This is a genomic window from Streptococcus dentasini (assembly GCF_053206945.1).
The window spans coordinates 1-57,671 of sequence record NZ_JBRUHS010000001.1; the positions used below are offsets into that span (position 1 = coordinate 1).

Sequence of the window (57,671 nt, forward strand, 5' to 3'; positions counted from 1 at the left end):
CGTTAGCGGCATATAATACAGCTAAAGCCCAGTATGATGCCGATAAAGCTAAGTACGACCAAGATAAGGCCAAGTACGACACTGATAAAGCTAACTATGATAGCAAGGTCGCTGAGAAGGCGGAAGCTGACCGCATCAATGCGGAAAACGAGGCCAAGTATCAGCAGGAATTGGCTCAATATCAGACTGATAAAGAGCAGTATGACAAGGATCTTGCTGATTACAATACAAAACTCTTAGAGTACGAAACTGCTCTGAAGCAGTACGAAAACGCCAAAGAGGCTTATGATAAATTCTTAGCAGACCAAGGGTTATCTGCAGAGGCTGCTGCACAGGAATTAACATTCTTGCGTGAACCGAGTGCTACGCACAAAATCGAAGGAATTAGTAGTTATTTAACTAAGGCTGCTCAAGAACGTTTAGCCTCTAAAGGTGGGGTTGAACAGTATCAATCTAATGAACTGAAAGATGGTGAAGTTGTTTCAGAAAGTCCTTACTCTGATAAAGAATCTGAATGGATTCAAATCAAGGTAGGTGATAAGTTCTCTGTCACCTATGATGGGCTTTCACAATCTAAAATGCTGGTTGAAGGTGTTCAACGCGATATTAGCAGAGTTATTTACCGCTACGAAATCGTGAGTTTGCCTTCTTATGATAAGAAGGGAATCGCCAAGGTTGATGCTGACCCAACGGTTACGCTAACGGTTGGAGCATCATCAAATACGCAAGAGCCAGTCAAAGTAGCCGTTGATATTGAATTTTACGATAAAGATGGCAAGATGTATGACCTATCACAGCGTAAAGCTATCATTGCATTGAACTCTCTTAACCACTGGAAGGGAGCTGCTTATATTGATAGTGGTGATAAACCACGTGCTTTAACTGTTGAAGCCAAAGATGTTAATGGCAATATGGTCCGTGGTACTTGGGATCCCTACGCTGACGGTAGCTCTCCAAGTATGGAAAATGGAGGAGTTGTTGTCAAATCAGGCCGTGCTGATTTTTCAGGGAAAACTGTCGAAATTTCGCAGGACAATCCTCTTAGAATTATCGCTCAGAAGGCTGGCTGGAATGGTCATAGTTGGATTGTAGAAAAAGAAACGACCATATTCGGTAACGCTGTATATGCCTCAGGTAGCGGCAACGGTCATTCAACTGGTACTGATGAATATAGATTTAATGGGAAAGATGACATTCTCGGAACCTATGTCGTTGATCAGACAACCGGTGTTATTACGTTTACCCCTAAAAGAAAATTCCAATCAACAGAGCACCAAGAGTTTGTTGACATTGGTAATAAAGGTTTTGTAGCAATCCCTAATTCAAGTGTTACTTACGATCCAAACACGAAGCAAGTAACGTCTGAAAACGAGAATCAGTATATTGAAAATGGCGCAGTTTTCAATGGTGAGACAACACCAACACTGCGTGGATGGGATGACCCTGACTCTCCTTATCTTTACTATGGTGGTGCAGGTGTTCGTATGACCGACGGTCACTTGGTTTTCACTGCTCAGGGGGCTAATGCGGATGGTGCCCCAACAGTTTATTGGTTTGCCATCAACTCAAATGTTGGATTCCCTAAAAATCCAGGTGAAGAGCCAAAAGTGCCAACTAAGCCAACGCCACCGACAGCGCCAACACCACCGACCAAGGTCATCGTTGAAGTTCCAGATGAGCCGACGGAACCGGATGCGCCGACCCCACCGACGGCGCCAACGCCGCCGACCAAGGTCATCGTTGAAGTTCCAGATGAGCCGACGGAACCGGACGCACCAACACCGCCGACAGCACCGACGCCGCCGACCAAGGTCATCGTTGAAGTACCAGACGAGCCAAGGGAACCGGACGCGCCAACCCCACCGACGGCGCCGACGCCGCCGACTAAGGTCATCGTTGAGGTACCAGACGAGCCAAGGGAACCGGACGCGCCAACCCCACCGACGGCGCCAACGCCGCCGACTAAGGTCATCGTTGAGGTACCAGACGAGCCGACGGAACCGGACGCGCCAACACCGCCGACAGCGCCAACGCCGCCGCGCAAGACCATCATTGAAGTTCCAGAAAAGCCAACGGAACCGGATGCGCCGACCCCACCGACAGCGCCGACGCCGCCGACAACGATTAATGTCGAAGTTCCAGCAGAACCAACGCCACCAACCGAGCCAGAGGTTCCAACTGTAAGATGGCATAAGAACTATATTGTTGAAGTTGTTGAAAAACCAAAGCCAGGTATTCCAACGACTGATCTACCTAAGGATCCAGCACCATTTACACCTGTGCCTGTACATAGTACACCGCAACCACCTGCTTCACAAACACCAGTTGGGACATTGCCGGAAACTGGTGAAACCACTAGCTATGGTGTGGCAGCCTTTGGTGTTGGCATTATAGCCTTTACACTAGCAACTCTCATGGCTTCTTATAAGCGCAAAGAAGATTGAAATTGCCTAGCAGCTTTAATAGCTGATAAGCAATAGCTAAAAAGACTGATTCTCCACTAAGTGGGAGATCAGTCTTTTTGTTTCCTCTTATTATGAAGGAGTTTCTTCACCAACTGCAGAGGATCTTTTATATTAATTAACATCTGAAAGGGTTCAAATTCTCCTGTTACAAGAATTTCAGCCTTCCAAACTACTTTATGCTAATAGTAAAAAGGCAGTCAGATGGCAATGATTAAAAAGAGTCCCGGCTGCCCAGGCAGGGTCTTCTCTAAGCCTAGTATTTTATGCCTAATCTGTATTGACAACAATTTAGTCCTTCCGCCACATCAATAAAACACAATATTGGTATTAAAATACTAAATATAGTAAAACCAATTTGTCGTGAAAACTAGCTAAAGATGTTACAATGAGAAAAAAATTAAGAGGTGATAGTATGTATCATACGGAAATTTTGGGTGACCGTCTTTATCACAGTCAGTCTGCTCAACGTAGCCCTTGCCTCCTGTGTCACCATGTGCATTCAGGGATACTTTAAACGTTATGAAAATATTGATAGTCTTCCGATTAGGGTAAAGTCTGATCTCGATTATGATGCTGGCCGCTTTGCCTTAGAGCTTGATATTGATAGGAATTTAACAAATCAGGATCGCTCGGATATTGTAGCTTATATCAATGAAAAATGTCGGGTGAGCAAGCTACTGCGGGAGAATATAGCCTTAGAGTTTACTTTTTCCTCCTAGATTACCGCATGTTCTAGGTAGTCTTATTAATCAAAGACCAGTTCGTTCCTGTCGTTTTGGCTCCCAAAGTCTAGCTAGAGATTTTTTAGCCTGCTTTGATTATTGAATCAGTTCAGGATGTAGAGTTTCACCTATACACGCAAGGGTGATTCTAGACCAGTGCTGATGGGATCCGATGGGCGGATCGTCCAACTGTAGCCAAGGGATAAATTGGGATTGGCTAGCAATGAAAACTTAGATTTCTTCTTTCAAACTTTTTACTTTTCTTTTTTTCTAGTGGTGTTAAAATGTAGGTGTAAATAGAAAGAAGGCGGTTACATGATTGATGAAACAGTTCGCTATCAAGCACTGTCATCACAGGAACTATACGACCAGCTTAATACGAGACAGACTGGTTTGCACAGTGAAGAAGTTCACCGACGGCAGGAGCAGTTTGGCAAGAACCTTCTGGCAGAAGCCAAGCAAGAATCCAAACTATTGCGTTTTCTAAAGAATTTTACCAGTCTGATGGCTCTCTTACTCTGGACGGGCGGACTGGTGGCTATATTGACAGGGACTATTGAGCTAGGAATTGCCATCTGGTTGGTCAATGTCATCAATGGTATTTTTAGTTTTATTCAGGAGAATCGCGCTCAGAAGGCGACTGAAGCCTTGAAAAACTTGCTACCTTCCTATGCTCGCGTTGTTCGCGACGGCATTGAGCAAAAGATTTTAGCAGAGGATTTAGTGCCTGGTGATGTCCTCCTTATTGAGGAAGGTGATAAAATTTCAGCCGATGCTCGGATTCTTATGGCGACAGACTTGCAGGTTAATCAATCTGCCTTGACTGGTGAGTCTAACCCTGTCCGCAAGCATGATAAAACAGTAACAGATAGTGATGTTACAGCACTGGAAGCTGATAATCTAGTCTTTGCGGGGACGACGGTTTCCAATGGCTCTGCCCGAGTTTTAGTCACTCAGATTGGTATGCAGACAGAGTTTGGCAAGATTGCTCATTTAACTCAGGATGTTGCCGATGATAAAAGCCCGCTGCAAAAAGACGTTGATCGTCTGACCAAGCAGATTTCTCTTATTGCGATGAGCGTTGGAATTTTCTTCTTTATTGCCTCAGTTTTCTTTGTTGAGGAACCAATTGCCCGAGCTTTTATTTTTTCTCTAGGAATGATTGTTGCCTTTATCCCAGAGGGCTTGCTGCCGACGATTACACTGTCTTTGGCTATGGCTGTTCAGCGCATGGCCAAGGAAAATGCCCTTGTTAAAAAATTAGCATCGGTAGAGACCTTGGGTGAGACCACTGTTATCTGTTCGGACAAAACAGGAACGTTAACCAAAAATGAAATGACTGTCCACAATGTTTGGACCCTCAAAAAGGAATACAAGCTGACTGGTTTGGGCTATGCGCCAGTAGGGCAGGTACTTTTACACGGTCAAGAGGTCGCAGCAGCACAGGATACCGATCTCAACTGGATTCTGCGAGGGGCGACTCTCTGCAGCAATGCTAAAATCAGCAATCCAAGTAGCGATAATCCCAATTACACCGTGCTGGGCGATCCGACTGAGGCCTGCTTAGAAGTAGCTGCTCAGAAGGCTGGGATTGATTTATCTGATAATGAGAGAGACAATTACCGACTAAAAGAGCTGCCTTTTGATTCTGATCGCAAGCGCATGACAACCTTCAATCATCTAGCACAAGCGATTGAAAGTAAATCGACAGCGTCTTTTACCAAGGGCGCGCCTAAGGAAATTCTGGAGCTCAGTCCCTATATTCGTGAGAATGGCCGCATCAGAAGCCTCAGTGACAGTGAAAAAGCGGCAATTTTACGAGCCAATGATGCCTATGCCCAACGAGGGCTCAGGGTTTTGGCGCTGGCCTGTCGGCTCTACGATAACGAAGCCAAGATTGAGGACGCTACGATAGAAACCGCAGAAAACAACATGATCTTCATGGGTTTGTTAGTGATGCAGGATCCACCGCGCGAAGGCGTCAAAGAAGCCGTTGCGAAATGCCATGCAGCTGATATTCGGATTATCATGATGACAGGGGACTACGACCTGACTGCTGTCAGCATTGCTAAGAGTATTGGTATTGTTAAAAACGAACAACCACGAGTTATCAGTGGCCGTATCCTAACAGAGATGTCTGATGCGGAATTACAAGAAGCCCTCAAGGATGAAGTCATTTTTGCTCGGATTGCTCCGGAACAAAAATTCCGCATTGTCACCAATCTTCAGGCACTTGGCCATGTTGTCGCTGTAACTGGTGATGGGGTCAATGATGCCCCTGCTCTGAAAAAGGCTGATATTGGTGTCGCAATGGGGATCACAGGAACCGATGTCGCCAAGGAAGCTGCTGATATGATTTTGACAGATGATCATTTCACCTCTATTGTTAAAGCCATTGAAGAAGGTCGCAGTATTTACAATAACCTGCGCAAATTCCTCGGCTATATCTTTAACAGCAATACTTCAGAAGCTGTACCGTCGGCGGTTTTTCTCTTTTCTAGGGGATTAGTTCCTCTGCCTTTGACGGTTATGCAAATTTTAGCGATCGACCTAGGAAGCGATCTGATGCCTGCTCTAGGTTTAGGTGTTGAACAGCCTGAGGAAGGTATCATGAGTCAGCCACCGCGTGCCAAGTCTGACCGTCTTGTCAATCGCAAGATGTTAATCAAGTCTTTTCTCTGGTACGGTGGTATGGAAGCCCTTGTTGCCATGGCTGCTTTCTTCTCAGTTTATGCCTTTCATGGAGAGCTGGGCAGCGCTCTAGCTAGCAGTGGCAGTCTCTATCGTGAGGCTACAACAATGACCTTAGGAGCGATTATTTTTAGCCAGATCGCTCAAGTCATGAACTGTCGCACACAGACCCAATCTATTTTTAAGCGGGGGTTTTTCACCAACCGTACCATTAATCTTGGATTGGCACTGGAGATTATGCTTTTTTGCCTCCTGGCTTATGTCCCTCTTCTCAACGGTCTCTTTAATACAGCCCCCATTAACAGTCTAGAGTGGGGCATCCTTATTCTCTGCCCAATCCCAATCTTCCTGATTGAGGAAGTCAGAAAGGCTTGGCTACGCCAAAGATATAACACTTAATTTGACAGTTCGTCTCATAAAAGAGGCCCCGATTCCATTCGGAATTGGGGCCTCTTCAAAATAATCTAAAGTTGGAAGAAAGCAGGTCAGTTAGTCACACTCAGCCTATGCGACTGGGATTACCATCGGCATCGAAGTGATAGAGGATACCATCAATAGTGTAATCTCCATCTTTAGCCTGTACGCCGTCTTTATCAAAATAGCGCTGGGTATTATCAATGGTTTGCCAGCCAGTCAGTGCTTGACCAGTTTCCCTGTCAAAGTAATACCAGTTTCCCCCTATTTCTTTATATTGGCTGGCGATGGGGTTACCGTCTTCGTTAAAGTAGTAGGTCTTACCATCAATAGTCTGGCTGCTGTTGGTAATGGCAAAACCGTCCTGACCGAAGTAGTAGGTCTTACCATCGACTGTCACCAGTTTCTCTCTAATGGCATAACCCTCTTGGTCAAAATAGAGGTAACCTGTTTTAATATCGCCAAGGTGGGGCCGCAGTGGATGATAGTTAATGGAACCCCAATAAAGTTTGTTGCGCGCCAGCGTATGGTCATCATTGATTAAGATAGGATCAACATTAGCTGAGATATCGTCTAATGTAAGACCAGGGGGCAGCAGTTCTCCTCGATAATCATAGGCCTTACCATCTTTGCCAATTTTAACGAGGAAATTATTATAATAGATTTTTGAAAAATGATATTCCTCACCGTTGATATACTGAACGCCGCTGACCTTTTGGCCAGTTTTATCATCAATAAAGACGTGTCCGTAGCCATTGCCAGACTTTTCAAAATGGCCGGTGATGCTAGGATGTTCTTCGTTTTGGTTACTAGATGGGTTGCCGTTATCGTCAAAATGATAGAGCAGACCGTCAATGGTCTTATCGATGTTCTTAGCTTGGACACCATTGCTATCAAAGTAACGCTTGGTACCATCAATAGTCTGCCAGCCAGTCAGCGCTTGACCGGTGTCTTTATCAAAGTAGTACCACTTGTCGCCATCATTTAGATAGCTTCCTCTGAGAATATCACCTTCATGGTCATAAAAACCAAAGTGATAGAGTTTGTAGTCTATCCTGCGGAAGCCTTCAGTAACTTGAGCATAGTCATCACCAAAGAAGTAAAGTTTACCATCAATGGTCTTAAAACCCTTTGCCCTGCTGCCATCTTCGTTGCGGTAATAAGTCTTGCCCTTGTAGGTGTAGAGGCCGCTTGGCAGGGTGTAGACTTGACCATCCATTGTGAAGGGATTGCCGTTATCATCAAAGCGTAAAACACGACCTTCAATAGTATAGATACCATTCTTTGCTTGGATACCAGTTTCATCATCAAAGAAGCGCAGGGTACCGTCAATAGTCTGCCAAAATTTCAGTGGCTGACCGTTATCCTTATCCAGATAATACCAATTTCCATCAACTTCGGCATATGCACCCTTGACCTGAGAACCATCTGGCCTAAAGAAGTAGGTGTTTCCTTGAAAAGTTTTCAGCCCTGTCAGAAGTTGACCAGTTTCATCAGCACAGTACCAAGTAACCTCATGATCAGGGGTAAAGAATTGGTTTTCAACCAGTTGGCCATCATCTTGGAAGTAGTACAACTTACCATCAATCGTCTGGAAACCGGTTAGATTTTGACCGTTACCATCACTGTAAAATTTACCAGTATCCCCTTTGTGCCAGCTAGCGGCAGTAAGTGTAGCGCTAACCATATTTTCAGTGTCCATTCGAGCGTTTTGGTTGAATGCGTGGGTCTCACTGACGGTTCCAGAACTGTTTTGACCTTCCTGATGTTTAGGCATGTCAGTGTCAGAATTGGCTTCTGAAACTCCAGAACCACTAGAGTCTGAAACAGCTGCCGACTCAGTATTAGCATCAACCGTAGAGCTTTCAGTACCACGTTCAGCCCTCTTGTCATCTAGTTCTTGTTCTCTCTCGGCAGAAGCAAGCTGAGTACCTTCTGAATCAGTATTCTTAGCATCTTCTTGAACCTGAGACTTAGCTTCAAAAGCTGTCACCGTTTCAGCGGTTTTATCATCAGTGATGAAACCAGTCTCAGTTGCTTCAGCAGGACTGGCGTTGCTCGTCTGACTGCTTGGAACAGAGTCACTTACAGGAGCTGTCGTTTGATCCGCACTGACTCTCACAGCTCCCAGACCAGTTAGCATCACTACCATGGTTGCGATGGCTACCCAGTGTTTTTTTACCTTGTGCATTTTAATGCGTCGTTTGATTTCCATAGTTAGCCTCCTTCTAATGGCTAAAGAGAAAAGCTCTAACGACTTGTCTTATAGCTGCCCAATCATCAGCAGCTTGGATTATAAATATTAAAGCTTTCTCAAAATTATTATATCACTGTATGGAAACGTTTACAATGCTAATTGTTAGGGTTTCTATTGAATAAAAACAAATTGTCAGAAAACTGTTTTTTGTGTTGAAGTTGTCAGAATTTTTTGTTATACTAGTTTTTGTAATAGAAAAACGACGAGAGAACAAGCGCCAAATCAATTGACAGAGAGTGCCGTTGCTGAAAAAGGGACACAGGTTTGGCCACACAGTCTTGAGTGCGGGTGCGAACCTTATAGTAGTGTCTGACGGGTGGTTCCGTTAATAACCAGAAGTCTATGACTTCACGAGGAAGGATAGGTGACTGTCTTTCGAATTGAGGTGGAACCACGTTGCGACGTCCTTGCAAAAATTTTTGCGAGGACTTTTTTGTTAAATAGCTAGTGCATCAGGAGGTTTTTATGATTAGAGGTCTGAGAGAGATTGAGCCTTATACAGCTGGTAGTCAGCCCCAAGGAAAGCGAATTATTAAGCTAAATACCAATGAAAATGCTTATCCCCCTAGTCCTAAGGTGGCTGATGCTTTAAGAAAATTTAACAGTACCAACCTTCGTAAGTATTCAACGCTATCTCAAAAAGAAGTGCGTCAGGCTCTGTCTGTTCATTTGGGGGTAGCTGCTGATCAAATTATCCTTGGCAACGGCTCAGATGATATTCTCTCTCTGGCTTTTTTGGCCTTCTTTAATAATGATGAGCCTGTTCTATTTCCAGATTTGACATACGGTTTTTACAAGGTTTGGGCTGACTTATACGATATTGCCTATCATGAAGTGCCGCTGACCAGTCAATTTGAAATAGATCCAGCCGATTATCAGGCTTTCAACGGTGGTCTTGTCATTGCTAATCCTAATGCTCCGACAGGAATTTATAAAACTTTGGGAGAATTGGAGAAAATTATCCAAGCCAACCAAGATGTCGTTGTCATTATTGACGAAGCCTATATTAATTTTGGAGGAGAGACTGCCCTGCCTCTGCTGGAAAAATATCCGAATCTCTTTATTACGCGTACTTTCTCAAAAGATGCTTCTCTAGCAGGTTTGCGTGTAGGCTATGGGGTTGGCAGTCCCGAGTTGATCAAGGTCATCGAAGCTGTCAAAAATTCGGTCAACCCTTATGCCGTTGATAGCATAGCAGAAAAATTAGCTCTAGCGGCTGTAGATGACTGGGATTACTACAGCAATAACTGTCAAAAAATTATGGAGACCCGTGACTGGTTTGTAAAGGAGCTCGAAGCTATCGGATTTACTGTCCTGCCGAGTTCGGCCAATTTTGTTTTGGTTAAGCCGGCTCTAGCAGCTCAGGAGCTCTTTCAGTATTTACAGACTAAGAATATCTATGTCCGTTATTTCCCTAGAGTAGAGAGAATTAAGGAATATTTACGTATCTCTATCGGTCGACAGGAAGAAATGGAGAAAGTCATAATGATCATTCAAGAGGTAGTTTCATGAAAAAAACAACATTACCAGTAGGTATGCACGACAAATTATTCAAGAGGGCTGCGACCATGTATCGCTTAGAACGTGATATCAGTGATTTATTGATAGAACGACAGTTCAGGCGCATCGAAACACCGACTTTGGAGCATACAGAAGTATTTGGAGATGAGTTAAAAAACACCCACTATCATCTTTTTGATAAATCGGGGGATTTACTCAGTCTGCGGCCAGATATTACCAGTCAGATTGGACGAGTCATTGCCTCAACTCAAGTAGAGACACCGATTAAGTTTTCCTACTCAGGAAAGGTTTTTCACTATAATGAAGAACTGCGTGGCTTGCTCAATGAGCACACTCAGGCTGGTGTAGAGATTGTTGGTTACCCAGCCGATAAGGCGCTTAAAGAAGCTATCTTATCGGCTAAAGCAGCCTTAGATGTAGCTGGGGTTAAAGTCTATCAGTTCGAGTTTTCCCATGCAGCTATCTTGCAGACCATCTATGATGAGTTGGACTTGGATGAAGTCAGTCAGCACCAATTGGAGGGAGCTATTATTGATAAGAATATCACAGCTCTCCATACTTTTACCGAAGTTCATCCCAGCGAGTTTGATGCCTTGATCGAGGCTCTGCCTTTCTTGTTTGGGGAAAGTCACGATGTGCTGGTAAAAGTCCGTCGACTAGTTAAACACAAGCTGATTTTGAAGGCCCTTGATGATTTGGAAGCTTTACTAGGAGACATTTATCGTTTTCTGCCCCAAACAACGGTTGACCTCGCGCAAGTTCCCTCCCTGCCTTACTATACCGGTATGATGTTTAAAGTTTTTGGTGAAAATGTTCCAGATGCTTTTGTGTCTGGTGGCCGTTATGACAAATTGTTTGAACGTTTCGGCGCGTCAGAGCTGACGGCTGTTGGCTGGGCAGTTGATTTAGACAGTATTTATCAGGCCATTCATAATAGCTTAGAAGGAGGAGGTCTGCGATGACAGAACAGATTACGATAGCACTTACGAAAGGACGGATCGAAAAAGGTACCGTGAACCTCCTGAAACAGGCCGGTTTTGATTTGGATTTTATGGCTGATAAAGGGCGTAGTCTCATTTTTGAAAGTCCCGATCGCCGTTTTCGCTTCCTATTAGTTAAAGCACCGGATGTTACGACTTACGTCCGCCACGGTGTAGCCGATATTGGGGTGGTGGGCAAGGATGTGCTTCTGGAGCATCCGACAGGCTATCTGGAAATGCTGGATCTGAATATTGGTCTCTGTAAATTTGCCGTAGCTTCGATCCCTAGTTTTGATCCGAGCGACCATAAGCGTAAGCGTATCGCAACGAAATACCCCACAGTTGCCACTGATTTTTATAATCAGAAAGGAGAGGATGTCGAAATCATTTCCATTCAGGGAAGTGTTGAAATTGCTCCAGTTATTGGTTTAGCTGATGCTATTGTCGATATTGTTGAAACAGGTAACACCTTAAAAGCTAACGGTTTAGAAGTATTTGAGGATATCTGCCGTATATCTGCTAGAATGATTGTTAACAAGGCAGCTCTTAAAAATAACTCTCAAGTGCTACCTTTTATTAAAAAAATTGAGGCTATTGTTGGAGACGAGGAGGTACCTTTTCAATGAAACGTCTAACAGGAACTAATGAAACTATATCTAAGATTCTCTATCAAGAGCAGCTAGAGCTGAGCCGGCAGAATATCGATGTTGAAGAAACCGTCCGTGCTATTATTGAGAATGTGAAAAATCGCGGTGATCAAGCACTGCGCGAGTACTCCGCGACATTTGACAAGGTTGACCTAAGGGACTTTGAAGTCGGGCAGAAGCTGATTGATCAGGCTTTTGCTGAGGTTGACAAAGATGTTCTGAGAGCTCTTGAAAATGCCAAGGCTAATATTGAATCTTACCACCGCCAGCAACTGGAAGTAGGGTTTGAAGACCAGCCATCTGACGGCGTTCTTCGCGGCCAGCTCATCCGTCCTATTGAGCGCGTGGGGGTCTATGTGCCGGGAGGGACAGCAGCTTACCCGTCTTCTGTCCTTATGAATGTTATTCCAGCCAAGATTGCAGGTGTCAAGGAAATTATTATGATCACGCCGCCACAGGAACATTTTGTTCCAGCTATTTTGGTTGCGGCTAAGCTAGCTGGTGTGGATAAGATTTACCAAGTGGGCGGTGCCCAAGGTATCGCCGCTCTGGCTTACGGCACCCAGACCATTCCTCAGGTTGATAAGATCACTGGTCCTGGGAATATCTTTGTGGCAACAGCCAAAAAACAGGTTTATGGTATTGTCGGTATTGATATGATTGCCGGTCCATCGGAAATTGGTGTTATTGCGGATAGTACAGCTAATCCAGCCTATGTAGCAGCAGACTTACTCTCGCAGGCAGAGCACGATGTTCGTGCGCGGGCGATTTTGGTAACCAATTCTGAAGCTCTGGCCGATGCGGTAGAGGCTGAGATTGAAGCTCAGCTGCAAACCTTGCCGCGTCAAGCCATTGCCCGTCCGTCTATCGAAAATAATGGACGGATTATCATCGCAGCCAATACTGCAGATATGTTTGACCTTATGAACAAGGTGGCGCCTGAGCACTTGGAAATTGCTATGGAAAATGCCTATGACTACCTAAATCAGGTCGAAAATGCTGGTTCTGTCTTTTTAGGACACTATACGAGCGAACCGATTGGTGATTATTATGCTGGTGCTAATCATATCCTACCGACCACAGCAACCAGCCGCTTCTCATCTGCTCTGGGAGTGCATGACTTTGTCAAACGCATCCAGTATACCCAGTACAGTAAGGCAGCGGTCAACAGCGCAGAAAAAGATATTACAACTTTGGCCTATGCTGAAGGCCTGCAAGCCCATGCCAGAGCCATCGAGGTGAGAAATGACCAAAATTAAAGGACTGTTAGTCATGGACGTGGATTCAACCCTCGTTCAGGAAGAAGTGATTGATTTGCTGGGAGAAGAAGCAGGTGTTGGCGAGCAAGTAGCTGCCATTACCGAGCGTGCCATGCGGGGTGAGCTGGACTTTAAAGAAGCTCTGGCTGAACGTGTGGCCACCTTGAAAGGATTGTCAGAAAACATCTTTGATAAGGTTTATGCCCGCATTCATTTTAACAAGGGAGCCAAGGAATTAGTGGATGAGTTGCATGCGCGCGGTTACAAGGTTGGTCTGGTATCCGGCGGTTTTCATGAGACGGTTGACCGTCTGGCTGCTGAGGCAAATGTTGACTATGTCATGGCCAACCACTTGGAAACGGCAAGCGGCATTCTGACAGGCCGAACCTACGGTGATATTGTGACCAAGGAGGTCAAGGTGCAAAAACTTCGCGATTGGGCTGCGGAAAATGGGCTGACGTTGGCAGACACTGTTGCTATGGGTGACGGAGCCAATGACCTGCCCATGATTCACGAGGCTGGTATCGGCATTGCCTTTTGTGCCAAACCTGTTGTACGAGAGCAAGCCCCCTACCAAATTCAGGAGCCTGACCTGTACAAAGTGATTGAGATACTAGATGAGGTGAGAAAATGAGACAAGCAGAAATCGAACGCAATACCTTTGAAACCAAAATCAAACTGAGCCTGAATTTAGATGAACAAGAACCCGTGGATATTCAGACAGGCGTTGGTTTTTTTGACCATATGCTGACGCTTTTTGCCCGTCATGGACGGATGTCCTTGGTGGTCAAAGCTGACGGTGACTTGTATGTAGACAGCCACCACACGGTGGAAGATGTCGGTATCGTCTTAGGTCAGGCCCTGCGCCAAGCCTTGGGAGATAAGGCCAGTATCAACCGCTATGGAACAAGTTTTGTGCCTATGGATGAGACACTTGGAATGGCTAATCTTGACCTGTCGGGGCGCAGCTATCTAGTCTTTGACTGCACGTTTGACAATCCCAAACTGGGTAATTTTGATACCGAGTTGGTGGAAGAATTCTTCCAAGCCCTTGCCTTTAATGTACAGATGAATTTGCACTTGAAAATTTTGCATGGTAAAAATAACCACCACAAGGCAGAAAGTCTGTTTAAGGCGACTGGCCGTGCCCTGCGCGAAGCAGTAACCATCAACCCAGAAATTCACGGGGTTAACTCCACCAAAGGAATGTTGTGATATGAAAATAATAGTCATTGATTATGACGCCGGCAATACGGCTAATGTCCTGCGAGCTTTGGATAAGATCGGTGTTGAGGCTGAGCTGTCAGCTGACCCGCAAAAGATTTTGGCAGCTTCTGGCTTGATTTTACCAGGTGTCGGTGCCTATCCGACAGCTATGGAGGAATTGAACAAACGCAGGTTGGTACCTGCTATCAAGGAAGCTGTTGCCAAAGGCACACCACTATTGGGGATTTGTCTGGGCATGCAATTGCTGACCGAAACAGGGCTAGAGCACCAGAAAACGGCTGGTTTAGGCTTCATTCCAGGTGCGACACGTGAAATCCCAGCCAAGAATGGTTTTCCAGTGCCTCACATGGGCTGGAATGATTTACAGGTCAAGCAGGAGTCGCCGCTGACAGCTGGTTTGCAGGATCAAGCAGTCTATTTCGTGCACAGCTATTTTACAGATGTCCCCCAAGCTTACATTGACGTAGCAGCTGACTATTCTATTCCAATACCTGCCATGATTCACAAGGACAATGTCTATGGCGCCCAGTTTCACCCCGAAAAATCAGGAACTGTCGGACTGGGCATCCTCAAAAAATTTGTAGACTTGTGTGAGCGATGAAAATAAATTAGAAAGGACGGTTCATTCAGGTATTTTCTGAACTGAACCCGAGCTAAAAGCATCGAGAAAAAGACAAACTGTCTAGTGGCTAAAGTCACGTCGCCAGTTTCCTATTTTCTTCTTGCTTTCTTAACGCTCTTGGTATCTTAATTATGCAGATTCTTCCTGCTATTGACATTAAAGACGGTCAGGCTGTCCGCCTTTTCAAAGGTGATTTTAAGCAGCAGACGGTGGTTAATCCTGATGTGCTGGGGCAGGCACGTATTTTTGCAGGTGCGGGCATTGACTTTATTCACGTTGTGGACCTTGATGGAGCTCTGGATGGTCAGGCGACCAACCGCGATCTCATTGCAGCGCTGAAAGTGGCGACAGGCCTTGGTGTTGAAGTCGGCGGCGGTATTCGTACGCTGAAGCAGATTGAGGACTATCTCAATGTCGGTATTGACCGTGTCATCATCGGATCTATGGCCGTTAAAAATCCTGCTTTTGTCAAGGCTGCACTGGATAAGTTTGGGGCAGATAAGATTGTCGTTGGTATTGATGCCAAGGATGGCTATGTTGCCACGGAAGGGTGGCTCAAGACCAGTACGGTTGACTACATCAGCTTGGCCAAGGAAATGGAAAAAATGGGAGTCAAGCTCTTTGTCTACACCGATGTTGACCGAGATGGCACGCTGACCGGTCCCAATTTTGACCATTATGAGCGTTTGGTGGCTGAGCTGACAACCGCCAAAGTTATCGCTTCAGGTGGCATTGCAGAGCTGGATAATTTGACCAAACTTGAGGCTATCGGTGTGGCAGGTACCATTGTCGGCAAGGCCTACTACAACGGCAATATCACGCTGGACGAGTTAAAAAGTTTTGGAGGATAAACATGCTGAAAAAACGAATTATTCCCTGCCTTGATGTCAAGGACGGGCGCGTGGTCAAGGGGGTTAATTTTGTCAATCTGACCGATGTCGGCGACCCGGTAGATTCGGCGCGTGCTTACTACCAAGCGGGCTGTGACGAACTGGTCTTCCTAGATATCACGGCGACCTCTGACAATCGCGAAACCACGGTAGATATGGTGCGGCGCGTGGCAGACCAAGTCTTCATCCCTTTTACCGTCGGCGGCGGCATTCGCTCGGCTGAGGACATGAACAAGATGCTCAAGGCTGGCGCTGATAAGGTTGCCGTCAATTCTTCGGCTGTGGTCAATCCGCAGCTCATCGCAGACTGTGCTGAAAAATTTGGCAGCCAGTGTGTAGTGGTGGCCATTGATGCTAAGAAACAGGCTGATGGCAGCTGGCATGTTTATGTGGCTGGCGGCCGCAAGGATACTGGCAAGGACTTGCTTGCCTGGGTCAAGGAAGCAGTCCGTCTCGGTGCTGGCGAGATTCTTCTGACCTCCATGGACAAGGACGGTACCAAGTCAGGCTTTGATTTGGACATGCTCAATGCAGTTGCAGCGGTGGCAGATGTCCCTATCATTGCCTCAGGCGGTGCGGGTAATATTGCCCACATGGTGGAAGTTTTTGAGAAAACCCCAGCGACTGGATCCTTGGCAGCCTCTATTTTTCACTATGGAGAAGTTGCTGTCGCAGATACCAAGCAAGCCATGGCAGCAGCAGGAATTGAGGTGCGCTTATGACAGATATTCAACTTGATTTTACTAAGCAGGGCGGACTAATCCCTGTCATTGTCACAGATTATCAGACAGGACAAGTCCTTATGCTGGCTTATATGAATAAGGAGAGTTATCGACTAACCCTTGAAACCAAGCAAATGCACTACTGGAGCCGCTCGCGGCAGGAACTCTGGCACAAGGGCGCAACCAGCAGCCATTACCAATACGTTAAATCCATCAAAACAGACTGCGACCAAGATACCCTGCTTATCGCTGTCGAGCAAGTCGGCGCAGCCTGCCATACAGGAGCCTATTCTTGCTTTTTCAATGAGATTTACAGTGAAGAAGAGTAAAAGAAGTAGGACTGTCATTTCAAAAAATCGAAAGAAAGGAATTGAGTTTGAGCTAAAAGCTCGGAATTTTGATAAATTATCTGGAAAATCAGGATTTTCCGATAATTTCCTAAAATTCGGTTGCTTTTTAGACGCTCTCACATCTTAATTATGTTAGAAACCTTATACAAAGAAGCGCTGGATCGCAAACAGCACCCAAAAGAAGGGTCTTATACCAACTACCTTTTTGACAAGGGTTTGGACAAGATTTTAAAAAAGGTTGGTGAAGAAGCCACCGAAGTTGTTATCGGTGCCAAAAATGCCGACAAGACAGAAATCGCCAATGAAACAGCCGATGTCCTCTACCATTTGGCCGTCATGCTGGTCGAAACCGGCGTGACGCCGGATGATGTCAATAAAGTTTTGGAAGCCCGCCAGGGTAAAAAAAGCAATGTTCATGATCGAAAAGAAATTACAGATTATTAAAGACCAGAAAGGTGCTAAACCAGTAGGACATCCGTGACAAACAATGAACTGTTAAAGTCGAGGTTACATTCAAGAAAAAGTGGATAAAATATCATAGAAACCTTGGAGCAGGGAAGTTAATCTCATAAAAAACAGACTATAAAGCTCAAATCAGATGCTAGTTATCCATTGTAGGTGTAAAAATTCTCTTTAATCTCAAACAGGAGAAAACAACAGGTAACGGTTAACGTTTTCTTTGCAAAAGAGGCTGCTATAAATGCTTTTTTCGCCTAAGCAAAATAAGCAGCAGTCGGGTCTGTTATTTGGAAATAAGCCAATTACAGCTGCTATAACACTAGACTGTACTTTCTGCAGCTTGATGTTATGGGTTTTGTTTTTGTCAGAAGATTTGAGCCAATCAAGGGTAAAATCGGACGGAGTACAAAAAAAGACTGATCGCTACTGAGCTGTATCCAAATTGTTAGATTTTCTGTCTAACTTTTGAGGATGGTACAGTTCAAAATTGATCAGTCTTTTATTTATTGATATTTCAAGAAAACCCTAGTCATCCTTGGGCACTTTCTCGAACAGCAGCTGCAACTGTTTTAGCAACCCCTTCTTGGAAGGCATCGGGAATAATATTGGTTGGACTGAGTTCACTAGCAGGAATGAGATCGGCGATACCGTGTGCCGCTGCAATCTGCATGTCAATCGTAATCTTTTTAGCTCGGGCATCCAGAGCACCGCGGAAAATACCTGGGAAGGCGAGGACGTTATTGATTTGATTAGGAAAATCACTGCGTCCGGTTCCGACAATATAGGCACCACCAGCAATAGCTTCATCAGGGAATATTTCAGGAACGGGATTAGCCATAGCAAAGATAACAGGCTTGTCTGCCATTTCCTTAATCCATTCTGCCTTTAATACCCCCGGTACTGATACACCGATGAAAATATCTGCGCCTTGCAGGGCAGTTCTCAGATCACCTGACAAATGTTCACGATTGGTGAGCTTAGCGATATCAGCATGATGGGCTGGGAGATCAGGATCTTCCTCGTTGATAATACCTGCTCGGTCGACAACCGTGATATGCTTAGCCCCGGCAGCCAAGAATTTTCGTGTGATTGACAGACCTGCAGAACCGCCGCCATTCACGACGATCTTAACTTCATCAATGGCCTTGTTAATTAGCTTTAAACTGTTAAAAGCTGCTGCCAAAACAATAATGGCTGTACCATGCTGGTCGTCATGGAAAATCGGAATGTTACATTCTTCAATGAGCCGCTCTTCAATTTCGAAGCAACGTGGCGCACTGATATCTTCGAGATTAACCCCACCAAAAGTTGGAGCTATAGCCTTAACAGTAGCAATGATTTCCTCAGTATCCTGTGTATCAAGGACAATTGGGACAGCATCTACATTAGCAAACCGTTTGAAGAGAGCAGCCTTGCCTTCCATAACTGGCATTGCCGCTTCAGCACCAATATTTCCTAGTCCCAAAACAGCAGAACCATCACTGACAACTGCTACTGTGTTCTTTTTGGTTGTCAATTCATAAGCCAATTCCTTATTTTCCGCAATAGCCGAAGAAACAGCAGCAACACCGGGTGTATAAGCGATGCTTAAATCTCTTTTATCTTCAACTTTGACTTTAGAAGTAACCTCCAACTTGCCTCCGTTTTCTCTAGCTTGTTGCAAAGCCAGCTCTCTAACATCATTTGACATAATAATTCCTCCATTTATAAGATTATAGTTAATGTAGTTAATGATTAAAAAATAAACCGTAAGATAGCCGTCATGGTGATGACTGTGATAGCTCCCCCAAGACGGGTAGCTACTTGGGCAAAGGGCATGAGATTCATACGATTGGCTGTACTCAAGATAGCCACATCTCCTGTACCGCCCATTCCGCTTTGGCAGGCAGAAATAATAGCAGCCTCAATCGGATACATGTTCATAAAACGGGCAACGAAGAACCCAACCGAAATAACAGTGAAGACAACACTGATCACAATAATAAAATAGGGCAGTGTTAATACTCCGACTACATCCTTCAGCGGAATATAGAGCAGACCGAGTCCAGCCATCAAAGGATAAGTGAAGTTGCCTGAGATAAATTTATAGAGCTGCTTAGCCCCATGCTGTGTTTCCTTAGGGATGACATTGAGATATTTGAGAGCAGCGGCAGCTACAATCATCAATACTGGTCCTGGGAAACTTGTCAAATGCTGCAGCAGATGGCCAATAATGAATAAACTGCAGGCTGTCAGAACGCCAGCTCCCATTTTTTTAATATCAAGCGGGCCGGAGTCATCCTCAAGGGCGTCGGCCATATCATCCTGTGATTTAAGTTTGACTAGCTGTCCCTGCCCAGACAAGTCAGTTCGTTTTTCTCCCCAGCGCGATAGGATAGCCGTGCATACAATGGCAAAGAAGTTGCCGACAATAGTAGCAGGGATAAGCTGTGCAACCAGCTGCTCACTTCCCATACCAGTAATGGCACTGTAACCAAGGGACAGTGGGAGAATGCCTTCCCCGATTCCTCCGGCGAGAACTGGCGTGACAATAAAGAAGAGAGTATGCTTCCAGTCTTGTCCCAACAGTACTCCAACCAAGGTACCGACTGCCATAGCGCACACCATTCCTAGCATCATGGGGATAATCATCCGTATCAACCCTTGCACTAAGATTTTACGGTTCATGCCTAAAATGCTGCCGCAGACCAAACAGGCAATATAGAAGTACAGAAAGTTGGCCTGTTTCATCAGGATATCTGTAGCATCTAAAATGTTCTGGTTGAGCAAATTGAGAAAAACTAAAATAGAAGGCATCAGCAATGAAAAAATAGCCGGACCTCCAAAGTTTTTCAAAATCGGGATATTACCGCCGATTGTTCCTAAGAGCCAACCTAGAGTCAGAATAACTGCAAAGCCTCCCAGCATGTTAACAGGCAGCTGCTGAAGCAGGGCTGTAATCAAGATGATTACAGACAAAACTAGGTAGACAGGAAGGGGAACAGAACCAACATAGCGGTTCATCCACTTGTCCCAACCTGTTAGGGTATTATTAACCTTTTCCATAAATTCCTCCTCCTAATTTTATTAATAAACACATTATAAAAGAATATTATTTAAGACTTAAGATTATTTAAGTAATTTAAGTAAATCAATTTTTTTAAAAAGAAGAACTTATAGGAAATGTGTTATACTGAAACAATGAAGCGCTTACATATAAGACTCCTGCCAATAAAAGTAAGAGGTGACTATGAAAAAGAGCTTGAATCTTAGAAATTTGTTAACCATGGTCTTCATTCTGACACTTTTACTGATGGTTTCTCTATTTTACTTACTGACTCTCTATCAGCACTCTCAGCTTATGTACAAGCTGCAGGAAAAGCAGCTGCTTTCTCTTGGCCGCCAGTTGGCTCTGGATCCGCAGGTCAAAGCGGCTCTTTTAAATAAACATCAAAGCGGAAAATTAGAAGCTTATACTAAAGAGATTGCGGCCATTCATGAACTGGATTTCGTGGTTATTACTGACATGCAGGGGATTCGCCTGACCCACCCAGATAGCAGCAAAATTGGCAAGCATTTTGAAGGAGGTGATGAACTGCCTGCTCTAAAAGGCAGGACAAAAATATCAGTCAGTCGGGGGAGTCTGGGCAAGTCCCTGAGAGGGTTTGTCCCTATCTATGCCGACAGCACGAAGAAGAAACAAATCGGTGTTGTGGTATTGGGAATCAAGGTGCGCTCCTTGAGCACTCTCATCAAAACCTCGCGTCAAGGTTATTCTCTGGCCTTGCTCCTAAGCGTTATGGCAGGTTTTGCAGCTGCGACTGGCTTAGCTTTCTATCTCAAACGACAGCTTCTTAATTTGGAACCCAAAGAACTATCTCGTCTTTTTGAAGAACGCAATGCGATGCTGGATCAGAGCAAGGATGCCGTGGTCGTGATTGATCTTAGTTACCGAATTAATTTGGCCAATATCGCTGCAGAGCAGCTTTACCGCAAAAACAGCGGCCTCAGTGACAGTCTGGTGGGACAGTCTATTGCCCAGCTGATGGCAGATTTTTCTCATGATATGCTGGAAAATCAAAAAGAGCAGATCTATCGGCAAAAGGGTCAAGACTATATTTTTTCATCGTCTCCTATTGAAGTAAATGGTAAGCGGATTGGCTGGCTTATCTTTTTACGCAATGCTACCGAATCTTTCCTGATTATGGATCAGCTAGCCAATACAACCGCCTATGCCTCGGCCTTGCAGGCCCAAACTCACGAATTTGTCAACCGTCTCCACGTCATCTATGGTTTGGCAGACCTCAATGCTTATGAGGAATTGAAAGTCTACTTGGAAGATATCCTGAAACCAGATCATGAGTTTGCCCAGCAGCTGCCTTTTTTGGTTGGAAATCCTCAGATTGCAGGTTTTTTGAATGGTGAACGCCAAAAATTTATGGAGCGTAAAACACCGCTAGTGATTGAAATTTCATCTGAAATTCCGGCCAGTCAAAACGAAGCAGAGACTAAGGCTTTGATTAATATCTGCCGTTATATCCACCATGTCCTCCTGCAGTTTGTTCTATCTACTCAGCCCTCTTTGCTGCTTCATTATAAGAATGTCCAGTTAACGGTATGCTACCTTTTGACCCTGCCCAATAAGCAGCATAGACAGCTGCAGAGCTATTTTGATAATCATTTCTTTCAGCAGATGCTGGAAGAGCATAGGGCTGATTTTGAATTAGAAATAGACCATGATTTGGTTCAGCTTGTTTTAGTATTACCCTACAGGGAGGAAAGCAGATGAAGGTACTCATTGTAGAAGACGATCCTATGGTCGAATTTATCCATCGCAACTACTTAGAAAAAGGCGGTCAGTTTGAGGCGATCTATTCGGCTAATTCTTTGCAAGATGCAGAAGAATTGCTGGAAAGTTATGAAATTGATCTGATTCTCTTGGATGTTCATTTGAAAGACGGCAGTGGTTTAGAACTTCTTAGTGATCTCCGTAAGCAGCATAGCAATAGCGATGTTATCTTGATTACTGCCGCTAATGAAGCTCAAACTGTTAAGGAAGGGCTCCATCTGGGAGTTGTTGACTACCTAATCAAACCGTTTACGAATCAGCGCTTTCAGCAAAGCATAGCTCTTTTTATCCGGCAAAGAACCAATTTAAACAAGGCCACTGTCGGTCAAGAACAGATTGATCAGCTTATCAGTAGCCATGAAAAGCAGGCAAAACAGGACGTTTCAGAACTGGATAAGGGACTATCTTTGGAAACCCTACAAAAGATTAAAAAGGTAATTCTCGCACAGCCAGCTCCTTTTACCATTCAGAAACTGGCTGATAGCTGCCAAATCTCCCATGTTACCATCCGTAAATATGTCTCCTATCTGGAAGAGCAGCAATATCTCAACAGCCATGTCATTTACACCAAGGTTGGCCGTCCTTACAAGGTTTTTGAAAAGCGAGAGTAGAAGCAACTCTAAAACAGTTCAGTCGTTCAGCTTCTTGTTTTTTGCTTCTAGGTATAATGGTCTAAGTTCTGGAGTGCTTTCTAATATGACTAGTCTATTTCTTAAACTGATGGTTTTTCTCAATGTTCAGATCAAGCATGGAAGTGAGTAAAGAAAGAATGAATTAGGCCTTTATTGGTCAAACTAAGAATAGCGGGTAAGCAAAAAGGAAGGTCTGATCCCCAAAGAGTGGATAAAACCTTCCCTTTATTTTATTATGACTCAAGAATCTGTTGTAAAAGCCGAGCAGCTACAGTCTTGAAAGTTTGTTGGTTTATTTGCTAATACTTTAGTCTTTAGTTTGTTTCGCGAAGTTAAGTTATAAAAGCAATCCCATAAATCATAAATCTTCACTTCCCTTGAAGACTGCGCAAAGAACCCAAGAAATTTTAAAATCAAAGCAGCAAAACCAAAATGTTCATTGTTTTGAATATACAAATAGAGAAGACAAGGCTTGTCCTCTCTAGAAGTGAATCATCCGCTACAGTCGATAAAGAGCCAACAAATCACTACAGGTTTGTTAGTCCTCTATTCTTATCTATGGTCTACTACTTGGAGCTGGAAGAGCTTGAACTGCTGGAGCTATTAGAACCATGGATTTCAGAGTAACTCTTAGGCTTATAAAGTTTGGTCGTTGTCTTGTCGCCATTGCGGTGGAAGGCACTGGTTGATTTATCCCCTCGTTTTTTATTGATCTTTTTGAGATCATTCAGCGAGTTGGTATAGGAGTATTGACTTGCATCGGTTTTTTCCAAGCCAGGGAAATTAGCAAAGCGCAGCAAGTCTCCAGTTTGGATTGTGTCACTGTTGGATAGTTGAGTAGCCACAGCTTTGCGGAATTTATCGAGATCGGCCTGCGTTACCGTATTTGGTTTAATGATTTCTTGACCGGTTTGAGTATAGTAGGTCTTACCCCCATAACTAGTATAAGTAGGAGTGATGTAGTAACCAGGGGTACGAAGTGGTACTAGCTGATCGTTGGATGGTGACAGAAGATCTTGTCCCATTTGAATGTATCCTTTAGTATCAATACCGAGAAGATGGAGTAAGGTTGGCAGAGAGTCAATTTCACCACCGTAAGTATCGCTGACAAAGCCATCAGTATAGCCTGGTATATTGATGATGTAAGGTACTCGTTGCATCATAGCATTATCGTAGTCAGACCAAGTTTCTGAGTCCTTATCAAGCAGGGGTGCTAGGCTGGTGTTGCGGTCGTTTGAAATACCGTAGTGATCCCCATAAAGGACGATAATTGAGTTATCATAAAGGCCGCTGGCCTTGAGATAATCAAAGAAGGACTTAAGAGCCGAGTCCAGATAGTTAGCTGTTGCAAAGTAACCATTAACGGTGTCGTCACCTGTATCTGCCAAAGGGAAACCGAGTTCATCCTTTTCACCATTCAAGCTGGTGTAAGGATAGTGGTTAGATACGGTAATAAATTTCGTGTAGAAAGGTTGCTGCAGCTGTTCCAAATACTTGATAGAGTCCCCAAAGAGGTACTTGTCATTAAGACCATATTGGAAAGAATTACTGCTGTCTTGTTTTTGGAAGTAAGTTGAGTCAAAGAAGTAATTGTAACCCCACTGTTTATAAGTATTGTTACGATTCCAGAAGCTTCCAGTATTTCCGTGGAAAACAGCACTAGTATAGTCGCCTTTTTGCGCGAGGATAGATGGTGTGGCATAGGCTGTATTGTCACCACCGTAGTTAACCATATAAGAGCCGCTGTTTAAACCGTAGAGAGAGGTCTCCATCATGGTTTCTGCGTCAGAGGTTTTACCGTTTCTGACCTGATTAAAAAAGTTTGAAAATGAGATAGATGATGGAGAGTGGTAAAGGGAGTTAATAAAAGGTGTTACTTCATATTCCTGACCATCAGCTTTTAATTTATAGTCAATCAGGAACTGTTGGAAACTTTCTAAATGGATGACGATAACATTGCGTCCCTTGGCAACGCCAAAATATTTCTTATCAGGAGCTGCATAATTCTGGTCAACATACTTTTGCACGTCCTTGAGATCATCAGCCGTCGCAGAGCTGCGCTCTTTCTGTGCTTGATAAGTCTGATTAGCACTGTAGGTGATAAAGGCTGGCAGTCCAATTCCCCGAACTACATAGTAATTGGAGAAGCCGCGGGTCAAGAGTTGGGGACGAATAACCTCCGCAACAAAGAGATTAGCAGAAAAAAGTAGAGCAGACAGAGCAGTCACTGCAAAACTCGCTCGCTTGTTGAAGTAGCGGCTATCTGATTTAATTTTTTTGCGAATTAATAGATAAGCAAAGAAGATTAAGTCAATTAAATAAAAGAGATCGGTCAGTTCAAAGAGATTGGCTGCCGAATCTCCTAAACCTGCTGCTGCCTTAGAGCTTGCCAGTAAGGTATTAACTGTGATGAAATCAGTAAACTCTCGGAAATAGATGGAATTCCCAATAATCACGATATTTAAAAAGAGGTAGATAAGGACTTCTAGGGTATAGAAAACCTTGCTATTTTTGAAATAGAGAGGAAGCCCTAAAATTAATAGTCCCAAAGGAAGAGGGTTGAGGACAGCCACGACAGTCTGAAGGGTATCCTCCAATTCTAGGTTAAAATCAATCGCGTAAGCCCACAGAGTCTTTATCCAATAGAAAAAGAGCAGGACTAGGACAAAGCCTAAACGCGTATTAATAATGCCACCCAATTTTTTCAAGGGACTTAAATACTTTTTCATTCTATATCCTCGATCACTGTTATTCTAAAAAATTCATTTTTCATTATACCACAAATTTAATTTTAAATATGAAACAAGGTAGAAAGTTTACTGAAATTTTGGTACAATACTTAGTATGAATAAGCTCACCGTGGATAGCTCGGTTGTCAAAAAAATTAACCGTGGCATTCAGCTCTTGCAAGGAGAAGATTTCAAAACACTTTCTTTAAAAGATCAGGTTCTGGAACTCTACTCGTCCAAGCAAGAGTTTCTGGGAACAGCCTACCTATCCCCGCAAAATAAGGGGGTTGGTTGGGTTATTTCGCGGCAAACTGTCCAACTGGATAAGATGTTCTTCATCAATCTCTTCAGGCAAGCCAGAAACAAGCGTCAATTCTACGAAAAGGATAATTTAACGACGGCATACCGCCTCTTTAATCAGGATGGTGACGACTTCGGTGGTATGACTATCGATCGCTATTCGGATTACGCGCTTTTCTCTTGGTATAATCCCTATATTTACAGCTTGAAGGATATTATTGTAGCGGCCTTTCGAGAAGTATTCTCTGAGCTTTTAGGTGCCTACGAGAAAATTCGCTTTAAAGGCTTGGATTATGAATCAGCACATTTATACGGCCAAGAAGCTCCTGATACGTTCACAGTCATAGAAAATGGTGTGACCTATTCGGTTTTTTTAAATGAGGGTTTGATGACGGGAATCTTTCTCGACCAGCATGAAGTTCGTGCCAGCCTCATTAACGGTTTGGCAATGGGAAAAACTGTCTTGAATATGTTTTCTTATACAGCGGCTTTTTCAGTAGCTGCGGCTATGGGAGGAGCTCTGGAAACCACTTCGGTTGATTTAGCTAAACGTTCACGCCAGCTGTCTGAAGCCCATTTTAAAGCTAACAACTTGGAGCTAACTCCTCATAGGTTGGTTGTAATGGACGTTTTTGAGTATTTTAGGTATGCCAAGCGCAAGGGCTTGAGCTATGATATTGTGGTTTTAGACCCTCCTAGCTTTGCTCGTAATAAAGGGCAAACATTCTCAGTTGTAAAAGATTATGATAAGTTGGTGCATCAAGCCCTAGAGATTTTAAATCCCGACGGAACTATTATTGCCTCAACCAATGCTGCAAATATGTCGGTTGAGCAATTCAAAAAACAATTAGAAAAAGGTTTCGGCAAAGCAGGACATCGGTATCTGAATTTGAAACAGTTGCCTGCTGATTTTGCTGTCAACAAAGCTGATAAGCGTAGTAATTATTTAAAAGTATATACAATAAAGGTAGAGTAGTAAGATCATGAAGATAGTAGTTCCAGTAATGCCACGTTCCCTAGACGAGGCTAATAACATTGACATCGCTAAATACGACCATGCTGATATTATCGAGTGGCGGGCAGATTTTCTCCCTAAGGAGAGTATTATCGAAGTAGCTCCGGCTATTTTTGAAAAATTTCCGGACAGGGAAATAATTTTTACACTAAGGACCGATAAAGAGGGCGGACAGATTTCGCTGACTGATGATGAGTATATCAACCTGATTAAAGAAGTTTCAGCTCTTTATCGTCCTGACTATATTGACTTTGAATACTATTCCCATCAAGAGGTATTCTCTCAGATGCTGGACTTTCCTAATTTGGTATTGTCCTACCATAATTTTCAAGAAACACCGGATAATCTCATGAGTATTATATCAGAGCTGACAGCTTTGACACCGCGTGTGGTGAAAATTGCAGTGATGCCGCGAAATGAACAAGATGTTCTTGATGTTATGAATTTTACACGTGGCTTCAAGGTCATTAACCCGGAACAAGATTATGCAACCATGTCAATAGGAAAACTTGGCCAAATTTCACGTATAGCTGGTGATTTGATGGGGTCCAGCTGGACCTTTGCCAGCGTTGAAGAGGGCAGTGCACCGGGTCAATTAGCTTTAACAGATATATATAAGATAAGGGAGATTCTCGATGCAGATTGACGGACATACACGGCTGGCGGCTGTAGTCGCACAGCCCATCAAGCATTCTATTTCACCTTTTATTCATAATTGGGCCTTTGATGCGACGGGCATTAATGGGGTCTACGTAGCCTGGGATATTCCTGAGGCAGACTTGGAGGAGTCTGTTAAAAATGTCCGTCGCTACGACATGTTTGGGATTAACCTTTCTATGCCTTATAAGCAAGCGGTTATCCCTTTTTTAGATGAGTTAGATCAAGCAGCAGAGCTCATTGGTGCTGTCAATACAGTTGTTAATAGTAAGGGTCGCTTAGTCGGCTACAATACGGATGGCTATGGGTTCTTTATGGCTTTGGCCAGAGATGGCTTTAATGTTAAAGAGAAAACCATGACCATTCTTGGAGGCGGTGGAGCTGCCACCTCAATTATTGTTCAGGCTGCCCTTAATGGTGTCCAGAAGATCAATATCTTTAACCAGTCAGTTTTCCTAGAAGATACTCGCAGTCAGGCAGAGCGCTATGCTCAAGCAACGGGAGCTGCTATCGAAGTTTTCCCTATTGAGAACCAGTCTCTTATTCAGGAAAAGATTACTCAGGCTGATCTTTTAGTAAATGCTACAAGTGTTGGTATGGACGGAGAATCTATGGTCATTGCGGACGATACGTTCTTGCCAGATGGTTTACGTGTAGCTGATGTTATTTATCAGCCTTTTGAAACTCCCTTTCTAAAATATGCTCGCAGCAAAGGACTTAAGGCGACCAATGGTCTGGGGATGCTCCTGTATCAGGCTGCTAAGGCTTTTGAGCTTTGGACGGGTGAAACAATGCCGACCGATACTATTTGGCAGGAGTTGACAAAGCGCTACGACGTTTAAGCATTGAGTGAGAGGTGCGCAGGATGAAATTACATGTAGATTTAACACATAATCCCTATGATATTGTGATCAAAAGAGGTGCTCTTAGCGAAGTTGGGATATGGGTAGCTGAACTTTGGCAGCCGCAAAAGATTGCCATTATTACGGACAATCATGTTGCCCGTCTCTATGCTGAGAAGGTTAAACTAGGTTTAGAAGGGGCTGGTTTTGAAGTTTGCGTTTTTGATTTCTTGGAAGGAGAAGCCAGCAAGAGCCTGACCACAGCTACAAAAGCCTATGAGTTTCTCATTAAGCAGGGAATGACCCGCAGCGATGGTATTGTTGCCTTAGGCGGCGGTGTTGCGGGAGATTTGGCTGGTTTCATCGCCTCTACCTATATGCGCGGTATCCACTTTCTGCAGATCCCAACTAGTCTGACAGCACAGGTAGACTCTTCTATTGGTGGAAAAACGGGGGTCAATACTCCCTTGGCTAAAAATATTGTGGGGAGTTTTGCTCAGCCAGATGGTGTACTCATTGACCCTGATACGCTGCAGACTCTAGGAAAACGTGAGCTTATCGAGGGAATGGGAGAGGTCATTAAGTATGGTCTTATCAATGACGTGGAGCTTTGGCAGGAATTGGAGACTATGTCAGGGACAACTCAATCTATCTTAGAGCATGCGGAATCTATCATATATCATTCCTGCGATGTTAAGCGTAAAATTGTAGTTGAAGATGAATTTGAAGGCGACGTTCGTATGTACCTTAACTTTGGTCATACTATCGGTCATGCCATTGAGCAAACAGCAGGCTATGGTAAGGTGATGCACGGGGAAGCTGTTGCTATTGGAATGGTACAGTTATCGCGGGTAGCCGAACAAAAAGGATTGATGCCCGCAGGTATTACGCAACAGATTGCCGATATGTGTATCAAGTTTGGACTGCCAATTGACCACGAACCGTGGGAGGTTGAAGAGCTTTACACTGCTTTAACCCATGATAAAAAAGCACGGGGAAATAGCATTAAGACAGTTATCCTTCCTAAAATTGGACAGGCTGCTGTTAATCAAATCCCCTTGGCTGAGATGAAAGATTATTTGGTGAAGTAAATGAGATATTTAACAGCAGGTGAATCACACGGTCCACGTCTAACGGCTATTATTGAAGGCGTACCTGCAGGTTTATCCCTAGCAGCGGAGGATATAAATACTGATCTTAGACGCCGTCAAGGTGGCTATGGTCGCGGTGGGCGCATGAAAATAGAAAGCGACCAGATCGTTTTTACCTCAGGTGTTCGCCATGGAAAAACCACCGGTGCTCCAATTACAATGGATGTCCTTAATAAGGATCACCAGAAGTGGCTGGATATTATGTCCGCAGAAGATATTGAGGAGCGCCTCAAGACCAAACGAAAGATTACCCATCCACGGCCTGGGCATGCAGATTTAGTCGGTGGTATCAAGTACCGCTTTGACGATCTACGCAATTCTTTGGAACGTTCGAGTGCCCGTGAAACGACCATGCGAGTCGCAGTTGGAGCAGTAGCTAAACGTATACTAGCCGAATTGGGTATTGAAATTGCTAATCATGTTGTGGTCTTTGGCGGCAAGGAAATTGATGTGCCCGATGGTCTGAGCGTCTCGCAAATCAAAGAGTTAGCGGCCAAGTCGCAAGTATCAATTGTCAACCAAGAGCGTGAACAAGAAATTAAAGATTACATTGACCAGATAAAAAAAGAAGGCGACACCATCGGCGGTGTTATTGAGACGGTCGTTGGCGGTGTTCCGGTTGGACTGGGCTCCTATGTGCAATGGGATACCAAACTAGATGCCAAGATTGCCCAAGCGGTTGTTTCAATCAATGCCTTTAAAGGCGTTGAGTTTGGCCTTGGCTTTAAGGACGGTTATTTGCGCGGCAGCCAAGTTATGGACGAGATTCTCTGGAATGAAGAAGAGGGTTATACCCGCAGAACCAATAATCTAGGTGGTTTTGAGGGCGGGATGACTAATGGTCAACCTCTTGTCATCCGCGGTGTCATGAAACCCATTCCGACTCTCTATAAACCGCTGATGTCAGTTGATATCGAGACACATGAGCCTTATAAGGCTACGGTTGAACGTTCTGATCCAACTGCTCTACCTGCAGCTGGTGTTGTCATGGAGGCTGTTGTCGCAACAGTTTTGGTTGATGAAATCTTGGAAAAATTCTCATCGGACAACATGGAAGAACTTAAAGAAGCAGTGGCACGCCATCGCGATTATGTGAAGAACTTTTAATCGTGGTATTCCTCCGGTAAATACTTGTTCATTTTTCGGAGGCAAATTCACCTTCATTGCGTTATCATAAAATAAAATGATCGTACAGCTGAAGGAGTTTGATAAATGATTACCGATAACACTTTAACCCATCGCTATTACCGTGCCCTTGTTGAGCGAGACATACAATTTGATGGCATCTTTTTTGCAGCTATCAAAACGACAGGTGTCTTTTGCCATGCGACTTGCCGTGCTAGAAAACCCAAATTTGAAAATTGTCTTTTTTATCGCACTGCTGAAGAGGCCTTGCTTGCGGGATATCGTCCCTGTAAAATCTGCTGTCCTTTGTCTTATCCCCAACAAATACCTGATGATATAAAGGTTTTAGTGGATGCGGTAGAAAGCGACCCAGAAAAACATTGGCGGGAAGAAGACTTTAGAGAGCTGGGGTTACATTCTGCTACAGCAAGACGAAAATTTAAAGATTATTATCACATGACCTTTGTGCAGTATGCCAGATCTCGTCGAATGGGATTAGCTTTCAAAGAAATCCAAGAAGGCTCAAAAGTTATTGACCAGCAGCTAGCAATGGGTTACCAATCATCTAGTGGCTTTAATGATGCTTTTACGAAAATTATGGGGAACCCTGCTAAAAAAACGGATGTTATAGTTATCACCGCCTCTTTTATCATGACTCCAATAGGTCGCATGCTTGCTCTTGCTGATGACAACTATCTTTACCTCTTAGAATTTGATAATCGCAGGGGCTTGGAAAAAGAACTTGAAAAATTGCGTCAGCAACAAAATGCTCGTATCATTCATGGTCACAACATGATCTTAGAGCAGTTAAAAAAAGAATTAGAGGACTATTTTAAAGGGCTTTCTGCTGATTTCACAATTCCACTATATCAAAGAGGGACAGGCTTTCAGCGTTCAGTTTGGAAACTGCTGCAGGAAATTCCTGTAGGTGAAACAAGGTCTTATAAGGATTTGGCCCTGTCTCTAGGTGATTCTGATAAAGTAAGGGCAGTTGGGAATGCCAACGGTGCCAATCAAATTTCAATTTTGATTCCTTGCCATCGCGTCATTGCTGCAAATGGTGATTTAGGCGGTTATGGCGGTGGTATTGAGCGTAAGCGATACCTTTTGGCATTGGAACAAAAAATAATAAGTAGCAAGCATTAGGAAAAAGGCAACAGAAAAAAGGGAGAATCATGACGAAAACAATTTATATAGCCGGCCTTGGACTGATTGGCGGTTCAATTGCTCTAGGCATCAAACGTGGTCACCCTGACTACACTGTTTTGGGCTACAATCGCTCAGATAAATCTCGTAACGTTGCTCTGGAGCGCGGTATAGTCGATGAGGCAACAGCAAATTTTGCTGAATTTGCACCAAGAGCAGATATCATTATTCTAGCTGTTCCCATTAAGCAAACGATTGGTTTTATTAAGGAATTAGCTGAACTGAGACTTAAGGACAATGTGATTATCACAGATGCCGGCTCAACTAAGAGAGATATCGTTGCTGCTGCTGAATCTTATTTAGCCAATTGTCCAGTCCAATTTGTAGGTTCTCATCCTATGGCTGGTTCACATAAATCTGGAGCTATTGCGGCGGATATCAACCTCTTTGAAAATGCTTATTATATCTTCACGCCTACTGCTTTAACCCGACCGCAAACGATTGTTGACCTAAAGAAGATATTAAGTGGTCTGCATGCGCGTTTTATCGAGATAGATGCTGAGGAGCATGATTGTGTGACGAGTCAAATTTCCCACTTTCCCCATGTTTTGGCTGCCAGTCTTATGGAGCAAGCTGGGGATTATGCGCAAGATCATGAGATGACGAATCATTTTGCTGCTGGTGGTTTTCGGGATATGACTCGGATTGCTGAAAGTGAACCTGGAATGTGGAGCAGTATTCTGCTGACTAATAAAAAGGCCGTTCTCGGTCGGATTGCTGACTTTAAACAACGCTTGGATACGGTAGCAGATCGTATTGAAAAAGGTGATGAAGAGGCAATTTGGCAATTTTTTAATCAGGCTCGCTTGACTCGCAAAGCTATGGAAATCCATAAAAAAGGTGGGATAGACAGTGGTTTTGACCTCTATGTTACCATTCCCGATGAAGAAGACAGCATTTTAAAAGTTATGGAACTGCTGCGTGGCATTTCCGTCATGAATATTCGTATCAATGAAGAAAACCGAGAAGATATCAATGGTATCTTACAGATTACCTTTAAAAATCAAAAAGACCAAGAACAGGCCCTGATCCTTATTAATAAAGGTTCAGACTATACAGTAACAATAGATTGAGGAGAAAACAGAAATGACTGCAAATATTTATGACCTAGCCAATGAACTTGAACGTGGCATTCGTGCGCTACCGGAATACCAAACTCTAGTTGACCAGAAAGCCCAAATTGATGCTAATGAGGAAGCAAAAACTTTATTTACAGAGTTTTCAGCCTTTCAAGAACAAATTTACACTGCTATGCAGTCTGGTCAAATGCCTAGTGAATCAGATCAAAAAAAGATTGAAGAACTTGGACAAAAGCTTGAAGACAATAGTCTTTTGAAATCTTATCTTGAGGCACAGCAAGCTCTGTCAGTTTATCTTAATGATATTGAGAAAATTGTCTTCTCGCCTCTAAGGGATCTAAATTAGCGAAGGAAATACTAACTTATATAAGAAAAGGGAGTGGGATCAACCAAAAAATAACAAAAGGGCTATCAACAAATGTTCATTTTTAGTTGTTGCCTGAAACAGTCTAGCCTCAGACTGTTTTTGACATTTGTTTTGCCAGTTCTATTTCCCGAGGTTGAGACAAAAGGTCTCAGCCTTATTTTTTTGGTTAATTTTATTTGCTAGGCGCAGTGGTTGGTTGGATATCCTTATACCCTGCTATACAAGTAATAGCGGCTATCCTAACCAACTGTAAAAGTGGAGATCAGACGAACAGTAGCCATCCCATAAGGTTCGGGGAGCCTTTGGAGGTTGAAAGTGAGATGAACGATGTTCATTGCATTCGTTTAGGTTTTTCCCTTTGATCTTCTGGTACAAGGAAAGCCAGCCAGCAGTGGTTCAGCGGTGCTAAAGTACCCAATGACCTGTGTAGGGGTAAGAGGTTATTCTAAAACAAAAATACTGGACGAGTTTCGCCCAGCTTCTTTTGCTGTAGAGTCCCTTATCTGGCTCACAGATCTTGGTTGAGAAGAGCGTTTAAGATCTGTGATACTTATTAAGACAGAAAAAAGTTAAGGCTATTTAATATAAAAGGTCTGATCTTTCAAATTAATTTCTTGAACCTTAGCAAATTTTTTCAGTTTTTTTAAATCCTCTGGATGGCTAATAAAGGTGATTACTGTACCATTCTTCCCCATTCGCCCGGTGCGTCCTGACCGGTGGGTATAGACATCTTTATTCCGAGGAAGATCGAAATTGACAACGGTTTCTAGATTCTCAATGTCAATACCGCGTGCTACTATATCAGTAGCCAATAGCAAGGAAATCTCCTGATTTTTGAAGCGCTCCAAGATAATTTTTCGGAACTTGACATTAACGTCGCTAGCCAAAGAAACGGCAGAAGCACCATTAAATTGTAAGCGTTCTTCACTGGCTCCTAAGTCGGAGAGGTTATTGAAAAAGACCAAGGCGCGAAATTCAGGAATATTGGACAGCTTGCGCAGGATTTCTAGGCGTTGACGTTTATCTACTTGGAGATAATAGTGATGGATATTGTCTAGACTTTGATCACTCAGATTGATCTCCAGAGTATCCTCAGCCAGCTCCTGCCGATCAATTTTAGACGTCGCACTCATGTAAATCATCTGGTGCTGGCGAGGGACATAGTGGGAAATCTTACTGACAAATTGGTATTGGGAATTACTAAGAAGTTCGTCAAACTCATCCAAGACGATGGTGTCTACATTCATCATCTTGATTTTTTTCAGCCTGATCAATTCTAAGACTCGTCCTGGAGTGCCAATTAAAATCTGCGGTCCCTTTTTGAGGCGTTCAATCTGTCTTTTTTGACTGGAACCAGAGATGAAAAGCTGGGCGGAAATCTTTACAGGTTCTGCCCAATCTTTGACAACCTCAAAAATCTGTCCAGCCAACTCAGTGTTTGGTGCTAAAATTAAGACTTGTTGACTTTTCAGTCTATCTATTTTTAAGAGGAGCGGCAGAAGGTAGGCTAGGGTTTTTCCCGTTCCAGTTGGGCTGATTCCTAAAAAGTTAGCACCGCTCTTTATCGGCTGAAACGCTTGCTTCTGGATAGGTGTCCAATCAGTGATATCTTTTTGCTGACACTTTTCTTGCAGTACTAGTGGGAGTTTGATGGTCATTATACTTCCTTTATTCTTTAATGTCGGCTTTAATTATACCATCTTTTAGGGTATAATAGGGAAGTTGATTTTTAATTAAAAGTTTTGGAGAAAAGCATGCGCAAAAAAACGATTATTATTGGCGTCACTGGTGGTTCTGGTGGTGGAAAAACCAGTGTTTCACGAGCGATTTTGAATCACTTTCCCGATTCCAAAATTGCGATGATTGAGCATGATTCCTATTATAAGGATCAGTCTCACCTGACCTTTGAAGAACGAGTTTCAACTAATTATGACCATCCTCTGGCTTTTGATACTGACCTTATGATTGAGCATATCAGGGAACTGCAGGCGGGGCGACCAGTAGATATACCGATTTACGATTATACCCAGCATACACGCAGTGAGCAAACCTATCGGCAAGAGCCGCAGGATGTTTTTATCGTGGAGGGGATTCTAGTATTAGAGGATGAGCGCTTGCGCAATCTCATGGATATTAAACTTTTCGTTGATACAGATGATGATATTCGTATCATTCGCCGTATTAAACGGGATATGGAAGAGCGCGACCGCAGTTTAGATAGTATCATTGAACAATATACCAGTGTGGTCAAGCCCATGTATCACCAGTTCATTGAGCCGACAAAGCGCTATGCTGATATTGTTATCCCAGAAGGAGTATCAAACCTTGTGGCTATCGACCTTATCAATACTAAGATTGCCAGTATCTTGGGTAACTAACTATTAACAGCGGACAAGGTGGGATCTTATTGGAAAGCTGTTAACTTTAGAGACCCTCTGTCTGTTAAACGGTTTGTGATAGCTATACACACCTTCGCACCTAGATGTTTGAAATATTTGCCAGCCGCTAGCTTTATTTTAGAACTTTTATCGAGATATAATTATCCGATTTTTCAGAAAATTTCTAAAAACACTTGACTTTCCTTTTAGAATAGGATAGGATATTAAGCAAGAAACATCGAAGGGAAAAAGTCAAATGATCTCACAACCTATGACAGTCTTGTTGTTGAGGAATGAGGGCTAGTGCAAAAGCATTAGTCCTGTTTGGCTTACCAAGCGGGATTCATGAAAACATCTCGCTTGGTGCGAGGTGTTTTTATTTATCTTATTAAAAAAACAGGCCAGTGAGCATCTCATCCTTAAAAAGTACCAAAAGGGTGAAAATAAGGGTAAATTTTAATGAACTTAATTTCATACGGAGAGCTTAAGGTGCGTTTTACTGATTTATTAAAAAGAGAGGTAAGTCTATGCATAAAGTAGAATTTCTTGACACCACCCTGCGCGATGGTGAACAAACTCCAGGGGTTAACTTTTCAGTAAAAGAAAAGGTAGCCATTGCTAAGCAGCTGGAAAAATGGGGCATTTCTGCTATTGAAGCAGGATTCCCTGCAGCTAGTCCGGATTCTTTTGAAGCTGTTAAACAGATTGCAGCTGCCATGACAACTACAGCTGTAACAGGTTTGGCTCGTTCAGTTAAGTCGGATATTGATGCTTGCTATGAGGCCTTGAAAGATGCGAAATATCCTCAGTGCCATGTCTTTATTGCGACAAGTCCTATCCATCGTGAATTTAAGCTGAAAAAATCTAAAGAAGAAATTTTGGACGTCATTAAAGAGCACGTTTCCTATGCTCGCCAGTATTTTGATGTCGTGGAGTTCTCACCAGAAGACGCCACACGAACGGAGCTGGATTATCTTTTGGAGGTAGTACAGACTGCCGTAGATGCTGGAGCAACCTACATCAATATTCCGGATACTGTGGGGTTCACGACACCGACCGAATTTGGACATATTTTTGAATACCTCATTGAAAATATCAAGTCTGATCGCGATATCATTTTTAGTCCCCATTGCCATGATGATCTCGGTATGGCTACAGCCAATACCTTGGCTGCTATTAAAAATGGAGCCGGTCGAGTTGAAGGGACCATCAATGGTATTGGAGAGCGAGCAGGGAATGTAGCGCTAGAGGAAGTTGCAGTAGCCCTCAATATTCGTAAAGATTATTTTAATGCAACTAGCGATATTATTCTTAATGAAACAGTGAATACTTCTGCTATAGTATCGCGCTTCTCAGGTATCCCTGTACCTAAAAACAAAGCTGTGGTCGGTGGCAATGCTTTCTCTCATGAATCTGGCATTCATCAAGATGGTGTGCTCAAGAATCCATTGACCTATGAAATCATTACCCCTGAGCTGGTTGGGGTTAAGCAAAGCTCCCTGCCGCTTGGTAAGTTGTCGGGCCGTCATGCATTTGTTGAGAAACTTAAAGAGTTGGAGCTGGATTTTGCTGAAGAGGAAATTACCACCTTCTTTGCCAAATTTAAAAAATTAGCAGATAAGAAGCACGATATCCGAGATGCAGACATCATCGCCTTAGTGGAAGGCAACGATGTTGCTAATCCGGAAGGCTTCCATTTTGATGATCTGAAATTAACCTCAAACAATGATGATACTGTAACAGCCGTCGTAACCATGACCAACATCGACGACGAGCAGGTTGATGTCGTTGCTAATGGCAAGGGTTCTGTTGAGGCCGCCTTTAATGCTATTGATAAGTTCTTTAATCAAACCGTTAAACTACTCAGCTACAGTATTGATGCCATCACAGATGGTATTGATGCTCAAGCTCGTGTTGCAGTTTCTGTTGAGAATGTTGATACGGGTACGATTTTCAACGCCTCTGGTATTGATTTTGATGTTATGAAGGCTAGTAGTATAGCTTATGTGAATGCCAATGTCTTTGTTCAAAAGGAAAATGCTGGAGAAATTGGCCGGCGTCTGTCAGAAAAAGACATGTAAAAGGGAGATAGTATGACGAAAAACATTGTAACTCTAGCTGGTGATGGTATTGGTCCTGAAATTATGGCTGCCGGATTGAAGGTTCTTGAAGCTGTTGCTCATAAAACAGACTTTGCTTACAACATTGACGCTCAATTCTTTGGTGGTGCTGGCATTGATGCTAAGGGGCAGCCATTGCCGGAAGAGACCCTTGCAGCCAGCCGTCAGGCAGATGCTATCCTCCTAGCTGCTATTGGTGCCCCTCAATATGATACAGCACCTGTCCGACCGGAACAGGGGTTATTAGCCCTGCGTAAGGAGCTTAATCTATTTGCTAATATCCGTCCGGTAAAAATTTTTGATGCGCTCAAGCACCTATCTCCTCTTAAACCCGAGCGTATTGCAGGTGTTGATTTTGTTGTAGTACGCGAGCTGACGGGTGGAATCTACTTTGGGGAACACATTCTTGAGGAAGCAAAAGCGCGTGATATCAATGATTATTCAGAAGAAGAAATCCGTCGTATTCTGCGCAAAGCCTTTGATATCGCACGAAACCGCAGTAAAAAAGTAACCAGTATTGACAAACAAAATGTGCTTGCGACCTCTAAGCTTTGGCGTAAAGTGGCTGATGATCTTGCCAAAGATTATCCTGATGTTAGGCTGGAGCATCAGTTAGTGGACAGTGCAGCCATGCTGATGATTACTGATCCTGCCCGCTTCGATGTGGTTGTAACGGAAAATCTGTTTGGTGATATTCTTTCTGATGAATCTAGTGTCCTACCTGGGACACTTGGTGTTATGCCATCGGCTAGCCATTCAGAAAATGGTCCTAGCCTCTATGAGCCCATCCATGGGTCAGCGCCCGACATTGCTGGTCAGGGGATTGCTAATCCAATCAGCATGATTTTATCTGTCGCTATGATGCTGCGGGATTCTTTTGGTGAGATAAAGGGGGCTGATATGATTGAAGCAGCAGTGGATAAGACTCTTGCTCAAGGTATTTTTACGCGTGATTTAGGTGGTAATGCCGATACGGCTCAGATGACAGCCGCCATTATCGCTAATCTGTAAAAGTATGGTTATTGTTACTGTTGCTGGTCTCTTATTGGCATGGAACATCATTGCTTTTAGTCTTTACGGTTTGGATAAAAGGCGTGCTGTGAGAGGGGACTGGCGAATTTCTGAAAGGAGCTTGCTCTTTATGAGCTTAACAGGAGCAGGCATCGGTTCCTATCTAGCTGCCAGACTCTTTCGTCACAAAATCTTAAAATGGTATTTTAGAATTTGTTGGTATTTGGGACTGCTTATTGATGCAGTGATTATTTATGTCCTATGGAGTATGTAAAATGAGTGGAAAATCAATATTTGATAAGGTATGGGAACGTCATGTCATTACGGGACATGAAGGTGAGCCCCAGCTGATGTATGTGGATCAGCATTATATCCATGAAGTAACTAGTCCCCAGGCCTTTGATGGCCTGCGCGAAGCTGATCGTCAAGTACGCCGGCCGGATTTGACTTTTGGAACCTTTGATCATAATGTGCCGACAGTTAATATCTATGATATTCGTGACGCTATTTCCAAAGCCCAAATGGATGCCTTGGCGCGTAATGTTAAAGAATTTGGGATTCCCCACGCCCCTCATGGCTCCGAAAATCAGGGGATTGTCCATATGGTTGGGCCAGAAAGCGGCCGTACTCAGCCTGGGAAATTTATCGTCTGTGGTGATAGCCACACAGCTACTCATGGCGCTTTTGGTGCCATTGGCTTTGGTATCGGTACGACCGAGGTTGAGCATGTTTTTGCGACCCAAACCATCTGGCAGGTAAAGCCTAAGAAACTTTTGGTCCGCTTTATCGGGAAGCCGCAAAAGGGCGTTTATTCGAAAGACTATGTCCTAGCTCTTATTGCCCAGTATGGGGTAGCCGTCGGTGTCGGCCATGTTGTTGAGTATGTTGGTGAAGCCGTAGAGGCTTTGAGCATGGAAGAACGTATGACCATCTGCAACATGTCTATTGAATTTGGCTCAAAGATGGGGATTATGAATCCAGATCAAACTACTTTTGATTATGTCAAGGGGCGTCCAGAAGCACCTCAAGGTGAAGATTTTGAAGCAGCTGTAGCGGATTGGAAGACTTTAGTATCAGATCCTGATGCTAAATATGACAAAATCATTGAGGTGGATGTTTCAGAGCTTGCTCCTATGGTAACCTGGGGCACTAATCCATCCATGGGTGTGGCTTATGATCAACCTTTCCCTGAGATTCGTGATATGAATGATGAGCGTGCCTATAATTATATGGATCTTAAACCAGGTGAACACATTAAAGATATTGAGCTCGGTTATGTTTTTTTGGGTTCTTGTACTAATGCCCGTCTCAGCGACCTCAAGGTAGCGGCAGATTTTGTTAAGGGTAAACATATTGCTCCGAATCTAACGGCTATTGTGGTTCCAGGATCACGGCCAGTTAAGCGAGCGGCAGAAGATCTAGGTCTGGATAAAATTTTTATGGATGCTGGTTTTGAATGGCGCGATCCAGGCTGTTCGATGTGTTTGGGGATGAACCCTGACAAGGTCCCATCTGGAGTTCATGCAGCATCAACCAGCAACCGTAACTTTGAGGATCGTCAGGGTGTAGGTGCTAGAACTCATCTCTGTAGCCCTGCCATGGCGGCTGCAGCTGCAATTGCAGGTCGTTTTGTCGATGTCCGTCAACTTTCAGAAGCACAGTAAAGGATGGGCTGGCTAAGAACCAGCGAATAATTAATTTATGGAAAAATTTACAGTCTATACAGGGACAACAGTTCCTTTAATGAATGATAATATTGATACTGACCAAATACTTCCCAAGCAATTCCTCAAGCTGATTGATAAGAAAGGTTTTGGTAAGTACCTCATGTATGAGTGGCGTTATCTAGATGATAGCTACACAGAAAATCCGGACTTTGTATTCAACACTGCCCCCTACCGCAAGGCGACAATCCTGATCACAGGGGACAACTTTGGTGCTGGGTCATCGCGTGAGCACGCGGCCTGGGCCTTGGCTGATTATGGTTTTAAAGTGATTATCGCCGGCTCATTCGGTGATATTCACTACAACAACGACCTCAACAATGGAATTTTGCCTATCGTTCAGCCACTTGAGGTTCGCCAAAAACTAGCAGAACTGTCTCCGACGGATGAAGTGACGGTTGATCTCTATGAACAAAAGATCAATTCCCCCGTCGGTGAGTTCAGCTTTGAGATCGATGGTGATTGGAAACACAAACTCCTAAATGGACTGGACGATATCGGTATTACACTTCAGTACGAAGAGTTGATTGCTGAATACGAGAGAAATCGTCCGAGTTACTGGCAAGGTTGAATCAGAATTGGTATTTGAAAATTCAGAAAATTACTTGAAAAAGGACCTGTTTCATGCTAAAATGGTCAGGTCGATAATTGATTTAGATGGAGAAACTATTTTATGACTAAACATGTTCAATGGGATGGAAGCCTTAACCAAGAAGGCCTTGAAATTCTTAAAGGCGATGGTGGTTGTATTGTAACCCCAACAAAGGTTGGTTACATCATTATGACCAGTGATAAGGCTGGTTTGGAACGCAAGTTTGAAGCTAAAAACCGTAATCGCAATAAACCAGGAGTTGTCCTTTGCGGCAGTATGGACGAACTTCGTGCTCTTGCACAATTAACACCTGAAATTGAACGCTTCTACCAAAAACATTGGGATGAAGATATCCTTCTGGGTTGTATCCTTCCATGGCGTGAAGATGCTTACGCTAAGCTCCAAGCCTTTGGTGATGGGCGTGAAGAGTTAATGACTGACAGCCGTGGTACCTCATGTTTTGTCATCAAGTTTGGTGTTGCAGGTGAGCAGATTGCCAAAGAAATGTGGGAAAAAGAAGGCAAGATGGTTTATGCCTCATCTGCTAACCCATCAGGTAAGGGTAACCGCGGTAAAGTCGAAGGAATTGGTGAACGCATTGAATCGTCAGTCGACTTGGTTATTGAGGCTGATGACTATGTAGCTTCAATCCAATCGGATAAGACAATTGAAACCCGCTATGAACAAGGAGTCATGGTGTCTATGGTGGATAAAGATGGTAAGTTGATCCCTGAACAAGGTGAGGGCAGTCGCTCAATTGACAACTGTCCTGTCGTTATTCGCAAAGGTCTGGACATTGATAAGATCATGATGAACTTATCAGATATCTTTAACTCATGGAATTATCGCCAAGGCGAATATTATTAATTAGATTTACACGAACCTTTTCACGGCAAGTAAAATGAAATTGGGAAATTCACCAGTGGATTCTTGGAAATTCTAGGTGGATTTTTCTTTTTCACTCAGTTGTGCCGTTTGAGTTTAATTGAATAAGATAGCAATAAGGATTTTGCTGGGGGACAATTTCCGACAGAAAAATAGAAGCCCTTTGGAAATTTTGATTTTTGAGACAGACTATTTTTGCAAGAGAATTTATTTTAAATTTAATAAAGTAGGATATGACGCCCTTAAAAAGCAAAAATAAGAAATAAGACAGTCTTATTAAGCTCATAAAGTAATGATATAAAAGCATTATGGCTGTCAAATTTTAGTGTCTCTACTGAAGGGGGATTATTTGCTGATCTAGCGTCAAAACTAAAATTCAAAGGCTCGATTTTCCTGTCTAGCGCCAGCAGGTTTCAAGAGTTTTCCCTTTCTTTTGCACCTCTAAATTCGCCCGGCTCAATCTTTTTTGGTATAATAACCCTATGACAAATGTAGAAAAAAAATCACAATACGATTTACTTTTAGCGCAGTTAGAAGCCTTATTAGAAGGTGAAACTAACGCCCTTGCTAATCTGGCCAACGCCTCGGCTCTCCTGCGTCAGGGACTGCCTAACTCGGTCTTTACGGGGTTCTATCTGTATGATGGTAGTGAGTTGATTTTAGGCCCTTTTCAAGGACATGTTTCCTGTGTTCATATCGCTCTTGGAAAAGGGGTTTGTGGCGAAGCTGCTCAAAAAAATGAAACTTTGCTTGTTCAAGATGTAACCAAGCATGCTAATTATATTGCTTGTGATTCGGCTGCCATGTCAGAAATTGTTGTTCCCATGTACCATAAGGACCGCTTATTAGGTGTTTTAGACCTCGACTCTTCGCTTGTCAGTGATTACGATGAAATTGATCAGGACTATCTGGAGAGGTTTGTTGCCATTCTTGTGGATAAGACAGAATGGGATTTTGCCATGTTTGGAGTTGGAAAGTAATGTATCAGGCGCTTTATCGTAAATACCGCAGCCAGAGCTTTGGTGAACTAATTGGACAAGAAGTAGTGGCAACAACGCTTAAGCAGGCCGTAGCTTCTGGGAAAATCAGCCATGCTTATCTCTTCTCAGGTCCCCGCGGAACCGGTAAGACCAGTGTTGCTAAAATTTTTGCTAAGGCCATGAATTGCCCTAATCAGGTGGATGGCGAGCCCTGCAACACCTGTGATATCTGCCGCGATATTACAGAAGGCAGTTTGGAAGATGTCATTGAAATTGATGCCGCTTCTAATAATGGTGTTGATGAGATTCGGGAAATTCGCGATAAGTCAACTTATGCGCCGAGCCGAGCAACCCACAAGGTCTATATTATTGATGAAGTTCACATGCTTTCAACAGGGGCTTTCAATGCTTTACTTAAGACTTTAGAGGAGCCGACTGAGAATGTTGTCTTTATTCTAGCTACTACGGAATTGCATAAGATTCCCGCAACTATTCTGTCTCGAGTTCAGCGTTTTGAGTTTAAGGCTATCAAACAGGTAGCTATCCGTCAGCATCTGTCCGATATTTTAGAGCGTGAAAAGATTGCCTATGAACATGAAGCACTGACACTGATTGCCCGCCAAGCTGAGGGCGGGATGCGGGATGCTTTGTCAATTCTGGATCAGGCCCTTAGCTTATCTACTGACAACCAGATAACTGAAGCTATTGCCGAGGAAATTACAGGCAGTGTCGGCCAGCAAGCTCTAGATGATTATGTCGCTAAGTTGGCAGAGCACGATAGTTTAGCTGCTTTGGAAAACTTGCAAGTCATTTTTGACAGTGGCAAGAGTATGAGTCGCCTCGCTACAGACCTGCTAGGTTACCTACGAGACATACTGATGGTTCAGGTAGGAGGAGAGGTTCAACGAACTAGCCGAGTCTTTCAGGATAATATAGCTCTTCCTCAAGAACGTGTTTTTGCTATGATTGAGACAGTAACAGACTATCTACCTGAAATTAAGAATGGCACCCAGCCTAAGATCTATGCAGAAATGCTAACGATGAGACTAGCTGAACATGTCCAACATTCTGATAGGACTGACATCTCAGAAGAGTTAGAAGTCGAACTTAAACAGTTAAGACAAGAAGTTGCCCAGCTCAAGGAGCAGGTAGCTCAAGCAGACACGGCTCTTCCTGCTTTGACTAGTAAGCCCAGGGTTAAAACAAGCTTTACCTTTAAGGTTGATAAGGCTAAGATTCTAACCATAATGGAAGAAACCGTAGCAGATAGTCAACAGTCTCGTCAGTATTTGGATGCCTTGAAAAGCTCTTGGAATGAAATTTTGGATTCTATTGGTCCGCAGGATAGAGCTTTGTTGCTGGGATCGGAGCCTGTTTTAGCCAACAGTGAGAATGCAATCTTAGCTTTTCAGGCTGCCTTCAATGCTGAACAGGCTATGAAAAGGACAGATTTAAATACTGTCTTTGGTAATATCATGAGTCAGGCTGCTGGCTTCTCGCCCCAAATCATGGCAGTACCAAAAGCTGATTTTGAAGAAATTCGTACGGAATTTGCTCAAAAAATGCGAGGTTCAAAGGAAGAAACAGCAGTAGAAGAAGAAACTTCGCAAGAAGGACTTATTCCGGATGGTTTCGAATTTCTCTCTGGTAAGATTGATATTGAAGAAGATTAAAAAGGAAGGATATTGTCACTAAATAGTTATAATTTTCTTTCTGTGCAAAAAACCACCCAGTTGGATGGTTTTTTGCTATAATGAAGTATATGAATAGATTACAGTTTACCAGCATGGCTTTATGGTGTGCACTGGAAAGCTATTTTTTCAGTGATGCTCTGCTGACAGGACATTTTTGGATAGCTGCCTTTTGGGCTTTCCTACTAATACGTAATTTACAAAATGCCTATCTGGCTGATCGGCTCCTTAAAGAATTGCTCAAGTCCCTTCCTAAGTCTCCCAAGAAGAAAGACTGATTTCACCAGAATTTAGGACTTTGTCTTTGCCATTATCCAGTTGTACGACTAGCTGTCCACTGTCTGTAAGGTCACGAGCTAGGCCTGCATAGCTAACATGATTTTCTACAAAGGACACTCGTTTACCTAGAACGAGTGATTTTTCTTTATAGACTTTGAGGAGATCCTTCTCTGGCGTTTCAAAGAAGATCTTCCAAATTTCCCCAATCAGTTGGTTACGGCTAATGTCAGGCTGGCTGGTAAAAAGGCTGACGGCTTTTTCAGTCAGTTCAGCTGGAAACTGGGGGACAAAAAAGTTTAAGCCAACACCGATGATAACATCAGTTACTAAACCTGTCTCAATGGAGGTAATGGCTTCTGTTAGGATACCTGCTAGTTTTTTTTGCCCTAGATAAATATCATTAACCCACTTAATTTGGCAGTCCTTGCCACTGAGCCTAGAAATAGCTTTGACAATACTCGCAGCTGTCATGAGAGTGTAGGCCGGTGCTTTGTCATAAGTAATATTGGGCTGGAGGTGGAGAGACATGTAGATACCACCATTTTCTGGGGAGAAGAAGGGGCGTTCAAAGCGGCCATGTGCAGATTGTTGATTAGGAGCTACATAAAGAGCGGGGGCAGATTGTCCCTTTTGTATCCCTTCTTTAGCATCCTCTTGGGTTGAAGCGGAGTCTTCTTTAAGGTGGACAGCTATTCCCGTTGCTTGTGCGATGACCTCTGGTAGAAGTAGATCACCCTGAACTAGACGATAGCCTCGGGTTTTTAAGGAATCGATAACTAGTCCCTTGCTCTCAAGAGTTTTGATAGATTTCCAAACGGCTGTCCGAGAAACAGCTAGTTTCTGTGCTAGCTGTTCTCCACTGATGAAATCATTATTTTGTGCTAATAATAAATGATAGAGCTTTTCATAAGTTTTCATAGAATTTCCTTTGTGGTTGATTGTCTGATGTATTTAAGTTTATTTACAATAGTTAAGAATTATTCATTTAATACTCTGGCCTTAGATCCCTATTTTCTATGATTGTATCATAAACCGGTTAGTCTTAGAAGCCGTTTTAAGTCATTAAATAAAGTTATTTAATGAGTAGTGTGAAAAAAATAGGAACTTCCTGTCTTTTGTGATAAAATGATGGAGTTAGTGAGTCCCGAAAAGGTGGCCTGAGGATTTCTAAGTTATAGCTTAGCAGCTGTTGTACATTAATCAGGGCCAGTTCTTTGTAACTCGACAAAAAGTGGGACAAAAATCGGTCAATCGTAATAAAATTGCGATTTCGATTTTGTCGTCCCACCTCCGCACAGTTGATTAGGATAGTTGCTATCTCTTGCAAGGCAAAGGATAAGGATGTCCATTCAACTACTGCGTCAAACTGTTATATCTCAATTAATTTATGGAGGCAGGACTTTTGTCCCAGCCCCTTTAGGAAATTGAAATATCAATAATTCAGTTTGGCTTGCCGTCTCTAAAAATGATGAACGGTGAGTATTTCACATTTTATAAGGGGGGACATTTTTATGTCAGAACGTAAACTTTTCACGTCTGAGTCTGTATCGGAGGGGCATCCAGATAAGATTGCAGACCAAATTTCAGATGCTATTTTAGATGCTGTTTTGAAGCAAGATCCAGATGCTCACGTAGCAGCTGAGACAGCAGTATATACAGGCTCCGTCCATGTTTTCGGAGAAATATCGACGACAGCCTATATTGATATCAACCGAATCGTGCGTGAGACTATCGCTGAAATCGGCTATGATAAAGCAGAGTATGGCTTTTCCGCTGACTCTGTCGGGGTTCATCCATCTTTAGTAGAACAATCTACTGACATTGCTCAAGGGGTCAATGAGGCCTTGGAAGCCCGTCAAGGTCAGGAAGATGATCTGAACTTGATTGGTGCTGGTGATCAGGGCCTGATGTTTGGATTCGCAGTCAATGAGACACCTGAATTCATGCCCTTACCAATTTCACTTTCTCATCAATTGGTAAGGAAATTAGCAGAACTCCGTAAATCAGGGACAATTGCTTACCTTCGCCCAGATGCCAAGTCTCAGGTCACAGTAGAGTACGATGAAAATGACCAGCCAGCACGTATAGATACAGTAGTTATTTCCACGCAACACGACCCAGAAGTCAGCAACGAGCAAATTCGCCAAGACGTTATTGAACGAGTCATCAAGGAAGTCATCCCTGCTAAATACTTGGATGAGCAAACTAAGTTTTTCATCAATCCAACAGGCCGTTTCGTTATTGGCGGCCCTCAAGGCGATTCTGGTTTGACAGGTCGTAAAATTATTGTGGACACTTACGGTGGTTACTCCCGTCATGGTGGCGGTGCCTTCTCTGGTAAGGATGCGACCAAGGTAGACCGTTCTGCTTCCTATGCCGCTCGCTATATCGCTAAAAATATTGTGGCTGCTGGTTTGGCTGATAAAGCGGAAGTTCAACTAGCTTATGCTATCGGCGTGGCTCATCCGGTATCTGTCCGTGTTGATACTTTTGGTACGGCTACCGTATCAGAATCAGCTTTGGAAAAGGCAGTGCGCCAAACTTTCGATCTGCGTCCAGCAGGTATTATCCAAATGCTAGGCCTCAAGCGTCCGATTTACAAACAAACTGCTGCCTATGGTCACATGGGACGAACCGATATCGACCTGCCATGGGAAAAGTTAGATAAGGTTGAAGCTTTAAAGGCTTCCATCAGTCAATAGTATTAGCGGCAAAGTTCCTTCGGCGGAGCTTTGCCTTTTCTATTCAGACTTATTGTCAAAAACCTTAATCTTTGCTATAATAAAAAGGTTGAATTCAAGGATATAGAAAGAACACATAGGGTATGCGAAAAATTATTATCAATGGTGGTAGGCCGCTGTCTGGTGAAGTGGCTGTATCAGGAGCGAAGAATAGTGTCGTCGCTTTGATTCCAGCCATTATCCTAGCAGATGATATTGTAACGTTAGATGGTGTGCCTGCTATCAGTGATGTGGACAGTCTGGTAGAAATCATGGAAATCATGGGGGCTAAGATCAAGAGAGAAGGTGATACACTTGAAATTGATCCCCGCGGTGTCGAAGATATGCCTATGCCTTTTGGCAAAATCAATAGTCTGCGGGCTTCTTACTATTTCTATGGCAGTCTGCTAGGACGCTTTGGACAGGCCGTGGTTGGCTTACCAGGTGGCTGCGATTTAGGTCCCCGACCTATTGATCTGCATCTCAAGGCCTTCGAAGCCATGGGAGCCAGTATTTCCTATGAAGATGAGGCTATGCGCTTGGCTACTAGCGGTCAGCCCATGAAAGGTGCCCATATCTATATGGATACTGTTAGTGTAGGTGCCACTATCAATACTATGCTAGCAGCTGTCAAGGCGCAAGGGCGTACTGTTATCGAAAACGCTGCGCGTGAACCTGAAATCATTGATGTTGCTACCCTACTTAACAATATGGGAGCACGAGTTCGCGGTGCTGGTACTAATATGATTACTATTGATGGTGTTGAGCGTCTAGGCGGAACTCGTCATCAAGTTATTCCTGATCGTATTGAAGCTGGAACTTATATTGCTATGGCAGCAACTATTGGTGAGGGCATCCGTATAACCAATGTTCTCTATGAGCATTTGGATAGTTTTATCTCGAAGTTGGAAGAAATGGGCGTCCGCATGGTCATTGATGAAGATGCGATCTTTGTTGAAAAGCAAGATGGCCTCAAGGCTATTTCTGTTCGAACAGCACCTTATCCCGGATTTGCAACTGACTTGCAGCAGCCGATTACACCGCTCTTGCTAACTGCTAGCGGTCGTGGAACGATTCAGGACACTATATATGAAAAAAGGGTCAACCATGTTGCTGAATTAGCACGTATGGGAGCAGATATTTCTGTTCTTGGTGGTCAGATTGTCTATAATGGGCCAAGTCAGCTGACGGGGGCTGCAGTCAAGGCTACCGATTTGCGAGCGGGAGCTGCTCTGGTGACTGCTGGCCTTATGGCCAAGGGAAAGACTGAGATTACCAATATTGAGTTTATCCTACGTGGTTATGCCAATATTATTGAAAAGCTGAGAGCCTTAGGTGCTGATATTGCTTTAGTAGAAGAATAAAAGAAAATCTGATTCATTCAAATAATGGGTCAGATTTTTTATTATCTTGATTAGTAATAAAAAATTCCAGAAAATGCTGCAAAGAATCCAGATTTTTGACAGATAGCTTAGGAAGTCATAAAATACATTATACTAGGAGGTTAAGATGGCTATATATGACTGCAAAGTCCGTATGTGCATTGTCTTAATCTCGATACCTTTAAAGGAGGAAGTGTAAAATGAATATTTTTATCATTGGAGCTAATGGCAGGGTTGCTCAAGAGTTGACTCAACAATTGCTAAAAGATGGTCACACTATCTATGCTGGTGTAAGGGATATTAGCAAACTTCAGGCGACTGATAGAGTTATTCCTATTTCATTTGATCTGCATGATGATCCTGATGTAATGGCTGAAAAATTTAAGGATATGGATGCTGTCTATTTTATGGCCGGATCTCGTGGGAAGGATCTCTTGCAGACAGATGCTTTCGGCGCTGTCAAGTCTATGCAGGCTGCCCAACAAATTGGTGTCAGACGCTATATCCTTCTGAGTTCCTTGTTTGCGACAGAACCTGGAAAGTGGCATCAAACCGGTCTCGATCAACTGACCAACTATAATATTGCGAAATTCTTTGCAGATAATTATCTTATAACGCAGACAGATTTAGACTATACAATTTTACAGCCAGGCGGACTGGTTGAAGAGGCAGGGACAGGACAGGTAAATTTAGCTCCCACCAAGGTCGGTAGTAATCCGATTCCAGATGTTGCTTCAGTCTTGGCTAAGCTGCTTCAGTATGATAATACTATCGGTAAGGTTATCCAAATGACACAAGGGCAGGTTGACTTAGAAGAAGCTTTGAAAAAGCTCTAAGCGGCTGGGAAGCCCCACCATATATCAATTATGGTCAGTTGTGTATTGATTGTAGAATAATCGTTTAATGGTTTTCATAGGTAGGAGGAAGAATGAAAACGAACCGGTTTGATGAGATTGTTTTGGGGCGTAAATCTATACGCATCTATGACGAGGCAGTAAAAATTTCTCGCGGCGAGATACTAGACATGCTCGATGAGGCAGTAACAGCACCATCTTCTGTTAACATGCAGCCATGGCGCTTTATTGTTATCGATAGTCAAGAAGGAAAGCAACAGTTATCTCCCCTTCTAAAGACCAATCAAATCCAGAATGAAACTGCTTCGGCTATGGTTTTGATCTTTGGTGATTTACAATGCTATCGTTACGGTGAAAAAATCTATAATAAAGCAGTAGAAAAAGGCAAGATGTCTAAGGAGATTCGTGATTCCCAATTAGACAGAATCATTCCGTTTTATCAAAGCTTGGATCGCGATACTATGACCAGCATTGTCAAAATTGATGCCAGTCTAGCGGCTATGCAGCTAATGTTAGTGGCACGTGCCCATGGTTATGATACTAATCCTATTGGTGGATTTGAAGCTGATCAGCTGGCACAAACATTCGGTTTAGAACAAGAACGCTATGTCCCAGTAATGATTCTAGCTCTTGGAAAAGCCAAAGAGCAAGGGCACGAATCTGTTCGTCTTAAGGCTGAGCAGATTACAGAATTTAAGTAGATCTGCCCAAAAGATTAGAAAGAAGACAAGATGAAACTGTCAGTATTGAATTTAGTGCCCTTGCGCCAAGGGCAAACTTACAGGGAAGCTATAGATGATATGGTTAACTTGGCACGAAAGCTAGAAAATTTAGGTTATAGCCGCCTTTGGATAGCTGAACACCATAATATGAAAAGTATTGCTTCCAGCGCCACGGTACTCCTCATGCAACATGCCCTAGCCAATACCACCAGTATTCGTATTGGTTCCGGTGGGATTATGCTCCCTAACCACAGTCCTTACATTGTGGCCGAGCAGATTGGTACCTTAGCTACTCTTTATCCTAACCGATTAGATTTGGGCTTAGGACGTGCACCGGGAACTGATATGGTAACGGCTAAAGCTCTGCGCAGAATTGATGATCTTAATCCTCATTTTGCAGAGGATGTGGCTGAGCTGGCAGGTTATTTTAGAGATACGAATCCCGTTCATGCCTATCCAGCAGCTGGTTTAGCCGTTCCCTTCTATATTCTCGGCTCAAGCACAGATAGTGCTTACCTAGCTGCTAAGTTAGGGCTGCCTTATTCTTTTGCTTCTCATTTTGCACCAGCTATGATGGAGGAAGCAGTAGCTATTTACCGCAGAAATTTTAAGCCATCAGAAAACTTAGCTGAGCCTTATGTGATATTAGGAGCCAATGCAGTACTAGCTGACAGTGATGAAGAAGCCAAGCGCCTGGCTACTACCCAGCTGCAATCTTTCCTTGGCATCGTTACAGGTGATCCCAGTGGGCTTTTCCCTCCACTTGAAGATGAGGAGGCGGTTTGGCAGGACTATATTCAGGCAACTAAGGTTCCGCACTTTGGACCGATAGCGTTTGAGCGTAAGGATATTATTCATCGTGAGAAATTAATTGTTAAACAGATGTCGCAGATTTCTCTTATCGGTAGTCTAGAGACAGCTTCCAAACAGCTGGACGAACTTAGAAACAGGGTGGACTTTGACGAGCTCATTGTCAATAGTTATATCTATGACCAGAAGGCTCAGGGTCATTCTTTTGAACTGTTAAAAAGTATGGTCGATACATTTTAAAATCAAAAAACCACCTAAGTCTGTGAAATGACTTAAGGTGGCTTTTTGATTGACATTACTGCCGAGGAAACGATGCTTGCTGCTGTGGATCTTGAGGTTGATCAAAGTTCTTAAGTGAAACCAGATAAATGATACCAGCGATGATAATGCACAAGTCAGCAAAAAATCCCAAAATAAACCCTGCCGGAAATGCCACAATGAACAAAATATGAGCTGCTAGGGGGACATTTTTATTTGCTTTAAATTTAACCGTAGCAATAATTCCCATCACTAGAGCGGCAATTCGAATGATATAAGTGGGGAAAGAAAGAAATACTACCCCACTTTTTGCCAACTGTTCTGCATCATTTCCGTTCATTAAGATATAGACAGTTAGAATCCCCGTACAAATACAGGCAATAACTCCCCCAATCACCCCCAGCAAGCCATTAGCCTTAGCCAAGGTGCGTAGACCATTTGTGGATGTATTCATATTAAAACTCCTTAAAATTTTATTATAGTTAGTTTAGCAAATTTATTAGTCAAAATCAATGTAAAGTTAAGGTATAATAAAGATTTTCCCAGTATAGCTGGAGCACTACAGCTAGCTCAAAATAACACGACCAACTTGGTTTGCCCTCTAGATTGTTTATAGAAGAGGTGACAGCAAGCAGTAACAGATTTAGGTTTATAAACCATTGCTTATCAAGTTAGCTGTGCTGTAAGCTTCAGAATTTTGTGCGTGTCCCTTTCCTTTATCATTTAGAATTAACACCAAGTGATAACTTCTTAAAAAATTAGATAGTAGAGAATGAACACTTCTATTGACCAAACTATCTCAATGTAGTAATATACTTTTTGTAACAATAAAGGTGAGGAAAGAAATGATTAAAGCGATTGAACTCTATTTAGTAACGGATAAAAACGGCTTAGAAGCGGTTGATTTTTATAAGAAGGTATTTGATGCCACGGTTCTTAATCTAACAACCTTTGGCCAAGCAATTCCTGATGTTCCTGATAAAAATAAGGACCTGCTCCTCAATGCCCAGTTAGATATTAATGGCATCCGCTTGCAGATTTCGGATAATAATCCTGAAGCTGATTATGTTTTGGGAAATAATATTTCGGCCTGCCTGCAGCTTGAAGATGAGAAGCAGGCTCGCAAGCTTTATGACCAATTGGCGATAGATGCCCGTGCAATTGAGTTGGAACTGCAAGAGACGCCGTGGAGTCCAGCTTATGGCATTATTGTGGATAAATTTGGTATGATTTGGCAAATCAATACAGATATTGAAGGTTTTGTGTAGGATAACGTTAACTTTTAGGACAATGAAGAGGCTGATTGGGGACGATCCGATTTTCCTTATGCTATAATGGAGGTAGAAAATGTTAAACAAAGAAGTAGAGATTATGCTCTACGTGGATGACGTTGCAGCAGAAAAAGAATTTTGGCAGGCTATCGGGTGTAAGATTGTCAGCCAATCGAGAATTCAAGGTTTCGAAACCTTTAGTATGCGGCCGACGATGGACAGTGCAGCGTTATTTACGATTTATGATAAAGAGTATATTCGTCAAGTATCGCCAGAGCTTGTAGATAATCAGCCTAGTCTTCTTTTTGAAAGTGAAGAACTTTTGCAGCTACATGCTAAAATATCTGAGTTGACTGAGCAGATCAGTCCGCTTCAGACGGAGCCTTTTCCTAGCTTTAATTTTGCTAGCCCTAGTGGTCATTACTACGCCGTCAAGGGAATCTAAATCCGCTAGAGATACCCCTTGGATGCTAGAAAGCAACGCTGTTTAAAGGTTTAAAGATCCAGCAGGTGGTGGGCTAAAAAAGCTGATTTATCAGTATCCTTCTTTCTTTTATACTAGGATGGCCTCTAGTATAAAGGAATAAGAAGATCAGACAGCTACCAATATTAAAGCATTGCTCTTCTTATTTTAGGTGAGTAGCATGCAAAAAGGGGTTCGCCACTAAACGGCCTTTTTCTGGTAATGACATTATGGATTGAGATTACTTAAGAAGCAGAGACAGCAGCCACCTAAAAATATGCTCACTACTCTGGGATATAAATATTTTTCGTCCAAAGAACGTGCGGTTTCTCTTCAAGTTTATTCATTGAGCCAATATGGAGATCAATCTTCCCCAGTCCTATTTCTCCTACGTCCAAAATCTCTTCGAATTTTGGAAGTCCTTCATTTTCTTATGAAAGCGAGTTGGTTATATGGTTATTAGACGTGCTAAGATAAATGATATTCCGGCCTTAGAAAAGCTATTAGAAGAAATTCTGCTTGTACATCATGCTGTACGCCCAGATTTATTCAGACAAGAGGGGAAAAAGTTTTCCCACCAAGAGTTAGAAGCTTTAATCCCTGATGATCAAAAGCCGATTTTTGTTTATGAAAATGACCAGGGGCAGATTATAGGTCATCTTTTTATGGTTCTTGAAACTCATGACGGCAGTACCGATCAACCGCGTAAAACGCTTTTTATTGATGATCTTTGTGTCGCAGCAGCAGCGCGTGGTCAGCAGATCGGTCAAGAGCTCTTTGATTTTGCGCGTGCCTATGCCAAGCAGTGTGGATGTTATAATTTGACTCTTCACGTTTGGAACGCTAACGAAGGAGCTTTACGCTTTTATGAAAGACAGGGGTTGAAAGCCCAATACACCTCAATGGAAGAGATTTTATAGCCCTATCTGTGATCTAAAGCCCCCTCTTACTAGTATGGTAAAAAGTGAAAAAGTTTTGTAAATAGCTTACAAAACTTTTTTGTTTATGCTAGACTGGTAGAAGGTCAATAACCAAGAAAAGCTGATACTCTTTAACATCAACATCATGTCTTACTTACAAATCCAGCTTCGTTGACCTTTTAGGGTTTGGCGTAGAAACTCAAACATCAGTGGATTTTCTTAGGGCTGTTGCGACACGAGTCATAGAAGTTAAATGCACTTGAATAGGTAACCAGCAACTAGTAAGGTAGCTAAGCGACCTCGCAATAGCAGTCTAGCCACTACCCTTAATTAATGAGACATGAGGGACTGTTTTTTAATTTCTAGACAGTGGCTTTAAACAGTCTCTTTCCAGAGCATTTTAGATTATTAAGATGTCACGTCGCTTAGGCTACTTTTGATTTTCTTTGAGTAAGAACATTAGAGGAGTTAGGCTTTTAAATATAACTATTAGAAGTGGAGTGTAGGATGCCCCGTAATTTTAAAGAAGCAGTATTATTTACTTGTCTTATGTGTGGATTAATGGTCTGCGGTATGAGTCTGTGGAATTTATTCGTTCTTGATTTGGTAGGTGTTGCAAAATTTTCTTGGCACCATTTTCTAACTGGCTTTTTACCAGGATTTACTGTTGCTTTTCTTTTAGATATGCTGATTGTAGGCCCCCTAGCAAAAGGAATTGCCTTTCGTATTTTGCACCATCTTAGGGCACATGATAAGCGCTGGGCTAAGATTTTAGCCATTTCTGGAACTATGTGTCTCTTTATGGTGACTTGTATGTCAATCTACGGTCTGCTCTATAATGGTCGTCCGCTTACTTTTGCGGCTTATGGTCAAGCATGGCTGACTAATCTTATTTTTGCCCTGCCCCTGAATTTTTTGGTAGCAGGACCCATCTCTCGCTTTATCCTAGGTCACATACAAAAGCCTTTGCCAGGTGAAGAAACTGTTGAAGACTTTGATGATGATGATGAGTTACCAACTATTATCTAAAAGATTTCACAGATAAGGCAATTGAATATATGGCATAAAACAAGTGTAAAAAACTTAAAACAGGAGTGGCAGCAGAAAATCACTTATTGATCATTTTGATTTTCTTGGTTATTTCTGTTTTTTTAGTGGGACAAATTTTACCGTCTTCCCTATTTAACAGTTACTGAGGTTCCTTTACACCTAGTATTATGGTAAAATATTGGTATATTACTAAATCACTATTGGAAAGGACAATCTTTGTCCATGTCAATGCTAACTGCTGATTTATTGCAGCCTTTGATGTTAAAGCTCATCATCTGTTCATCGCTTTGGTCTCTGTTTACCTATGTGACAGGTATTAAGCCACGTTTTTATAAAGTGGGACTGTTGATTGGTCTCCATATAGTACTGTCTTTATTCCTCAGCCCTGTGATTGGTGAAGTGACAGTTGGTGCGCTTTTTTATCTGGGAATTCTTTCTTACAAAATATCGGATCGGCCGCTGGTGGAGAATCTTTTCTTTGCTCTCTATCCTCCAGTTTTTTACGCTATTCTATGGAATTTTTTAGCCAGAGTGGTCTTCCCCTTTGTATTTAACCAGTCTGTTCATTACCTTACTACTAATTTTGTTTGGGCAATGTTGGTGCTAATTGCTACTAACCTCTTTGAACGCTTTTTAAGGGAATTCTATCAGATTGATTATCTAGCCTTGCGTGAGAGTATTTGGTTAGATAGCAGTACCAAGCGCAATTTCTGGGTAACGCTGTTTGAGATGACTAGCTATTATCTTATTGTGCATATTCTGCTTTTGTTGGGAAAACTGCAGGTTGAGCGTGTGTTAGGCATTTCCCTTTCGGCTTTATATATTATTGTGACCGTTTTTTATCTGGGGATCTTGATGAAGGTCCTCATTTTAACGGATTATTATTCACGAGAATATCTGAAGGATCTGCGTGAACAGGAGCAAAAGCATTATCTGGAAAATTTGGAAAGCTACAGTCAACAAATCGAGAATCTCTATCAGTCAGTGCGCTCGTTTAGACATGACTACAACAATATTTTGCTTAGCTTACGTGGCAGTATTGATAGTGGTGATGTAGCACTGGTGACTGAAGTATTTGATGAAATTTTTCAGGATAATGTTGCTGGTTTAGAATCTAGAGATCGTCAGGCTAAGCTGCTCAATGTTACAGTCCCTGAGGTCAAATCTTTCCTCTACATCAAAATGAGTGAATTTGAACGTCAGAAAAGAAAGTTGGTTCTGAATATTCCTGATATTATTGTCGATTGTGGGGTGCACAGCAGTGCAGGTTTAGCTATTTTTAGCGAAATGTTTGACCGAGTGACTCCTTGGTTTGACAGTAATCCTAATGCTGTACTGACAGTCCGTATCGTTGAAAGTCAAGGGGTGCAGCACTTTAGCTTAGAATTTACTCCTTATAAGCAGACAGAGGTGGAACAGTTGGGAGAGCTGTCCCACAATAGCCAAAAAATGCTCAACCACTACCGAGAATTAAGCCTGACCCAAGGAGTTCACGATCAAACCTTCTTCCAGGAATTACATATTAGAAGAGAGAGAGAAGAATGATTTATATATGCTATTTCCTTTATTCTTGGACCCTATTTTGGTCGGGGTGGTATGTCTTTAATTGGGTCAGCAAGCTCAGCCTTCCGCTAAAGAAACTTTTACCAGTCTCACTGGTGTCTGCTTTAATTATTACGCTTAATTTAGGTAGCGGCACCATTGTAGATGTTGCCCACCTGCTCTTAATTGAATTTATCTTTTTCAAATATCAGTCCAAACGTAAACTCCTTTTTTATGCGTTTTATACAACCATGGTGATGGAGTTTTTATTGGGGATTTCTTACTTCCTAATCTTCCAGACGGATCCTAATCAGATTGATCTTCAAAGTCAGCCTTTTTATCTCCTAATTATCGCTAACTTGCTCACTATTGCAGAGTACTGGATAGTTCATAAAACTTTTAATATGGACTTTAAATTGATTACAGAGTCGGATAATAAACGAGTAAATCGTTTCTTAGTTCGAGTTACCATAGCCTTGTTTGCCTCTTATATACTCCTGCACATTGTTTATTTGCTCAGCCATCTTCATAATCCTGCTATTGAGTGGATTTCGACTAATCGCAATAAGGTCATTCTCGTCGGAGTTGTTGCATTTTGCTGGTATCTTTTTGGTTTTGCACGTTGGGCTCGTAGTAACCTCAGACAAGACATCGAGCGTGATAGAGAACTCCATATCGCCAACTTGGAAAGCTACAATCGTCGAGTAGAATCGCTCTATGATGAACTTAATACTTTTAAACGCAGTTACCAACGGGCTCTGGAGAAGTTAGCCAAGAGTATTGCCAGTCAGGATATGGCTAAAATCAAGAAGACCTATGACGAGGTTCTAGGAGATGCTGCGCAAAATTCTAGTTTGGCTAA

The 57,671-nt window shown here is 42.9% G+C and carries 52 protein-coding genes (1 of these 52 running past the window's edge); 45 read left to right on the forward strand and 7 right to left on the reverse strand.

The features are described from left to right. From ACVR1G_RS00005 to ACVR1G_RS00015, 3 genes are all read left to right on the forward strand, one after another. A partial coding sequence (locus ACVR1G_RS00005; protein ID WP_447451176.1) for a GbpC/Spa domain-containing protein occupies positions 1-2,444 on the forward strand: 2,444 nt, incomplete at its 5' end. 455 nt (positions 2,445-2,899) lie between these two features. After that, a complete protein-coding gene (locus tag ACVR1G_RS00010) occupies positions 2,900-3,184 on the forward strand; it encodes an OsmC family protein (RefSeq protein ID WP_447451177.1) in 285 nt (94 codons plus the stop codon). 318 nt (positions 3,185-3,502) lie between these two features. Beyond that, positions 3,503-6,277, forward strand: coding sequence for a cation-translocating P-type ATPase (locus ACVR1G_RS00015; RefSeq protein WP_447451178.1), 2,775 nt, complete (start codon positions 3,503-3,505; stop codon positions 6,275-6,277). A 100-nt stretch (positions 6,278-6,377) separates the two neighbouring features. Here the strand turns inward: ACVR1G_RS00015 and ACVR1G_RS00020 are convergent, their stop codons facing one another. Next, entirely contained in the window at positions 6,378-8,507 is a 2,130-nt protein-coding gene (locus ACVR1G_RS00020) for a KxYKxGKxW signal peptide domain-containing protein (RefSeq protein ID WP_447451179.1), read from the reverse strand. A 507-nt stretch (positions 8,508-9,014) separates the two neighbouring features. Here ACVR1G_RS00020 and hisC point away from each other — a divergent pair. The 11 genes from hisC (at position 9,015) to hisE (ending at position 17,211) form a co-directional block, all read left to right on the forward strand. Further along, on the forward strand, positions 9,015-10,061 hold the full coding sequence (gene hisC / locus ACVR1G_RS00025) for a histidinol-phosphate transaminase (RefSeq protein ID WP_447451180.1): 1,047 nt from the start codon (positions 9,015-9,017) through the stop codon (positions 10,059-10,061). Beyond that, positions 10,058-11,032, forward strand: a complete 975-nt coding sequence (locus ACVR1G_RS00030) for an ATP phosphoribosyltransferase regulatory subunit (protein ID WP_447451181.1) — start codon at positions 10,058-10,060, stop codon at positions 11,030-11,032. Before hisC ends, ACVR1G_RS00030 begins: the two co-directional genes overlap by 4 nt. Further along, positions 11,029-11,676, forward strand: a complete 648-nt coding sequence (hisG, locus tag ACVR1G_RS00035) for an ATP phosphoribosyltransferase (protein ID WP_447451182.1) — start codon at positions 11,029-11,031, stop codon at positions 11,674-11,676. Before ACVR1G_RS00030 ends, hisG begins: the two co-directional genes overlap by 4 nt. Beyond that, positions 11,673-12,956 carry a histidinol dehydrogenase gene (hisD, locus tag ACVR1G_RS00040; RefSeq protein WP_447451183.1) on the forward strand — a complete coding sequence of 428 codons (1,284 nt, stop codon included), beginning with the start codon at positions 11,673-11,675 and terminating at the stop codon, positions 12,954-12,956. Before hisG ends, hisD begins: the two co-directional genes overlap by 4 nt. Next, positions 12,943-13,590: a phosphoserine phosphatase SerB gene (gene serB, locus ACVR1G_RS00045; protein WP_447451184.1), complete on the forward strand. Its 648-nt coding sequence runs from the start codon at positions 12,943-12,945 to the stop codon at positions 13,588-13,590. The genes hisD and serB overlap by 14 nt, the downstream gene beginning before the upstream one ends. Continuing rightward, entirely contained in the window at positions 13,587-14,171 is a 585-nt protein-coding gene (gene hisB, locus ACVR1G_RS00050) for an imidazoleglycerol-phosphate dehydratase HisB (protein WP_447451185.1), read from the forward strand. The genes serB and hisB overlap by 4 nt, the downstream gene beginning before the upstream one ends. Position 14,172: 1 nt before the next feature. Next, the gene (hisH, locus tag ACVR1G_RS00055) at positions 14,173-14,784 is read left to right on the forward strand and encodes an imidazole glycerol phosphate synthase subunit HisH (protein WP_447451186.1); all 612 of its coding nucleotides are present in this window, start codon (positions 14,173-14,175) and stop codon (positions 14,782-14,784) included. Between the two features lie 152 nt (positions 14,785-14,936). Then, complete coding sequence (gene hisA / locus ACVR1G_RS00060; protein ID WP_447451187.1) at positions 14,937-15,656, forward strand: 1-(5-phosphoribosyl)-5-[(5-phosphoribosylamino)methylideneamino]imidazole-4-carboxamide isomerase; 720 nt, start codon at positions 14,937-14,939, stop codon at positions 15,654-15,656. Between the two features lie 2 nt (positions 15,657-15,658). Next, entirely contained in the window at positions 15,659-16,417 is a 759-nt protein-coding gene (hisF, locus tag ACVR1G_RS00065) for an imidazole glycerol phosphate synthase subunit HisF (RefSeq protein WP_447451188.1), read from the forward strand. Continuing rightward, a complete protein-coding gene (gene hisI / locus ACVR1G_RS00070; protein ID WP_447451189.1) occupies positions 16,414-16,746 on the forward strand; it encodes a phosphoribosyl-AMP cyclohydrolase in 333 nt (110 codons plus the stop codon). Before hisF ends, hisI begins: the two co-directional genes overlap by 4 nt. Positions 16,747-16,896: 150 nt before the next feature. Next, complete coding sequence (gene hisE / locus ACVR1G_RS00075; protein WP_447451190.1) at positions 16,897-17,211, forward strand: phosphoribosyl-ATP diphosphatase; 315 nt, start codon at positions 16,897-16,899, stop codon at positions 17,209-17,211. Between the two features lie 544 nt (positions 17,212-17,755). On the opposite strand, the gene ACVR1G_RS00080 is transcribed toward hisE, so the two are convergent. Together ACVR1G_RS00080 and ACVR1G_RS00085 are read right to left on the reverse strand one after the other, a co-directional pair. Continuing rightward, entirely contained in the window at positions 17,756-18,916 is a 1,161-nt protein-coding gene (locus ACVR1G_RS00080) for an NAD(P)-dependent malic enzyme (RefSeq protein WP_447451191.1), read from the reverse strand. A 44-nt stretch (positions 18,917-18,960) separates the two neighbouring features. After that, positions 18,961-20,271, reverse strand: coding sequence for a 2-hydroxycarboxylate transporter family protein (locus ACVR1G_RS00085; RefSeq protein ID WP_447451192.1), 1,311 nt, complete (start codon positions 20,269-20,271; stop codon positions 18,961-18,963). A 184-nt stretch (positions 20,272-20,455) separates the two neighbouring features. On the opposite strand from ACVR1G_RS00085, the gene ACVR1G_RS00090 reads away from it, so the two are divergent. Together ACVR1G_RS00090 and ACVR1G_RS00095 are read left to right on the forward strand one after the other, a co-directional pair. Continuing rightward, entirely contained in the window at positions 20,456-21,994 is a 1,539-nt protein-coding gene (locus ACVR1G_RS00090; protein ID WP_447451193.1) for a Spo0B domain-containing protein, read from the forward strand. Beyond that, a complete protein-coding gene (locus tag ACVR1G_RS00095) occupies positions 21,991-22,665 on the forward strand; it encodes a response regulator (protein WP_447451194.1) in 675 nt (224 codons plus the stop codon). The genes ACVR1G_RS00090 and ACVR1G_RS00095 overlap by 4 nt, the downstream gene beginning before the upstream one ends. Before the next feature lie 587 nt (positions 22,666-23,252). Here the strand turns inward: ACVR1G_RS00095 and ACVR1G_RS00100 are convergent. Beyond that, complete coding sequence (locus tag ACVR1G_RS00100; protein WP_447451195.1) at positions 23,253-25,415, reverse strand: LTA synthase family protein; 2,163 nt, start codon at positions 25,413-25,415, stop codon at positions 23,253-23,255. Positions 25,416-25,530: 115 nt separating this feature from the next. On the opposite strand from ACVR1G_RS00100, the gene ACVR1G_RS00105 reads away from it, so the two are divergent. From ACVR1G_RS00105 to ACVR1G_RS00140, 8 genes are all read left to right on the forward strand, one after another. Further along, positions 25,531-26,691, forward strand: a complete 1,161-nt coding sequence (locus tag ACVR1G_RS00105; RefSeq protein WP_447451196.1) for a class I SAM-dependent rRNA methyltransferase — start codon at positions 25,531-25,533, stop codon at positions 26,689-26,691. A 7-nt stretch (positions 26,692-26,698) separates the two neighbouring features. Beyond that, positions 26,699-27,376 (forward strand): type I 3-dehydroquinate dehydratase, encoded by a 678-nt coding sequence (gene aroD / locus ACVR1G_RS00110; RefSeq protein WP_447451197.1) that lies wholly within the window; start codon positions 26,699-26,701, stop codon positions 27,374-27,376. Beyond that, complete coding sequence (locus ACVR1G_RS00115) at positions 27,366-28,229, forward strand: shikimate dehydrogenase (protein WP_447451198.1); 864 nt, start codon at positions 27,366-27,368, stop codon at positions 28,227-28,229. The genes aroD and ACVR1G_RS00115 overlap by 11 nt, the downstream gene beginning before the upstream one ends. A gap of 23 nt (positions 28,230-28,252) precedes the next feature. Then, on the forward strand, positions 28,253-29,320 hold the full coding sequence (gene aroB / locus ACVR1G_RS00120; protein ID WP_447451199.1) for a 3-dehydroquinate synthase: 1,068 nt from the start codon (positions 28,253-28,255) through the stop codon (positions 29,318-29,320). Continuing rightward, positions 29,321-30,487 carry a chorismate synthase gene (gene aroC, locus ACVR1G_RS00125; protein ID WP_447451200.1) on the forward strand — a complete coding sequence of 389 codons (1,167 nt, stop codon included), beginning with the start codon at positions 29,321-29,323 and terminating at the stop codon, positions 30,485-30,487. It begins immediately after the preceding gene. Positions 30,488-30,592: 105 nt separating this feature from the next. After that, positions 30,593-31,651: a bifunctional transcriptional activator/DNA repair enzyme AdaA gene (locus ACVR1G_RS00130; protein ID WP_447451201.1), complete on the forward strand. Its 1,059-nt coding sequence runs from the start codon at positions 30,593-30,595 to the stop codon at positions 31,649-31,651. Between the two features lie 26 nt (positions 31,652-31,677). Continuing rightward, a complete protein-coding gene (locus ACVR1G_RS00135) occupies positions 31,678-32,784 on the forward strand; it encodes a prephenate dehydrogenase (protein ID WP_522732193.1) in 1,107 nt (368 codons plus the stop codon). Between the two features lie 13 nt (positions 32,785-32,797). Then, entirely contained in the window at positions 32,798-33,136 is a 339-nt protein-coding gene (locus ACVR1G_RS00140; protein WP_447451202.1) for a YlbF/YmcA family competence regulator, read from the forward strand. Positions 33,137-33,732: 596 nt separating this feature from the next. Here ACVR1G_RS00140 and ACVR1G_RS00145 read toward each other — a convergent pair. Then, positions 33,733-34,815, reverse strand: coding sequence for a DEAD/DEAH box helicase (locus ACVR1G_RS00145; protein ID WP_447451203.1), 1,083 nt, complete (start codon positions 34,813-34,815; stop codon positions 33,733-33,735). Positions 34,816-34,911: 96 nt separating this feature from the next. Between ACVR1G_RS00145 and udk the strand changes: the two genes are divergently transcribed. From udk to ACVR1G_RS00195, 10 genes are all read left to right on the forward strand, one after another. After that, complete coding sequence (gene udk / locus ACVR1G_RS00150; protein WP_447451204.1) at positions 34,912-35,535, forward strand: uridine kinase; 624 nt, start codon at positions 34,912-34,914, stop codon at positions 35,533-35,535. A gap of 527 nt (positions 35,536-36,062) precedes the next feature. After that, positions 36,063-37,616, forward strand: coding sequence for a 2-isopropylmalate synthase (locus ACVR1G_RS00155; RefSeq protein WP_447451205.1), 1,554 nt, complete (start codon positions 36,063-36,065; stop codon positions 37,614-37,616). Between the two features lie 12 nt (positions 37,617-37,628). Then, positions 37,629-38,666 (forward strand): 3-isopropylmalate dehydrogenase, encoded by a 1,038-nt coding sequence (gene leuB, locus ACVR1G_RS00160; RefSeq protein ID WP_447451206.1) that lies wholly within the window; start codon positions 37,629-37,631, stop codon positions 38,664-38,666. Between the two features lie 4 nt (positions 38,667-38,670). Then, complete coding sequence (locus ACVR1G_RS00165; RefSeq protein ID WP_447451207.1) at positions 38,671-38,940, forward strand: DUF1294 domain-containing protein; 270 nt, start codon at positions 38,671-38,673, stop codon at positions 38,938-38,940. Between the two features lies 1 nt (position 38,941). Continuing rightward, positions 38,942-40,330 carry a 3-isopropylmalate dehydratase large subunit gene (leuC, locus tag ACVR1G_RS00170; protein WP_447451208.1) on the forward strand — a complete coding sequence of 463 codons (1,389 nt, stop codon included), beginning with the start codon at positions 38,942-38,944 and terminating at the stop codon, positions 40,328-40,330. Positions 40,331-40,367: 37 nt separating this feature from the next. Then, complete coding sequence (gene leuD, locus ACVR1G_RS00175; RefSeq protein WP_447451209.1) at positions 40,368-40,961, forward strand: 3-isopropylmalate dehydratase small subunit; 594 nt, start codon at positions 40,368-40,370, stop codon at positions 40,959-40,961. A 102-nt stretch (positions 40,962-41,063) separates the two neighbouring features. After that, positions 41,064-41,849 (forward strand): L-threonylcarbamoyladenylate synthase, encoded by a 786-nt coding sequence (locus ACVR1G_RS00180; protein ID WP_447451210.1) that lies wholly within the window; start codon positions 41,064-41,066, stop codon positions 41,847-41,849. Between the two features lie 500 nt (positions 41,850-42,349). Continuing rightward, entirely contained in the window at positions 42,350-42,847 is a 498-nt protein-coding gene (gene msrC / locus ACVR1G_RS00185; RefSeq protein ID WP_447451211.1) for a free L-methionine (R)-S-oxide reductase MsrC, read from the forward strand. Next, entirely contained in the window at positions 42,847-44,520 is a 1,674-nt protein-coding gene (dnaX, locus tag ACVR1G_RS00190) for a DNA polymerase III subunit gamma/tau (RefSeq protein ID WP_447451212.1), read from the forward strand. The genes msrC and dnaX overlap by 1 nt, the downstream gene beginning before the upstream one ends. A gap of 89 nt (positions 44,521-44,609) precedes the next feature. Beyond that, complete coding sequence (locus ACVR1G_RS00195; protein WP_447451213.1) at positions 44,610-44,816, forward strand: DUF3272 family protein; 207 nt, start codon at positions 44,610-44,612, stop codon at positions 44,814-44,816. Here ACVR1G_RS00195 and birA read toward each other — a convergent pair. After that, the gene (gene birA / locus ACVR1G_RS00200; protein ID WP_447451214.1) at positions 44,791-45,735 is read right to left on the reverse strand and encodes a bifunctional biotin--[acetyl-CoA-carboxylase] ligase/biotin operon repressor BirA; all 945 of its coding nucleotides are present in this window, start codon (positions 45,733-45,735) and stop codon (positions 44,791-44,793) included. The genes ACVR1G_RS00195 and birA overlap by 26 nt on opposite strands. 593 nt (positions 45,736-46,328) lie before the next feature. Here birA and metK point away from each other — a divergent pair. From metK to ACVR1G_RS00225, 5 genes are all read left to right on the forward strand, one after another. Continuing rightward, a complete protein-coding gene (gene metK, locus ACVR1G_RS00205) occupies positions 46,329-47,519 on the forward strand; it encodes a methionine adenosyltransferase (protein ID WP_447451215.1) in 1,191 nt (396 codons plus the stop codon). 122 nt (positions 47,520-47,641) lie between these two features. Next, a complete protein-coding gene (gene murA, locus ACVR1G_RS00210; protein WP_447451216.1) occupies positions 47,642-48,901 on the forward strand; it encodes a UDP-N-acetylglucosamine 1-carboxyvinyltransferase in 1,260 nt (419 codons plus the stop codon). Between the two features lie 218 nt (positions 48,902-49,119). After that, a complete protein-coding gene (locus ACVR1G_RS00215) occupies positions 49,120-49,755 on the forward strand; it encodes an SDR family oxidoreductase (protein ID WP_447451217.1) in 636 nt (211 codons plus the stop codon). Positions 49,756-49,847: 92 nt separating this feature from the next. Further along, entirely contained in the window at positions 49,848-50,474 is a 627-nt protein-coding gene (locus ACVR1G_RS00220) for a nitroreductase family protein (protein WP_447451218.1), read from the forward strand. A 30-nt stretch (positions 50,475-50,504) separates the two neighbouring features. Continuing rightward, on the forward strand, positions 50,505-51,545 hold the full coding sequence (locus ACVR1G_RS00225; protein ID WP_447451219.1) for an LLM class flavin-dependent oxidoreductase: 1,041 nt from the start codon (positions 50,505-50,507) through the stop codon (positions 51,543-51,545). 55 nt (positions 51,546-51,600) lie between these two features. Here the strand turns inward: ACVR1G_RS00225 and ACVR1G_RS00230 are convergent, their stop codons facing one another. Then, on the reverse strand, positions 51,601-52,017 hold the full coding sequence (locus tag ACVR1G_RS00230) for a hypothetical protein (protein ID WP_447451220.1): 417 nt from the start codon (positions 52,015-52,017) through the stop codon (positions 51,601-51,603). 391 nt (positions 52,018-52,408) lie between these two features. Between ACVR1G_RS00230 and ACVR1G_RS00235 the strand changes: the two genes are divergently transcribed. From ACVR1G_RS00235 to ACVR1G_RS00260, 6 genes are all read left to right on the forward strand, one after another. After that, the gene (locus tag ACVR1G_RS00235; protein ID WP_447451221.1) at positions 52,409-52,831 is read left to right on the forward strand and encodes a VOC family protein; all 423 of its coding nucleotides are present in this window, start codon (positions 52,409-52,411) and stop codon (positions 52,829-52,831) included. Positions 52,832-52,910: 79 nt separating this feature from the next. Further along, positions 52,911-53,279: a VOC family protein gene (locus ACVR1G_RS00240; RefSeq protein WP_447451222.1), complete on the forward strand. Its 369-nt coding sequence runs from the start codon at positions 52,911-52,913 to the stop codon at positions 53,277-53,279. Between the two features lie 470 nt (positions 53,280-53,749). Continuing rightward, positions 53,750-54,217, forward strand: a complete 468-nt coding sequence (locus ACVR1G_RS00245) for a GNAT family N-acetyltransferase (protein ID WP_447451223.1) — start codon at positions 53,750-53,752, stop codon at positions 54,215-54,217. A 507-nt stretch (positions 54,218-54,724) separates the two neighbouring features. After that, positions 54,725-55,246, forward strand: a complete 522-nt coding sequence (locus ACVR1G_RS00250; protein WP_447451224.1) for a DUF2798 domain-containing protein — start codon at positions 54,725-54,727, stop codon at positions 55,244-55,246. A gap of 237 nt (positions 55,247-55,483) precedes the next feature. Then, positions 55,484-56,812, forward strand: coding sequence for a sensor histidine kinase family protein (locus tag ACVR1G_RS00255; RefSeq protein ID WP_447451225.1), 1,329 nt, complete (start codon positions 55,484-55,486; stop codon positions 56,810-56,812). Beyond that, positions 56,809-57,671, forward strand: partial view of a GHKL domain-containing protein gene (locus ACVR1G_RS00260; protein ID WP_447451226.1) — the 5' portion only. 472 nt of this gene lie beyond the right edge of the window; the window shows 863 of its 1,335 coding nt (coding positions 1-863); it begins with the start codon at positions 56,809-56,811; the stop codon falls past the right edge of the window. Before ACVR1G_RS00255 ends, ACVR1G_RS00260 begins: the two co-directional genes overlap by 4 nt.

Bases quoted from the DNA above. Each gene is read 5' to 3' on its own strand.
- hisB (WP_447451185.1), top strand. From the start codon at position 13,587: ATGAGACAAGCAGAAATCGAACGCAATACCTTTGAAACCAAAATCAAA.
- serB (WP_447451184.1), top strand. From the start codon at position 12,943: ATGACCAAAATTAAAGGACTGTTAGTCATGGACGTGGATTCAACCCTC.
- murA (WP_447451216.1), top strand. From the start codon at position 47,642: ATGCGAAAAATTATTATCAATGGTGGTAGGCCGCTGTCTGGTGAAGTG.
- ACVR1G_RS00240 (WP_447451222.1), top strand. From the start codon at position 52,911: ATGTTAAACAAAGAAGTAGAGATTATGCTCTACGTGGATGACGTTGCA.
- ACVR1G_RS00245 (WP_447451223.1), top strand. From the start codon at position 53,750: ATGGTTATTAGACGTGCTAAGATAAATGATATTCCGGCCTTAGAAAAG.
- hisC (WP_447451180.1), top strand. From the start codon at position 9,015: ATGATTAGAGGTCTGAGAGAGATTGAGCCTTATACAGCTGGTAGTCAG.
- ACVR1G_RS00220 (WP_447451218.1), top strand. From the start codon at position 49,848: ATGAAAACGAACCGGTTTGATGAGATTGTTTTGGGGCGTAAATCTATA.
- aroB (WP_447451199.1), top strand. From the start codon at position 28,253: ATGAAATTACATGTAGATTTAACACATAATCCCTATGATATTGTGATC.
- hisE (WP_447451190.1), top strand. From the start codon at position 16,897: ATGTTAGAAACCTTATACAAAGAAGCGCTGGATCGCAAACAGCACCCA.
- hisF (WP_447451188.1), top strand. From the start codon at position 15,659: ATGCTGAAAAAACGAATTATTCCCTGCCTTGATGTCAAGGACGGGCGC.
- ACVR1G_RS00155 (WP_447451205.1), top strand. From the start codon at position 36,063: ATGCATAAAGTAGAATTTCTTGACACCACCCTGCGCGATGGTGAACAA.
- ACVR1G_RS00085 (WP_447451192.1), bottom strand. From the start codon at position 20,271: ATGGAAAAGGTTAATAATACCCTAACAGGTTGGGACAAGTGGATGAAC.
- ACVR1G_RS00180 (WP_447451210.1), top strand. From the start codon at position 41,064: ATGACTAAACATGTTCAATGGGATGGAAGCCTTAACCAAGAAGGCCTT.
- ACVR1G_RS00215 (WP_447451217.1), top strand. From the start codon at position 49,120: ATGAATATTTTTATCATTGGAGCTAATGGCAGGGTTGCTCAAGAGTTG.
- leuD (WP_447451209.1), top strand. From the start codon at position 40,368: ATGGAAAAATTTACAGTCTATACAGGGACAACAGTTCCTTTAATGAAT.
- birA (WP_447451214.1), bottom strand. From the start codon at position 45,735: ATGAAAACTTATGAAAAGCTCTATCATTTATTATTAGCACAAAATAAT.
- hisA (WP_447451187.1), top strand. From the start codon at position 14,937: ATGCAGATTCTTCCTGCTATTGACATTAAAGACGGTCAGGCTGTCCGC.
- leuC (WP_447451208.1), top strand. From the start codon at position 38,942: ATGAGTGGAAAATCAATATTTGATAAGGTATGGGAACGTCATGTCATT.
- dnaX (WP_447451212.1), top strand. From the start codon at position 42,847: ATGTATCAGGCGCTTTATCGTAAATACCGCAGCCAGAGCTTTGGTGAA.
- metK (WP_447451215.1), top strand. From the start codon at position 46,329: ATGTCAGAACGTAAACTTTTCACGTCTGAGTCTGTATCGGAGGGGCAT.
- ACVR1G_RS00090 (WP_447451193.1), top strand. From the start codon at position 20,456: ATGAAAAAGAGCTTGAATCTTAGAAATTTGTTAACCATGGTCTTCATT.
- ACVR1G_RS00225 (WP_447451219.1), top strand. From the start codon at position 50,505: ATGAAACTGTCAGTATTGAATTTAGTGCCCTTGCGCCAAGGGCAAACT.
- hisH (WP_447451186.1), top strand. From the start codon at position 14,173: ATGAAAATAATAGTCATTGATTATGACGCCGGCAATACGGCTAATGTC.
- ACVR1G_RS00140 (WP_447451202.1), top strand. From the start codon at position 32,798: ATGACTGCAAATATTTATGACCTAGCCAATGAACTTGAACGTGGCATT.
- ACVR1G_RS00250 (WP_447451224.1), top strand. From the start codon at position 54,725: ATGCCCCGTAATTTTAAAGAAGCAGTATTATTTACTTGTCTTATGTGT.
- udk (WP_447451204.1), top strand. From the start codon at position 34,912: ATGCGCAAAAAAACGATTATTATTGGCGTCACTGGTGGTTCTGGTGGT.
- ACVR1G_RS00100 (WP_447451195.1), bottom strand. From the start codon at position 25,415: ATGAAAAAGTATTTAAGTCCCTTGAAAAAATTGGGTGGCATTATTAAT.
- ACVR1G_RS00195 (WP_447451213.1), top strand. From the start codon at position 44,610: ATGAATAGATTACAGTTTACCAGCATGGCTTTATGGTGTGCACTGGAA.
- hisG (WP_447451182.1), top strand. From the start codon at position 11,029: ATGACAGAACAGATTACGATAGCACTTACGAAAGGACGGATCGAAAAA.
- ACVR1G_RS00165 (WP_447451207.1), top strand. From the start codon at position 38,671: ATGGTTATTGTTACTGTTGCTGGTCTCTTATTGGCATGGAACATCATT.
- ACVR1G_RS00115 (WP_447451198.1), top strand. From the start codon at position 27,366: ATGCAGATTGACGGACATACACGGCTGGCGGCTGTAGTCGCACAGCCC.
- ACVR1G_RS00230 (WP_447451220.1), bottom strand. From the start codon at position 52,017: ATGAATACATCCACAAATGGTCTACGCACCTTGGCTAAGGCTAATGGC.
- aroC (WP_447451200.1), top strand. From the start codon at position 29,321: ATGAGATATTTAACAGCAGGTGAATCACACGGTCCACGTCTAACGGCT.
- hisD (WP_447451183.1), top strand. From the start codon at position 11,673: ATGAAACGTCTAACAGGAACTAATGAAACTATATCTAAGATTCTCTAT.
- ACVR1G_RS00030 (WP_447451181.1), top strand. From the start codon at position 10,058: ATGAAAAAAACAACATTACCAGTAGGTATGCACGACAAATTATTCAAG.
- aroD (WP_447451197.1), top strand. From the start codon at position 26,699: ATGAAGATAGTAGTTCCAGTAATGCCACGTTCCCTAGACGAGGCTAAT.
- ACVR1G_RS00235 (WP_447451221.1), top strand. From the start codon at position 52,409: ATGATTAAAGCGATTGAACTCTATTTAGTAACGGATAAAAACGGCTTA.
- ACVR1G_RS00095 (WP_447451194.1), top strand. From the start codon at position 21,991: ATGAAGGTACTCATTGTAGAAGACGATCCTATGGTCGAATTTATCCAT.
- ACVR1G_RS00080 (WP_447451191.1), bottom strand. From the start codon at position 18,916: ATGTCAAATGATGTTAGAGAGCTGGCTTTGCAACAAGCTAGAGAAAAC.
- hisI (WP_447451189.1), top strand. From the start codon at position 16,414: ATGACAGATATTCAACTTGATTTTACTAAGCAGGGCGGACTAATCCCT.
- ACVR1G_RS00020 (WP_447451179.1), bottom strand. From the start codon at position 8,507: ATGGAAATCAAACGACGCATTAAAATGCACAAGGTAAAAAAACACTGG.
- ACVR1G_RS00145 (WP_447451203.1), bottom strand. From the start codon at position 34,815: ATGACCATCAAACTCCCACTAGTACTGCAAGAAAAGTGTCAGCAAAAA.
- ACVR1G_RS00130 (WP_447451201.1), top strand. From the start codon at position 30,593: ATGATTACCGATAACACTTTAACCCATCGCTATTACCGTGCCCTTGTT.
- ACVR1G_RS00105 (WP_447451196.1), top strand. From the start codon at position 25,531: ATGAATAAGCTCACCGTGGATAGCTCGGTTGTCAAAAAAATTAACCGT.
- msrC (WP_447451211.1), top strand. From the start codon at position 42,350: ATGACAAATGTAGAAAAAAAATCACAATACGATTTACTTTTAGCGCAG.
- leuB (WP_447451206.1), top strand. From the start codon at position 37,629: ATGACGAAAAACATTGTAACTCTAGCTGGTGATGGTATTGGTCCTGAA.
- ACVR1G_RS00015 (WP_447451178.1), top strand. From the start codon at position 3,503: ATGATTGATGAAACAGTTCGCTATCAAGCACTGTCATCACAGGAACTA.